Below are 41979 nucleotides of genomic sequence, written 5' to 3'. Positions count from 1 at the left end.
ACAGGCCAGCAAAGAAAAGTGACTCGGGCCCTTTAGGGTCCGAAAGCGCCGCAGGCAATGCAGCACGTTAGCGACATGCAGCAACAGTGCGATCAGGGGGGATGTTGGGGGTCACCCCCCAACTCCGCCCTCAGCGGGCGAGCATCTCGCCCAACACCGCCATCCTCACGAACACACCGTTGCCCACTTGCTCCAGGATGCGCGACTGCGGCCCGTCCGCCACTTCCGGCGCGATTTCGATGCCGCGATTGAGCGGGCCTGGATGCATCACCAGGCAGCCGCGCGCGGCTGACGCGAGGCGGCGGCTGTCCAGGCCGTATTCGCGGAAATAGGCGGCTTCGTCCGGCAACTCGATGCTTGCCATGCGCTCCTTCTGCAGGCGCAGCGTGATCGCCACGTCGGCGCCTTCGATGGCCTGGTCGAAGTTGTCGTAGAACTTGCAGGTGGGAAATTCGTGTTGGTCGGGCATCAGCGAGGCGGGGCCGCACAGGCGGATTTCCTTTGCTCCCAGCTTGGTGAAGGCATGCACGTCGGAACGCGCTACGCGCGAGTGTTTCACGTCGCCGCAGATCACCACGGTGAGTTCGCTGAAATCCGGCCGGTGCTGGCGGATGGTCAGCGCGTCGAGCAGGCCTTGCGTGGGATGAGCGCGATTGCCATCGCCTGCATTGACCACCGACACGCCGCTCATTGCGTGGCGTACCAGTTCATCGGGTGTACCTGACACCTTGTGGCGCACGATGATGGCGTCCAGGTGCATCGCTTCGAGCGTGTGCAAGGTATCGAACAGTTCCTCGCCTTTTGCCGTGGAGGAGTAGCCGATATCGAAATTGATCACGTCGGCCCCGAGCCGGCGCGCAGCCAGTTCGAACGAGGTGCGCGTGCGGGTGGACGGTTCGAAGAACAGGTTCAGAATGGTGCGCCCGTTGAGCAGGTCCAGCTTGCGCGTACCGTGCGCACAGGCGTCACGCATGGTGATGGCGCGGTCCAGCAGTCGCTCAATACAGTCGCGCGGCAGGTTTTCGAGCGTGGTGAGGTGGCGCAGGCGTGAGAACATGGCAAGGGTCTTTGGGTGTTGTTATGCGGCTTCGTGCAACCAGCGTTCGAGGATCACCGCGGCGGCTTCGGCATCGAGTTGTGCGGCGTCGCGGCGGCGTTTCATGCCCACGGAGCGTGCTTGGGCAAAACGCTCCGCGGCTTCAAGGGAGCTGTGGCGTTCGTCCACCATGGCCACCGGCACACGGTAGCGTTCGCGTAGGCGTTCGGCGAAACGGCGCGCACGCTTGCTCGCGGCCTGTTCTTCACCGTCGAGGGTAAGCGGCAGGCCTACCACGAAGCTGTCGGGCAGCCACTCGCCGCGCAACGCATCCAGGGCCGTCCAATCGGGCGCGTCCTCGCGCATGGCGATGGTGGCGATGGCGCGGGCACTCGCGGTGACACGATTGCCGACCGCGACGCCGATGTACTTGCTGCCGACGTCGAAGCCAAGCACGCAACTCATGCGTGACCCGCGTAGCCGGGGAGCTGCAGGGGATCAATGCCGACCAGGCCGGCGGCGGCGCTCCAGCGTTCCTCCAGCGGGGTGTGGAAGATCACCCGTTCGCTGGCCTCGGCGGTGAGCCAGGTGTTGTCCTTTAGCTCTTGCTCGAGCTGACCGGCTCCCCAGCCCGAATAGCCCAGCGCCATCAGCGCCAGGCGAGGGCCTTCGCCGGCGGCCATCGCCACCAGGATGTCGCGCGAGGTGGTCACCGACCAGCCGCCGTTGATGCGGTAGCTCGACTCCCAATGCCCGTGCTCGCGATGCAGCACGAAGCCGCGCTCCTGCTGCACGGGGCCGCCGATCAGCACCGGCGCGTCGATCAGCTCCGGGTCGTTGCAGTTGAGCTTCATCTGCGCCAGCACGTCGCCGAAGCGGTACTCCGAGAGCTGGTTGACCAACAGCCCCACTGCACCGTCCTCGTCATGCTGGCAGACGAAGGCCACGCCGCGCGAAAACGGCGGCTCGGTCAAGCTGGGCATGGCGATCAAAAATTGACCAGCGAGGGACTGGGGAGATTTGGTCTGCATGGTGACCATTGTAAGCGCTGTGCGTGATGGCGTCTGCGGCAAACAAGGACGGCAGTATCGCGCTAGGCGGTGTTATCGCCGTGTTATCGCTGGCATTTCCTCTACCGGGGGAGGAAATGCGAACATCATCGCGTCTTCAATACATCCCCAGGCTGAAACTGCCAGGTCCGCGTGATGTACAGGATATCGACCTTTTCCTTGCTGTCCGGCGGCAGCGGCGGAAAGGGTGCGCACAGCTTCACGATCGCGATCGCCGCCTTGTCGATGATGCTGTAGCCGGAGCTTTGCGTGACATCGATGCTGTTGATGCTGCCGTCCCGGTTCAGCCCTACGGTGAGGATCACGTCGCCGTGCAGGTGCTGGTCGCGCGCCTGCTGCGGGTAGTTCAGGTTGCCCACGCGCTCGATGCGGTCGACCCAGCCGCGCATGTAGGCGGCGTAGGCGTATTCCTTGGTGTTGGCCGAGATGAATTTCTTGTGCGGGCGCTTGGCATAAGCCTGGGATTGCTGGCGTACTTCGGCGGCGAGTTGCGCCGCCTCCTGAGCCAGGCGCGCTTCATCGGCGGCAGCTTCCGTGGTGTCGCGGGCATCCTTGGCGCTGTCGCTGTTGACGCTGAAGCCGGCTTGCCCGGTTGTAGTAAGCATGCGCTGGTCGGTCGCTTGCTGAGGCGATGGGGTCGCCGCCGTAACCGGCCGCGGTGCCGTACCCTGGCTGGGTAGGGGCAGCAGCCCTGAATAGGGCTGCGACGGGCGCTGCGCCTTGTCGCTCTCGCCGCCGCCCTTGTTGTTGGCCTGGGCCAGGAAATCGGCCTTGTCCGGGGCTTCGCTGTTGGCGACGTTCACCAGCGTCACGTCCAGCGTGGGCAGGGCCGGGCGCGTCGCCACATAGCTGACACCGATGCCGAATAGCAGCAGGCCATGCACCAGCAGCGAAAAGACGAAGGTGGCCCCGATCTTGTTGTCGCCGGGACGGCGGGCTACAGCATTCACGCGAGAGTTGGCCTGGCCTCAAGGGCGTCAAAAAGCATCCCTGCGATATTAAGCCCGAACTGTTTGTCCAGTTCGCGAGCACAAGTCGGCGATGTGACGTTGATCTCGGTCAGATAGTCGCCGATCACGTCCAGCCCTACGAAGCGCAGGCCGCGGCGGCGCAATTCAGGGCCGACCTCGGCGGCGATCCAGCGATCGCGATCGCTCAGCGGCACGCCCTCGCCACGGCCGCCCGCCGCAAGGTTGCCGCGGAATTCGTCGCCCTGGGGGATGCGTGCGAGGGCGTAGGGCACCGGTTCGCCGTCGATCATCAGGATGCGCTTGTCGCCGGCGCTGATCTGCGGAATGAATTTCTGCGCCATTGCGAACTGGCGGCCCTGGCCGTGCGAATCGCCCTGAACCAGGGTTTCCAGCATGGAGTTAAGGTTCTTGTCGCCCGACTGCACGCGGAAGATGCCGCGTCCGCCCATGCCGTCCAGCGGCTTGAGCACCGCGTCGCCGTGTTCGGCTACGAAGCGGCGCAGCTCGGCCGGATCGCGCGCCACCAGGGTCGGTGCCATGCATTGCGGGAAGTGCAGGGCGAAAATCTTCTCGTTGCAGTCGCGCAGCGCACGCGGATCGTTCACCACCTGCACGCCGGCGTGTTGGGCTATGTCCAGCACCAGGGTGTCGTAGACGAACTGCGGGTCGACCGGCGGGTCCTTGCGTAGCAGTACTGTGTCCAGCTCGCGCAGATCGGTCCAGCGGGCTTCGCCGAGGGTGTACCAGCCGGCCGGGTCTTCCTTCACGCTGAGCGGGCGCAGTTTTGCCCAGGGCGCACCGTCGCGCAGGGCCAGGTCGCCCTGTTCCATGTAGTAGAGCTGGTGGCCGCGGCGCTGGGCTTCCAGCAACAGGGCGAAGCTCGTGTCCTTGGCGATCTTGATGCTGCCGATGGGGTCCATCAGCACGGCGACCGAACGGGGCATGGCGGTTCCGCTAGGGAGTGGGGCGTGCATGTTCGCCGAGGTGGTCGGGAACTCACAAGGGTGGGCATGCGCAAATTTGGGCAGGTGCAGGACTCTCCCTTGTCGGAAGCTGTCACTGTGCGTCTTTATTTCACATTTGTGTTCGCGGTTTGGATGGTAAGCGCTCCCGCCACAACGATTTTTCCTTGACGGAAGAGCGGCCAGGCAGTAAACAGCAACAGAGGAGCGCCCGACATAGATCGGGCACCCAAAGAACAGCTTGAGCAGGAATTTTTCATCTGCGTCCGGTGAGTGGCCCGTTTGCTGCTTGTCGGATGACGTACCTGAGCCTGGGGCAGGCAGCAGGGGGGGTTAAGTGAACTTGAATGTAGCTACGAACGGCCTGGCCGGTCTAAAGGTCATGGTGATTGACGATTCCAAGACCATCCGCCGCACGGCGGAAACCTTGCTGAAGAAAGAAGGCTGCGAGGTGCTTACCGCCGTCGACGGCTTCGAGGCGCTGGCCAAAATCTCCGACCAGAAGCCAGCCATCATCTTCGTGGACATCATGATGCCGCGGCTGGATGGTTATCAGACCTGCGCTCTCATCAAGAACAATCCGCAATTTCGTGCGACGCCAGTGATCATGCTGAGTTCGAAGGACGGCCTGTTCGACAAGGCGCGCGGCCGCATTGTCGGCGCGGAGCAGTACCTTACCAAGCCGTTCACTCGCGACGAATTGCTTGGAGCCATTCATCGACACGTTGCCACTACGGTCTGAAGGCTCGTGATAATTAGCTCTAAAGGGGGAGCCGTGGCCAATATCCTCATCATCGACGATTCACCCACCGACGTGCGCGTGTTTTCCATGCTGCTGGAACGGGCCGGGCATCGCGTTGACTCTGTTAACAATGCCGAGGACGGCATCGAGCGCGTGCGCGCCACCAAGCCGGACCTCGTCATCATGGACGTCATCATGCCGGGCATGAATGGCTTCCAGGCCACGCGCACGCTTACGCGCGATCCTGCCACCGCCCATGTACCGATCGTGATCATCACCACCAAGTCGATGGAGACCGATCGCGTGTGGGGCATGCGCCAGGGTGCCAAGGCCTTCATCACCAAGCCGGTGAACGAGAAGGAACTGCTTTCATGCATCAACGAGCTGCTGCCGAAGGCAGCGTGAGGCGGGCATGACTGTATCGGCCGCCCAGTCGCCGTTTGAGATCCTGGCCCGCTACGAGCGGCTTTCGCTCGCGCACGCATCCGGCACGCAGGAGCGTTTCGAAGCGCCGGGTTTGTGGCGTGGTATCGGCTATCGCGCCGGCAGCTACCTGTTCGTGAGCGCGATCGACGAGATCAACGAACTGCTGGCAGTGCCAACGCTGACGCCGGTACCCGGAACCAAGCCGTGGTTGCTGGGTGTGGCGAACGTGCGCGGCAATCTGATGCCGGTAGTGGATATGGCCCGCTTCCTGTTCAGCGAGCGTACGCTGCATTCCGAGCGCGCGCGTCTGCTGGTGGTTCGCCAGGGCAGCGGCAGCGTCGCACTGCTGGTGGATGAGGTATTCGGTCAGCGTACGGTGGATGCGGAACAGCGCCGTGACGCCGAGCGCGAGGACGATCCTCGCCTGACGCGTTTCGTTGAGGACCGGGTGGAAGTGGACGGGCAGCGGCTGGCGCTGTTCAGCATGGGCAGGCTGGTTCGCGCGCCCGATTTCCGCCAGGCGGCCACCTGATGATGGGCGGCTGGCTGGTGCGAGCGGTACCCGGTGAAATTCTTGACCGACACGTTTGGCGTGTCGGTGCAGTAGACGGATGAGGTGAAGAACATGAGCATTACAGGGGGCGTCGGCAAGGAACGGGGATATACCATCCTGATCGTCTTGCTGGTGGTTTCGATCGGTTTCGCGGCCGTCGACTTCGTCTTACTCAACCTCAAGAACGGCGAAGACCGCCAGGCGATCGCGTTGACCACGCAGATCCAGGTGCTGTCGCAGCAGACGGCCAAGTACGCGCTGGAAGCTTCCGGTGGTAACCCCGATTCGTTCGCCGAACTCGAAAACGCGCGCGACACCATCGATTCTGCCGTGCAGCGCCTGGTCAATGGCGACACCAAGACCGGCATGAAGCCGTATGCCGACAAGAACGCGTCGACTACCGGCCGTTCCGTCAGCAAGCTGGCCGATGCCTGGAAGCAGCTCGATCACGACATCGGCAAGATCCTTTCCAACAAGGCGGTGGTGCTCGATTCGACGCAGCGCGCCGACGATCTTTCCAAGCAGTTGCCGTTGCTCAACTCCAACATGGAGCAGGTGGTCAACATCCTGCAGCAGCGCAAGGGCACCAGCGCGGACGAGATGCTGGGCGCCTCGCGCCAGATGTTGACGGCCGACCGCGTCATCCGCCGCGTGCAGGAAGTGCTGCAGGGCGGCGAATCGGCCCAGGCATCCGCCGACGGCCTTTCACGCGACGCGCAGAACTACGGTGAAGTGCTGAAGGGCCTGCTGCAAGGCAACCAGAGCATGGGCGTGCAGCAGCTGGGCGACGCCAATGCGCGCAAGATCCTGTCGCAGATGCAGGGCGAGTGGGACAAGCTCAGCGATCCGGTCACCAAGTTGGCGGCCGCCGCCAGCAATCTGGCCGAAGTGAAGAGCGCAGGCAACCAGGCTTCGCTGGATTCGCAGAACGTGCTGCTGCGCGCGAACGACCTGGCCGAACAGATCGGTCAGCTGCCGGTGCGCCGCCTGTTCCCGAACGTGGGCTGGGGCGTGGTCGGTGCGCTAGGCGCCGTGGCCTTCGCCATCCTGCTGGTTATCCAACTGGTGGGCGACCAGCGCCGCCGCTTCCGTGAGAGTACCGAGCTGAACCAGCGTAACCAGGAGGCGATCATGCGCCTGCTGGACGAAATGGGTTCGCTCGCCGAAGGTGACCTGACCGTAAAAACCACCGTGTCCGAGGACATCACCGGCGCGATCGCCGACTCGGTGAACTACGCTATCGACGAATTGCGCACCCTGGTGACGACGATCAACGAAACCTCCGAGCAGGTGTCGTCCTCGGCGCAGGAAACGCAGACCACCGCGCGCCACCTCGCCGACGCGGCGAAGGCGCAGGCGCATCGCATCAGCACGGCGACCACCGCGATCAACCAGATCGCCAGTTCGATGGACGATGTGTCCAAGAACTCCGCCGAATCGGCCGATGTGGCCGAGCGCTCGGTGCAAATCGCTTCGCGTGGCGCCGAAGTGGTGCGCGAAACCATCTCGGGCATGGACTCGATTCGCGACCAGATCCAGGAAACGTCCAAGCGTATCAAGCGCCTGGGTGAATCCTCGCAGGAAATCGGCTCGATCGTGGAACTGATCAACGACATCGCCGAGCAGACCAACATCCTCGCCCTGAACGCTGCCATCCAGGCGGCTTCGGCGGGTGAGGCGGGCCGAGGCTTCGCGGTGGTGGCGGACGAAGTACAGCGCCTTGCGGAGCGTTCCGCGAGCGCCACGAAGCGAATCGAAACGCTGGTACAGACGATTCAGTCCGATACCAACGAGGCGGTGAACTCGATGGAACAGACCACCGCCGAAGTGGTGGCCGGTGCCCGCAAGGCCGAGGACGCCGGCAGCGCACTGGGCGACATCGAGCGCGTATCGCACGATTTGTCCGCGCTGATTCAGAACATTTCCGCCGCTGCGCGCCAGCAGTCGATCGCTGCGACGGATATTTCTCAATCCATGAACGCGATTCAGGAGATCACCTCGCAGACGTCGCAGGGCGCGAGCCAGACGGCGGAATCGATTGGTTATCTGGCTCAGCTGGCAAGTGACCTGCGCCGTTCGGTGGCGCACTTCAAGTTGCCGGGTTGAGACGGTTGATGCTGGATTTAAGTGTTATTAGGCATTCACGAGAGGGCAGCCTCGACGGTTGTGTCAGCGCGCAAGAGCGCAGCCGCTGAGGGGGGCGCATGAGACTTCAAGACCACATCGATTTCACCACGCTCCAGTGGGTCAAGCCCGAGCTTGACGAGACGCTTGCGCTCGCACGACAGGCGCTGGAGTCCTACGTGGACAATCCCGGCGATCGCGACGTCATGCGCGGCTGTGCCGACAACCTGCACCAGGTGCAAGGCACCTTGCGCATGGTCGAGCTGTACGGTGCGGCGATGGTTGCCGAGGAGATGGAGACGCTCGCGATCTCCTTGCTCGAAGACCACATACGCAATCGCGAGGACGCCTACGCCGCGCTGATGCGCGGCTTGATGCAGTTGCCGGATTACCTTGAGCGTCTGTCCAGCGGCCATCGCGATGTGCCGGTGGTGCTGCTGCCGTTGCTCAACGAGCTGCGCGCCAGCCGTGAACAGGAAGCGCTGAGTGAAGCGGCGTTGTTTACGCCCAATCTGGAGGTGCCGCTGCCGCCACAGGCGCCGGCCGCCGCCGGCCCGGTCGATGTCCAGCGCCGCAAGAGCGAGGTCAATGAACTGCGCCTGCGGTTCCAACAGCAATTGCTTGCCTGGTTCCGCGGCCAGGGCGGTTCGCAGCAGTTGACCGGCATGCGCAACGCGCTCAATGCGATCGCCGCGCGCTGCAGCACCGTGCCGGGTCGCCGCTTGTGGTGGATCACCGCCGGTGTGCTGGAAGGCCTCGACCAGGGCATGCTCAAGGCTTATGCCGCCGACGTGCGTCAGTTGATCGGCAAGGTCGATCGCAGCATTCGCCAGCTGATCGAGCAGGGCGAAGACGCCATGCAGGGTGGTGACGCGGACGATCTCGCGCGCAAGCTGCTGTACATCGTGGCGCAGTCCAAGCAACGCAGCCCGCAGATGCAGCAGCTTGCGCAGACGTACAACCTCGACAGCCTGATGCCCGAGGCCAGCGAGGTCGAACACGCGCGCGGCTCCATGGCCGGCCACAATCGCGCGCTGCTCGATTCGGTTGCGCGCGCGTTGAAGGATGACCTGTTGCGCGTAAAGGAAGCGCTGGACCTGTTCCTGCGTCAAAGCGACGCCGACCCCGCCCAGCTAGGTGCCCAGGCCGAATTGCTGGAGCGCGTCGGCGATACGCTCGGCATGCTCGCGCTCAATGTGCCGCGCCGCGTGGTGAACGAACAGCGGCGCGTGCTGGAAGAAGTCGCCAACCGCCTGCGCAGTCCCGACGAGGAGTCGCTGCTCGACGTGGCCGGCGCACTGCTCTATGTGGAAGCGTCGCTGGACGACCACATCGAGAGCCTGGGTGCGGAAACGCAGCCAGAGGAAGAACACAAGGTGACGATGCTGCCGCGCAGTGAGGCGCGGCACATCCTCGCCACGCTGATGAGCGAAGCCGTCACCAACACCGGCAAGGTCAAGAACGGTATCGTCGCGTTCGTCGAATCGGGCTGGCAGCACGAGCAGCTGGTCGGCATGCCGGAGCTGATGGACGAAGTAGCCGGCGCGATGCGCATGCTGTCTTCGCCGCGTTCGGCGCAGATCGCCGAGGGCGTGGGCCGCTTTATCGGCAACGAACTGTGCATCGACAAGCGCATTCCCAGCAGCGCGCAAATGGATCAGCTCGCCGATGCCCTGGCGGCGTTGGAGTACTACCTCGAAGCGGCAAGCGAACACCGCGGCGGCCTTGAGCATGTGCTGGACGTGGCCGAACACAGCCTGGGTGGCCTGGGCTACTGGCCGCCGCCGCTGCCCAAGGCGGCGCCGGAAAGCGTACCCGAAGCCGCTGCTCCGGCTGCGGTTCCAGCTCCGGCGGATGCATTCGCGCCGGCATCGATGCCTGCGCTCAGCGAGTCGGTCACCGTCGCGCATGGCGATGACGCAAGCGCCTTGTTCGTCGGCAGCAGTGAGACACCAGCCCCGATCGCACATGACGTTACCGGGCTGCACTTGGCCGAAACCGAGCCGCACGCACCTGCGCTGATGGCCCAGGAAGGCGAAGACTGGATCGAGATCGAAGAAGAAGTCGAAGAGCAGGTGTCCGGCGTTGATCCGCTGGCCGCCACCGCCGGCTTCCAGACCACCACTGAAGGCATCGACGACGACATACGAGAGATCTTCCTGGAGGAAATGCAGGAAGAGATCAACAACCTGCGCCAAGCGCAGCAGGCGTGGATGGTCGATCCTACGCAGGCCGCCGAGCTCACGCCGATCCGCCGCTCGTTCCACACGCTCAAGGGTTCGGGCCGGTTGGTCGGTGCCGCCGTGCTGGGCGAATTCGCGTGGCGTGTGGAAAACATGCTCAATCGCGTGCTGGATGGCACCATCGCGCCGCACGCCGGCGTGCAGGCGGTGGTTGGCCACGCCATCGATGCTTTGCCGCAGTTGTACTCCGCGTTGAAGGATGGCACCGTACCCATGGCGCCGCTCACCGGCATCATGCAGGCGGCCGATCATCTTGCCGCCGGCGAACAGGCCAGCGTGGAGCAGTTTGCTACCAGCGGTACCCAGACCGTACGTCATATGGTGCGTCGCCGCGTGCCGCGTGTGTCGGCCGAAACGATTCCCACCGCCACGCATACCGAGCATTCGGTTGCCGCCGCGCAGCCGTTCGATGTGGTCGTGCCGGCCACCGAAGTGCTCGAAGCGCCGGTACTCCCGCCGGTCGATCCGGTTCTGCTGGAAATCCTGCGTAGCGAAGTGGCGCAGTACCTGCAGACCATCCGCAATGCGGTGACCTTCGCTGAGGGCGATCTGCCGGTCGAAGATGGCCTGCTGCGCGCCGTGCACACCCTGCATGGCGCCATCGCGATGGTCGACATTCCGGTGCTGATTCAGCTGCTGTCGCCATTGGAAAGCCTGCTCAAGCGCCTGCGCGCAGTGGGTGAACCGCTGTCGGGCGAAGGTGTGCGCCTGTTGCGCCAGAGCGCGAACGTGGTCGACGAAGTCATGGCGCAGTTCGACGCTGCGCATCCGCAGTTGCCGGATGCTTCGGCGATCATTGCGCGCCTCGCCGAACTGCGCGATCACCAGCCCGAACCGCAGATGGCGCACGTGGTGTTCGAGCCGCATGCCGCCGAACCGACACCGCTTGAGCCGCCGGCTCCGGTGCAGCTTGCCGAACCGGTTGCACACCAGGAAGAAGAGCAGGCTCCCGTTGCCGCCGAGCAGCAGGATGAAGAGCCGGCGCCCTCTAGCGTTGAACTGCCAACCGAAGCTCCTGTGGCCGCAGGGGATGATTACACCGCCGAGCTGCTCGAAGCGCTTGCGGCGGAGGAGCCGGTCGAAGCCGAGCCGGCATCCCCTCATCGCGAACCCGAGCCTAGCGCCGAAGACATGGAGTTCGCCGAGCTGTTGGCCAGCCTGGAAGCGCTGGAGCCCGAACGCGCCGCTGACGAGCCGGGGACCGAAGAGCCGGCGCCGATCGAGCATCCACTGGAATTCGATCACGCGGTCGCGAACGAACTGCTCGACGAGCCGGTGCACGAGGAATCCGTGCATGCACCCGTCGACGAGCCGGCGCCCGAAGCAACGCCTGCCGTTGAACCGGAGGCACCTGAGCATGACTTGGAGCACGCTGCCGAGGCGCCTTCCGACGAGTCTGTCGAAGAACCGGTCGCCGAGGCTCCGCTGCACGAAGAGCTGCCTGCAGAACCGGTCGCCGAGGCTTCGCTGCACGAAGAGCTGCCTGCAGAGCCGGTTGCCGGGGCTCCGCTGCACGAAGAGCTGCCTGCAGAGCCGGTTGCCAGGGCTCCGCTGCACGAAGAGCTACCTGCAGAGCCGGTTGCTGAGACTCCGCATCACGAAGATCTGATTGCAGAGCCGGTCGCCGAGGCTTCACAGCACGAGGAGCCGGTTGCGTCGGAAGCGCCGATCCAACATCAACCGGTGGAACGCGTGCCGGCCGGCGAGCTGATGAGCTTCGGCCACATCGATCCGGACTTGCTGGAAATCTTCAGCGAGGAAGCGCGCGAGATTCTCGACGATGCCGACGGTACGCTGGCGAAATGGCACGCCGAGCCGACCGATGTTTCGCACATGGCCGGTCTCTTGCGTGCGCTGCACACCCTCAAGGGCGGTGCGCGCATCGCGGGCGTCACGCCGGTGGGCGATCTCAGCCACGCGCTGGAAAGCCTGCTGGAACGCTCGCATGGCATTGATCCGAGCAAGACCGTTCCGCTGATCGGTACGCTGGAGGCCGCGTTCGACGAGATGCATGGCCTGGTGCAGCGAGTTTCGCAAGGCAAGTCGATTGCGTATCCGCACGCCATGGTTGCGCATCTGCAGGGTGGCGGACAGGAGCCGCTAGCACCTGTCGCCGAAGCTCCGACCTCGGCACCTGAGCCCGCACCCGTCGCTGTGGCGCCGGCACCGGCTGCGCCGGCAAGCCTGGAAGAGCTGCCTTCGCTATTGCCGGTCGAAGACCAGTCGCAAGCCGAGGAGGCGGGACGCACCGCGCTGGAACAGATCCGCGTACGCGCGGAACTGCTCGACAGCCTGGTGAATCACGCTGGCGAGGTGGCGATCTACCGTTCGCGCCTGGAGCAGCAAGTATCGGCTTACCGCTTCAACCTGGTCGAACTCGAACAGACTGTATCGCGTCTGCGCAGCCAGCTGCGCATGCTGGAAATCGAAACCGAAGCGCAGATCATTGCGCGCTTCCAGCGCGAACACCGCGAAGGCGGTATGAGCGTGTTCGATCCGCTCGAACTCGATCGTTTCTCGCAATTGCAACAGTATTCGCGCGCACTGGCCGAATCGGTATCTGACTTGGTGTCGATCCAGGGCATGCTGGACGAGCTGACCCGCCAGGCCGAAACCTTGCTGATCCAGCAGTCACGAGTAAGCTCGGAACTGCAGGAAGGCCTGCTGCGCACCCGCATGCTGCCGTTCGACACCATGGTGCCGAACCTGCGCCGCACGCTGCGTCAGGCAGCGCAGGAAGAAGGCAAGAAAGCGCAGCTGTATGTGGAAGGCGCGCACGGCGAAATGGATCGCAACCTGCTCGACCGTATCAAGGCGCCGTTCGAGCACATGCTGCGCAACGCCGTCGCGCACGGTATCGAGGTGCCGCAAGAGCGCCTGAAGGCGGGCAAGCCGGAAGAAGGCTCGGTACGCATACGCGTAGCGCGCGAAGCTACCGAAGTAGTGATTCGCGTCAGCGACGACGGCCGCGGCCTGGATCGCGAAGCGATCCGCAGGCGCGCGATCGAACGTGGCCTGATCCGTCCGGAAACGCGCTTGTCCGACGACCAGTTGCTGGCACTGATCACGCAGACCGGCTTCTCCACCGCCAGCACCGTCACTCAGCTCGCCGGCCGTGGCGTGGGCATGGACGTGGTGGCCAGCGAGATCAAGTCATTGGGTGGTTCGCTCGCGATCGAGTCGCGCCAAGGCGAAGGCACCACCTTCGTGCTGCGTCTGCCGTTCACACTCGCGGTAACCCAGGCGATCCTGGTGCGCATCGGCGAGTCCACTTTCGCCATCCCGATGACTTCGGTGCAGGGCGTCGCGCGCATCAGCCCGGAAGAATTGGCCGAGCGCCTGGCGCAGGACAACCCGCAGTTCGACTACAACGGCGAGGAGCACGCGGTCCATGACCTGGCCGGGTTGCTTGGCTTGGTCCCGGGCATCAGCGATGAAGAGCAATTGCCGCTGCTGCTGACCCGTTCAGGCGAACTGCGCGCCGCGATCCGTGTCGACGCCGTCATCGGTTCGCGCGAAATCGTGGTGAAGTCGGTCGGCCCGCAGGTGAGTTCGGTGCCCGGCATCCTGGGCGCCACCATCATGGGCGACGGCTCGGTATTGGTGATTCTCGATCTCGCGCCGCTGGTGCGTCATGGCCTGGCCCGTCGCGAACAGCGTCTGGCCGAAGGTCTGGATCACGCCACGACGGCGCCGGCGGTCGAAGAACAACGCGTGCGCCCGCTGGTCATGGTGGTGGACGATTCGATCACCATGCGCAAGGTCACCGGCCGCGTGCTCGAACGCCACGAATACGAGGTTGAAACCGCAAAGGACGGCCTGGATGCGCTGGAAAAGCTGCACGAGCGGGTCCCGGACCTGATGCTGCTGGACATCGAAATGCCACGCATGGACGGCTACGAGCTGGCGACGCAGATGAAGGCCGATCCGCGCCTGTGCCAGGTGCCGATCATCATGATCACTTCGCGTACCGGCGAGAAGCACCGCCAGCGCGCCTTCGACATCGGCGTGGAACGGTACCTCGGCAAGCCCTACCAGGAAGCCGAATTGCTGGCGCAGATAGGCGAAGTATTGGAGCAACACGCGCAGGAGCCGGTGAATGAGTGATAAGGTCGTTGCGGTCGCGCTGTTGTTCGATGACGCCGAGCTAGGTGGTCATCTGCGCACCGCACTCTCCGAGCATGGCGCCCGGATTGCACACGAAGGTCCGATCAGCAGCTTCGATGTCGCCAAATTGCGGCAAGCCGGCGTCGATGTGCTGGTGGTCAACCTGGACGATTCGGTGGACGACACCGCGCTCGACCTGATCTACGAGCTGGTCGCCACCGGTGACATCCCTGTGGTGTTCAATGACGCCCAAGCCAGCCGCGGCCTGGACGGCTGGGATCGCGCGCGCTGGGCGCGCCACCTGGCCGCGAAGACCCTCAACGAGGACACCATCGATCCGCCGCGCCCCGAGCATGCGCAGGCGGTGACGCCGCCATCCGCCGCGCCGCAGTCCGAATCTTCTGCCGAAGCCGTCGCAGCGGCCGAGCCGGTTAGCGTGCAGGAGCCGACGCAGGTCGTGCCGGCTCAGTCCGAAGCCCCGGCGGAACCCGTGGCGGCGGTCGCTTCGGTAGAGGATGCCGAGCCGGCGCCGAGCCAGACCGCGCTGGCGGATTTGCTGCAACAACCCGACGAGACGTCGGTTCGGCGGGAAACATCCTCGGACTCGCTGGCGGCCGAACTGGAAGCCCTGCTCGCCGATGACAAATCCGTCGAACACTCCTCCGAAAGCGAATTCGGGTCGCTGAAATTCAAGGCGGAAGACGAGCTGCCGCCGCTGCACGACGGCGATTTCGGCTGGCAGGATCCGGCGCAGATCGAGCCGGAGCTGCATGATGAGATCCCTACTTCGCCCGGGTTTGCCCCGGCGCCTGCACCGGCCCCCGCGCCTGTGCCTGCGCCAGCGCGCATGGAAGCTCCGGCGTTCAACATCAATCTGGATCATCTGTCGCTTGCTTCGCTCGACGAAGAGTTCACCCCGCCGGTGATCGAAAAGGCCACGCTGGCGCAGCAGACGTCCGCGCCGCTCGTGCCGGAATGGGGCTTCGTGGAAGAACACGAGCACGCACCGGCTGGCGACAAGGCGGCGCCCGGCCTCGAAAAGCTCAGCGCCGCTGACTACTTGGCGCCGGACGTAGAGTTTCTGGAACACGAATCACCAGTCGAGCCGGGCATGAGCCTGGAGCTGGTGTCGATGGAAGACGCCATCGCGCCCGAAGGCGAATATCAGCCGTTCGAGTCGCACCTGCACGAACTGGATACGGCCTTCTCGCGCTTGCTGGTGCTGGGAGCGGCCCGCGATAGCGGAGCCTCGCTGAACGCCTTTCTCGGCGCACTGCCGGGCGGCCTGAAGCTGCCGATTCTGCTCACTCAGCACCACGCCAACGAAGCGCTCGAACAGATGCTTGTCGGGTTAGCGACAGGCTCCAGTTTGCCGGTCAAGGTGGCCACTGCCGGTATGCGCGCCCGCTCCGGCGAAGTAGTGGTGGTACCGCGTGGGCAACAGGTGCGTATCACCCGCGATGGCCGGGTGGAGATCAGCGCCGCCAACGATGATGCCGGTGGGCAGTCGCCTTCGATCGACAGCAGCTTCACCATGGCCGCCAATGTGTTCGGACGCGGCGCGCTGGCCATCGTGTTTGCCGGCCAGGCTACCGATGCCGTGGCGGGCGCCCAGGCGATCCACGATCGCGGTGGGCAAGTGTGGGTGGAGGCATCCGCCAGTGATCACTATGCCGACATGGTCAACGGCGTGATGGCCGAGCGCCTGGCCAGTTTTTCCGGCTCGCCGCAAGAACTCGCGGTGCGTCTGGTGGAGGACTTACAATGAGTGAACAGCCGCTACCCCGCGAAATCCGCTGTGTGCTGGTGCCGGTTGGCAACCTGCGCCTGCTGCTACCCAACGCCACCGTGGCCGAAGTAATCACCTTCGCCGCTCCCGAACCTGTAGCCGGTGCCCCGGAGTGGCTACTCGGCCGCATCGCATGGCGTGGCTGGCGCGTGCCTCTGGTTTCGTTCACCAAGCTGGCCGGCGCTGAAGAAGGCGATGCGGAGCTCAGCGTGCGTGTGGCAGTACTCAAAGCGCTGGGCGACAATCCGGATGTGCCTTTCGTGGCGGTGGTCACCCAGGGTTTTCCGCGCCTGACCACGCTGAATGCCGAGCTGATCATTCCCACGCATGACGGCAAGCCGTTGCCGCAGGGCGTGAAGGCGCAGGTGCTGGTACGCGACGATATTGCAGTGATTCCGGATCTCGAGGGGATCGAGCATGAGGTGACGGAGCTGCTGCGGCAGGCGGGTTGATCCGCCGCACGATCCAGGCGTGTAGGCTGGGACGACAATCCCAGCTTCGGCGGCAAGCGTATTGCTGGGATTGCCATCCCCGCCTACAAATCTCCGTGTAGTGCCTGCAACGCAGCCAGCGCAGCCAGTCCAGCCGTTTCCGTGCGCAAAATCCGCGGTCCCAGCCGCAGGCCCTGAAAGCCCGCTTCGCGTAACGCCGCAACATCGCGCTCCCCCAGCCCGCCTTCCGGTCCAACCACCAGCAATCCCCCGGCATCGCCAAAACGCACTTCGCGCGCCCGCAGCGTGCCTTCAGGCAGCAAGGCCAGACGTTGCGAACCGTCACCGTGCAAGTCTTCCAGCCAGGTCTGCAGCACCTGCGCAGGCATGATTTCTGGAATGTGCCCGCGCCCGCTCTGTTCGCAAGCGCTGGCTGCTACAGCGCGCCAATGCTGCCAGCGCTTTTCCGCGCGCGCGGCATCCAGTTTTACTTCGGAACGCTCGGTAAACAGCGGCACGATGCGGGCTACGCCAAGTTCGGTGGCCTTCTGCACGATCAGATCCATCTTTTCACCCCGCGCAACCGCTTGTGCCAGGGTCAATCGAAGCGCAGATTCGTTCGCAATTTCCTCGCAGGCGTCGATGCGAACGATGACCTCGCGCTTGCTGACCCTGACCAGGGTGGCGGCGTAGTCAAAGCCATCGCCGTTGAAGACTGTCAGCGCGTCGCCCACGTCCATGCGCAGTACGCGCGCCACATGCTCGGCGGCCTGCGCAGGCAGCAGCAATTCGGCGGCAAGTGTCAGCGGGTAGTCAATGTGAATGCGGGTGGTTCGCATAAGCTTTCGATCGATAGCGGGCCATGCAGCATACCGCCTGACCTCCCTACGGTTCAGCCATCTGAATGAACGACTTGCGGTCGACCCTTGCGGTGGACCTTGCCTGGGATCAGCATGGTCTCACCTACGAGGCTCGTTTTCTCCCCCCAGCGAGCAAGGAGGTTTGCCATGTTCAGGTTGCTTGTTTGTGCAGTGCTGGCGCTTGGTACGGCGGCGGCGTTCGCCGCTCCCCAGAGCGAGACTCCATCAGATCAGCACACGTCCTCATCGTCCAAGACCGTGTCGCGCTCGCCGCTCAAACCGGGCGATCGCGGGTGTATCCGTGACACCGGCAGTCTGATCAAGCCCAAACCGGGCGAATGCCTGCCGGTCGCGGGCCGTTCCTATTCCAAGCAGGATATCGACAACACCGGCGAAACGAGGCTTGGGCCGGCCTTGGAGCGGCTGGATCCGGCTGTGACAGTACAGGGCGGCGGCGGTCATTGAGCCTGGCGCACGCGTAGGCTAGGGTCCCTTGGGCGCTCACCCTGGCCTACGCTACGGCGTGGGTGATTCCCTCGATCGCCACGTCAACCAGATGGTCGATCTCGCCTTCGCTCACCACATAAGGCGGCATGAAATAGATCACGTTGCCCAGTGGCCGCAACAATGCGCCGCGTTCCAGTCCATGCAAGAAAACGCGTAGCCCGCGTCGTTCCTCGGAGGGAAACGCACGCCGGGTCGCTTTTTCGGCCACCAGTTCCAGCGCAGCGATCATTCCGGATTGCCGCACGTCGGCTACGTTCGGATGGTCGCGCAGCGGCGCAAGTCGCGCTGCTAGATGTGCAGCCAGTGCGCGATTGCGCTCCAGCACCGGTTCATCGCGAAAAATGTTCAAGGTTTCCAGCGCTGCCCGGCAGGCAAGCGGATTGCCGGTGTAACTGTGCGAGTGCAGGAATGCCTTGCCGGCGTTGTATTCGGCATAGAACGCGTCATACACCTGCTGCGTCGTCAATACCGCCGAGAGCGGCAAGGTGCCACCGGTCAATCCCTTGGACAGGCACATGAAGTCCGGCGCGATATGGGCCTGCTCGCAGGCGAACAGAGTACCTGTGCGGCCGAAGCCCACGGCGATTTCATCGGCGATCAAGTGCACGTCGTATTGATCGCAAAGCGCGCGCAAACCGCTCAGGTAAGCAGGGTGATGCATGCGCATGCCGCCTGCACATTGCACCAGCGGCTCCACGATTACTGCGCAGGTTTCATGCGAGTGGCGTTCCAGCAACGCGCGCATTGCTTCCAGGCGGCGCGTGGCGACGTGATCGGGCAATTCACCAGGCTCGCCTGCATACGCATCGGGTGAAGGCGCCAGTATGGGGGTGAGCAGCAAAGGCGCATAAGTCTTGCGATACAGCGCCACATCGCTCACGGACAACGCGCCAAGCGTTTCGCCATGGTAGCTGCCAGTGAGCGCGATGAAACGCGTCCTCTCGCCGTGGCCCTGGTTGAGCCAGTAGTGGAAGCTCATCTTCAGCGCTACTTCGATGGCGGCCGAGCCGTTGTCGGCAAAAAAGACCTTCTCCAGGCCTGGCGGGGTGAGCGCCACCAGCCGTTCGGCCAATTCGATCGCTACCGGATGCGTGAAGCCGGCAAAAATCACATGTTCGAGGGTCTGCGCCTGTTCGGCCAGCGCCGCGGCAATGCGGGGATTGGCGTGACCGAAGAGGTTGGTCCACCAGGAACTGATGCCGTCCAGGTAGCGTCGCCCACCCGCATCGATCAGCCAGGCGCCTTCGCCCCGCACGATCGGCACCATGGGGACATGCCGGTGATCGTGCATCTGGGTGCAAGGGTGCCAGATATGGCGCAGGTCGCGCCGGGCAAGTTCGGCATTCGCGTGGGACTCATCAATCATCCGGCTATGATCGAGGTGGTCATGCCGCCGTTCAACCCTTGTCTGACGTATGGAAGGGGCCGGCGGCGTGCAGAAGTTGTAGCGTGCAGCAGGAACATTGATGAAGCGTTGGTTTTCAATCCTGGTCATAGTCGTACTTGCCCTTGGGGCGCTAGTCTGGTTCATCCCCGCGAGCTGGGCCTTGCCGCTGTTGCAAACGCAATGGCGTGGCGTGCGGATGGAAGGCGTCACGGGAATATTGTGGGAAGGCCGTGCGCAGCAGGTTTCGATAGCAGATGGCCCTCCGCTGGGCAGCCTTGCCTGGGTTCTTTCTCGCCGCGCCTTGCTGGGCGACCTTCAAGCGAGCGTGGATCTGCGCCAGCCGCAGTTGCAGTTGCAGGGCCGCGTGCGTCGTGTTTCTTCCGCGCAATGGGATTTGCGCGATGTCACGCTGCACATGGATATGGCGATGCTCGGCATGCAACCGTGGTTGCGGGGGCAGCCGCGAGGACAGTTCGACCTGCAGGCGCCGCAAGCGCAACTGCGCAGCGTCTGGCCGGTACAGCTGGATGCCACCGGCACTTGGTCGCAGGCCGCCGTCCATACCGCACAAGGCGATATCCCGCTGGGAACGGTGATGCTGGCGGTCACCGGCCAATCCGGGGCGCTGCAGGGAACCCTCAGCGATGACGGCAGCGGTGCGGTGCAGACGGCTGGACGGCTGGCTCTCAGCCCGCTTGGCTGGGACCTGCAACTGCGGCTTGTCCCGCGCAACGATGATCCGGCCACATTGAGCTGGCTGCGCAGCTTGGGCACGCCGAAGGCGGACGGCACGCTCGAACTCCGCTATCGTGGCGGTTTGGCCCAATGGAACCCTGCGATCAAGCGATGAACGAGCAGCGATGGGAGGTGGCGCTGAAAGCCGCGCGAGAAGCAGCCGATGCGGCTGCCGAAGTGATTCGCCATTACTGGCGCCGTGGCGTGGAGGTGGAGCTCAAATCCGATGCCACGCCGGTGACGGTCGCCGACCGCGAGGCCGAGCAGGCCATCCGCCGCATTCTGGCCCAGGCCTTACCGGGTGCGGCGATCTACGGCGAGGAGTTCGGCCTGGACAACAGCGGCAGCGATTTGCTCTGGCTGGTCGATCCGCTCGATGGCACCAAGAGCTTCGTGCGCCGGACGCCATTTTTCTCCACGCAAATCGCGCTTATGCAGCGGGGCGAACTGGTGCTGGGCGTATCGAGCGCGCCGGTGTACGGCGAAACGATGTGGGCGAGCAGCGGCGGCGGTACCTGGTTCAATGGCGAGCGCATGCACGTGGCGCCCACCGCGGAAATGGCGCAGGCATCCCTCTCCATCGGCAACGTCAAGACGCTCACCGGCGACGCACGCTGGCAAGCACTGGGAGCCATGATCCGCGACAGCAACCGCATCCGTGGCTATGGCGATTTCTGCCATTACCACCTGCTGGCGCGCGGTAGCCTGGACCTGGTGATCGAGTCGGACGTAAACATCCTGGATGTCGCGGCATTGGCGGTGATCGTACGCGAGGCCGGTGGGGTGTTCACCGATCTTGAGGGCAAGCCGTTGAACCTCGATACGCGCAGCGTACTGGCCGGTACGCCAGCGCTTCATGCGCAAGCGCTCGCGCGACTCGCCCTTGAATCCTGAGGAGCGGTAACGAAAGCCGGTTACAATCCCGCCCATGCCACCTCGCTATCCCATCATCCACGCGACGCGCGACCTGGACACCAGCCGTTTCCTGCACGCGGAACAGGTGGACCTGGAATTTTCCAATGGCGAACACCGCACCTACGAACGACTCAAGGGCCACGGCCTGGGCGCGGTCATCATCGTGCCGATGCTGGACGATGAAACCGTACTGCTGGTGCGCGAGTATGGCGTAGGCTTGGACCGCTACGAACTGGGCCTGCCCAAAGGCCGGCTGGACCAGGACGAAACGGTGGAGCAGGGCGCCGACCGCGAGCTGAAGGAAGAAGTCGGCTACGGCGCGCGCAAGTTGAAGATTCTGCATAGCCTTTCGCTATCGCCGGCGTACATGACGCATATGGCGCATGTGGTGCTGGCGCAGGATCTCTACCCCGAGCGCCTTGAGGGCGACGAGCCCGAGCCGCTCGAAGTGGTGCCCTGGAAACTTTCCGATCTGCATACCCTGGTCGCGCGGGACGATGTCACCGAAGGCCGTTCCATCGCGGCGCTGTTCCTGGCGCGCGAATACCTCGCCGGACGCTTCCAACGCACGTGAGCACCATGCCCGATCATTCCCTGCTGCTCGAAGTCGGCCGGCTGGCACGCCGGGCCGGCGAAGCCATCATGGACGTTTATCGCCAAGACTTCGACGTAGAGATCAAGGCCGACTGCTCGCCACTCACAGCGGCCGACCTGGCCGCGCAAAAGGTCATTGCCGCGGGCCTGGCGCAGCTAGAGCCGTTGCTGCCCATGGTGTCGGAGGAGGCGAGCCAGTTACCGTGGCAAGAGCGCCGCGCATGGTCGCGCTACTGGCTGGTTGACCCGCTCGACGGAACGCGTGAATTCGTCAAGCGCAACGGTGAATTCACTGTCAACATCGCGCTGGTCGAGAACGGCAGGCCGGTGCTGGGCGTGGTGCTGGCGCCGGTTACCGAAGAACTCTTCGCCGCCGCGCGCGGACATGGCGCATGGTGGCAGGTTCGGCCTGATGGCGAGTGGGAGCGCATTTCCACGCGCGCTCTGGCCAACCCACCAGTGGCAGCCGGCAGCCGTTCGCATGGCGGCGCGTCGGAATTGACACTGCGCCGTTTGCTTGGCGAGGAATACCAGTTGCACGCGCTGGGTTCTTCGCTGAAGTTCTGCCTGATCGCGCGCGGCTCAGCTGACGTCTACCTGCGCCGCGGTCCCACCAGCGAATGGGATACCGCCGCCGCGCAATGCGTGCTGGAAGAGGCCGGTGGTGCAGTGCTCGATCTGACCGGCAAGCCGTTGCACTACAACCGCGGCGAATCGCTGATCAATCCGGAATTCCTGGCCGTGGGCGACGCCGGCATCGACTGGCCCGCGCGACTGCGCGAAGCGGAATTGCCATGAGCACGGCCACGCGCCACAGCCTGGCCGACTTGCTTGCCATCATGGCGCGCCTGCGCGATCCCGAGCAGGGTTGCCCCTGGGATTTGCAACAGGATTTCAGCAGCATCGCGGCCTACACCGTCGAAGAAGCCTACGAAGTTGCTGACGCCATCGACCGCAAGGACTGGCACGACCTGCGCGACGAACTGGGTGATCTGCTACTGCAAGTGGTGTTCCACTCGCAGATGGCGCAAGAACAGGGCTTGTTTGATTTCAACGACGTGGCGCACGCGATCAGCGAAAAGATGCTGCGCCGGCATCCGCATGTGTTCGGAGACGTCAGCTATGCGGATGTGGAAGAGCAGAAGCGTGCCTGGGAAGAGATCAAGAGCGCCGAGCGCGTGGCCAAAGGCACCGCACCCGACGACAGCACGCTGGCCGGTGTCTCGCGCGGGCAGCCGGAGTGGCAGCGCGCACTGAAGCTGCAGCAGCGTGCCGCCACAGTCGGCTTCGACTGGCCCGACCATCGGCCGGTGATCGACAAGCTGCACGAGGAACTGGCTGAAGTCGCGGCCGAATTCGACGCTGGTGCCGATCCGGCCCGGCTGGAAGACGAGATTGGCGACGTGCTGTTCGTGGCCGTGAACCTGGCGCGCCATGCCCAGGTGGATTTCGTGCGGGCCTTGAAGCATGCCAATGCCAAGTTCGAGCGGCGCTTCCGGCGCATGGAGCAACTGGCGGCTACGGAGGGGGCGCCGCTGGCTACGCAGGGCCTGGTGGAGCAGGAAGCGCTATGGCGGCGAGCCAAGGCAGAAGAACGTAGCGCGTAGGCTGGGATGGCAATCCCAGCATCCGGATGCCGTGTGGAAAGCTGGGATTGTCATCCCAGCCTACGCGCTGGGTGGTTTTCAACCTTTTTATCACTAACTGCATCCAAAGCATTCGAACACACAGGAGATTTCGTATGCGCCAACTGCTCGCTTTACTCGCCCTGCTGCCGCTGGCCGCCACCGCCGCCGATTGTCGCTACAGCGCCTCCCGCAACCTGCACGAAGACCTTGCCGGCATACGCGGCGTGCAAGTCGAATTGCACAGTCACGACATGCACCTTATGGGCGACGGCAATGCCAATGCGCTGGAACTCACCGGTCGCGCCTGTGCCTCGTCGCAATCGGCCTTGGATACGCTGCAGGTGACTTCACATCGCGAGGGCGATCAGCTCATCGTCGATGTGGACGGCCACGGCCTCAGCGCCAGCCTGTTTGGTATTTCCTATGCGTATCTGGACGTACAGCTGAAGCTTCCCGCGAACATGCCGGTCAGCGTCAACACCGGCTCCGGTGACGCTTATGTCTCAGGCTTGGCGCAGTTGAACGCGCAGACCGGCTCGGGCGACCTGCATGTCGATCGCATCAGCGGCGAGGTCTACGCCACGGCGGGCTCGGGCGACGTGGAGATTTCCGATGTGGGCAGCCTCAGGGTCGGTTCGGTTGGCTCGGGTGACCTCAAGGCACGTTCGGTGCACAAGGACGTACAGATCGGCAGCGTCGGGTCTGGCGACGTGACGCTGGAAAACGTGGGCGGCAGCGTGACCGTGGACACTATCGGTTCCGGCGATCTGGTAGTGCGGGAAGTACGTGGCAATTTGACCGTACGCGCCAAAGGTAGCGGCGACGTGACCCAAAGCGGGATCGGCGGCAAGGTGAGCGTTCCGCACGACGACGACTGAATGGAGTTTCAGGCCAGCAGCCGCGTCAAGCCATATACCAGCATCGCACATAGCAGCAGGAAGGGCAGCGACACTTGATGAAACAGCCGCATTCCATGCGGCTGTTTTGCCAGGCGCAGGGCGATCAGGTTGGCTAGCGAGCCGATCGCCACGCCAAAACCGCCCACGTTCACCGCGATGGCCAGAGCGATCGCATCCGGTGCGCGATCCAGCAGCAATACCGTGGCTGGCACGTTGCTGATCAGCTGCGAACTGACGATGCCACCTAGATACAGTGTTAGTGGTTGCTTGAAATCGATTTTCCCAAGCACGTGATCCACGACGGGCAGCGCGGCGAAGTGGCCCAGCCCGAGAAAGATCGCGGCAAAGGTCGCCATCAGCAGCCAGTCGACATGTTTCAGCGTGGGCCAGGACCACAGCGCGAACGGAATCACCAGCAGCAAGGCGCCAAGCGGTGCGTGGCCGCTTTCCATCATCGCCACCATCAAGGCGAGCGCAAGGACGGAAAACATTGCCATCGGTGCCGAAATGCGATGGCCATCGAACTTTTCCGCTTGCAGTTCAACGCGCTCCTTCGGCATCCAGCACCAGGTGAGCGTTGCCACCAGCACGAACATCACCGCAGCCGTGGGAAACAGGCCGGCTACGAATCGAAAGAACGGCATTGCCGCATGCTGCCAGATCAGCAGGTTCTGCGGATTGCCGATCGGGCTGAGCGTCGATCCAGCATTCACCGCCAGCGCCTCCAGCACGGCCATGCGCAGGATCGGCAGATTGGACATGCCACCGATGGCGAGCGTCAACGGCACCATCAGGAACAGGCTTACGTCATTGGTGAGCACCATCGACAGCACGGCGGTCATGCTCACCAGTAACAGGCCGACGCCTCGCAGAGAATGCATGCGCGCGACCAGCAAGCCGGCCACGCGCTGCACCAGGCCGCTGTCGCGAATGCCCTGGATGGAGATCATCAGTCCCAGCAGGCCGCACAGGGTAGGCAACTGCAGCCAGACCTGATGACGAGACCACGGTTGTGGATCGATGCAGGCGAGCACCACGGTAAGCGCGGTGAAGAGCAGCAGCAGGAACTCGTGCTTGAGGCGGTCGCACCAGGTTTGGGTGGCGGAGGTTTGGATGGCAATCATCCTTGCGGTCGAAGGAATTTGTACTGTCGCGAGGAACCACTCCGCTGCCAGGAGCAGGGGCAGATGCTCACCACTCCTTCAAGCTTTCCAATTCATACAGCTTCTTCCAGCTCGGCCGCGCGCGCACCATATCCGCTTGCCGTTTCAGCGCGGGCCACTCGGTGGCGGGACGCGGCATATTGCGTGACCACCGCATCAGCATGGTCAGCAGCAGATCGACGCCGGAAAATTCCTTGCCGAGCAGATACGGCCCGTGCGCGGAAAGATGCGCCTCGATCCGCTCCCACAGGCCTTCGATCTTGTGCTGTATGGCGGTGCGGATTTCCGGTGGCGATTCCTGATGTCCCAGTTCTTGCGGATAAAACCAGAACCGGTAGGTGGACATCAGCGCGTTGCTGAGGAAAACCGTCCACTGCAACCACTGTTCGCGTTCCGGTGTGCCCGACGGCGGAATCAGCTTGGCTTCCGGATGACGCTCGGCCAGGATGATCAGCAGCGCACCCGATTCGTACACCGCGCGACCATCGATGATCAGCGTAGGTACTTTGCCGCCCGGATTGAGCTTCAAGTACTCGTCGTCGAATTGTTCCTGCTTTTCGATATCCACCAATTTGAGCTGGTAGGGCACGCCGATTTCGAGCAGCGCCAGATGCACGACCATGCTTGCCGTGGCGGGGGAGTAGTACAGGGTGTACATGGGCGGTCCTGGTCAGGGAGGGACATGCATCGTATCGCATGGCCGCGCCCTCTCCCCTGTGGGGAGAAGGAGCAGCAGACACATCACTCCGCCCGCAGCAAGCGCATGGGCGGCGTATGAGTCACCTTCCGCGTACCGGCCAGGCCTAGCAGCATGACCACGAAGGCTGCGGCCAAAGCTGCCAGCGTCAGTGGCAGCGGCTGCGGCATGAAGTCCTTGATGTGGAATACGCTGCGCCCCAGCCACCATCCGCCCAGCATGGAACCCAACGCAGCGGTGACGCCCGCGATCAGGCCGAGCAGGGCGAACTCGCACGCCGCGGCAACGCGCAGCAGCCCGCGCCGTGCACCCAGGGTGCGCAACAGTGCAGCTTCGTGGCGCCGTTCCTGTCCGCTCGTCGCCAACGCCGCCGCAAGCACCAAGGCGCCAGCCAGCAGGCTGAAGCCCAGCACCCAGCGAACTGCGCCGGTCACGCGCTGGACAATCTCGCGCACCCGGTCGAGCAGTGCGTCCACATCGACCAGGCTCAAGTTCGGATAGTCACGCGACAGCGCCGCCAGCGCCTCGGCGTTGCCACGCGGGAGATAAAAGCTGGCCAGCCAGGTATGCGGCAGTGTGCTGGCATGCGTGGGATCGAGCAGCAGGAAGAAGTTCACGCGAAATGAACTCCAATCCACGTGGCGGAAGCTGGTGATCTTCGCCTCAACCTGGCCTTCGCCCACATCGAAACGCATGCTGTCGCCGAGTTTCAGCGCGTACATGTCGCGCCACATCGTATCCACCGAGACCTCCGCTTGCGCCGGGTGAGGATCGAACCAGTGGCCGGCGATCACCTTGTTGGCGGGCGGCAAGTCGTCCGACCACGACAGGCGCAGCTGGCGATCGCTCCATTCCTTCGCGCGTTCGTCCTGGAACTTCAAGGTATCGATCGGCCTCCCGTTGATGGCGGCAAGCTTGCCGACCGCCAGCGGCATCATGTTGAGCTGGTTGGCGCCGATGCGCGCCAATGCCTTGTCGAAATCGTCGCGCTGGTCGTCTTGCAGGTTGAGCACGAACCAGTTCGGCGTATCGCCGGGCAGTTCCTTGCGCCAACCATCCAGCAATGCCGGCGCCACCACGGCCAGCAGCAGCAAGGCGGTGAGGCCCATGCTCAACGCCGTAGCTTGCACGATGCTCAGGCCACGGCGACGCGCCAGCGCGGCCATGCCCAGCCGCAGTGCCGGATGACCGCCCGGCGCAATACCCCGCGCAATCCACAGCAGCAAGGCCGCCAGCAACGCGGCGACCACGGCGACGCCAAGCAGGCTGGCGGCGAGAATGCCGGCCAGCTTGGCCGAGCCGCTGAGATTCCAGATCAGCGCCAGCGCCACCACGGCGGGGATCAGGTACAGCGCGTCGAAGCGGCGGATGCGTCGAGCCACGCTCGAGCGAAAAACCGCTACCGGCGGTATATCCGCCAAGCGTACCAACGGAGGCAGGGCAAAGCCGACCAGCACGGCGATGCCCATGCCAGCGGCAGCCAAGGCGGGCAGGATCGGCAGCTCCGTCGGCACGCCCGAGAACAATTGGCTGGCGAACATCCAGGCGGCTTGCGCCAGCACCAGCGCCAGCACTATGCCCAGCAGAGCTGCAGGTAGCGCCAGGCCACCCATCGTGCCCACCAACAAAGTAAAGACGCGGCCACGAGAAGTGCCGAGCGCACGCAGCAGTGACACTTCGTTCGTCTTGCGGCGCGCATAACGCTGCGAGGCCAGCGCGATCGCGACGCCGGATAGCAGCGCAGACAGCAACGCAGTGAGGCGCAGAAACGCACCGGCGCGATCGAACGCGCTGCGCATGCGTTCCTGGGTCTGCTCCGGCGTGATGAGTTCGCCGCCCTGCGGCAATACCGTCGATTGCGCCCACGCGCGCCAGCGCTGCACGGCGGCAGGTTCGCCTGCCAGCAGCAAGCTATGCCGTGCACGACTGTCGACGCCCAGCAATCCGGCTTGCTGGGCGTCGTTGATGCTCATCAGGGCACGGGGTGCCATGGCCACCAGCTCGCCGCCATCCGGTTGCTGGATCAGCTCGCCGGCGATGCGCAGATCGCGCCCGCCGACCTGCACGCTGTCGCCCACGCGCCGGTTCAGCCCGACCAGCGCGCGATGATCGAGGAATACATTTCCGGCCGTTGGCCCGTGATTAGGCGCTCGCCGACCCTGTGCGTCCGCTACCAGCAAGGTGCCACGCAACGGATATGCGGTATCGGCAGCAAGCACGTCCAGCAATTGACTCCGTTGTCCGGCGAACGCAACGCTGGGAAAACTTGCCGTGCGCGTGATCGACAAATCGCGTTGCCGACCCGCCACCGCAAATTTGCCTGGAATGGGTTGCGGTGCCGATAGGCCCAGATCGCCGCCGATCAACTCCGCCGCACTGGCGAGTACCCCGCGCTCCATGCGCGTGCTGAGCGTCGCCACCACGCCCAGCGCCACCACGGCCAGCACCAGGGATGCAGCGAGCGTGCGCAACTCCGGCAGATGCCATTCGCGGCGCAGGCTGCGCAAGGCAAGCAGCAGCATTTTCATGTCAGCGGCTCCAGCCGGCCTTCTTGCAGTTCCGCACGTCGCATGCAGCGTTCAGCCAGTTGCAGATCGTGCGTGACCAGGACCAGGGTGGTGTGATGATCGCGATTGAGCGCGAACAGCAGGTCGCATACGTGTCGCCCGGTACGTCGGTCCAGATTCCCGGTGGGCTCATCCGCGAACAATACGCGCGGGCCGTGCACGAAGGCGCGTGCGATCGCGACGCGTTGCTGTTCGCCACCGGAAAGTTGCGCCGGATAGTGCTTGCGGCGCGAACCGAGTTCGACCGCATCCAGCGCTTCGCGCGCTTTTTCCCGCGCATCGGCGTGGCCTTCCAGCTCCAGCGGGAGCATCACGTTCTGCTCGGCGGTGAGTGCCGGCAGCAAGTGGAACGACTGGAACACGAAGCCCACCAGGCGCCGGCGCAGGTCCGCGCGGGCTTCCTCGTCGAGCCGCTCCAGTGCGTGGCCATCGAGGTGGATGCTGCCGCGCGTGGGCGTATCCAGGCCGGCGAGCAGGCCGAGCAGGGTGGTTTTACCGGAGCCGGAGGCACCCACGATGGCGAAACTCTCGCCCGCGCTTACCTGCATGGCGACATTGCTGAGGATGTCCAGCCTTCCCTCGGGACCGTTCACCGACTTGCTAACATCGCGCACTTCCAGCACCTGAGCTTCAACCACCGGACGAGAACCACCACTCATGCGTCGTTTCCTATGTTTGTTGCTGCTGCTGGTTTGCGGCAGCGCTGCAGTGCAGGCGGCATCCACGCCGACGGCACCTGCGAAAACCGTGCTCGTGCTTGGCGACTCGCTGTCCGCCGCACACAACATTCCCGCAGAGGCAGGCTGGGTGCATCTGCTGGAAGTACGTCTCAAACAGATGGAGCCGGGCTGGACGGTGATCAATGCCAGCATCAGCGGTGAAACCTCGGTTGGCGGGCGCAATCGCTTGCCGGCGCTGCTGACGCAGCACCACCCGCGCATCGTGGTGGTCGAGCTTGGTGCCAATGACGGGCTGCGAGGCCTGCCGCTGGCCGGCTTGTGTGGCAACCTGACCGCCATGGTCGATGCGGCCCAGCGCGCCGGCGCCAAGGTACTGCTGCTGGGCATCGAATTGCCGGTGAACTACGGACCGCAGTATCGCGATGGTCTGCGTGCCGTGTATGCGGACCTTGCCCGTGAGAAGCACACAGCGCTGCTGCCGTTCCTGCTGGAAGGGGTGGCTCTGAATCCGGCCCTGATGCAGGAAGATGGCTTGCACCCGGTGGCAGCCGGCGAGCCGCACGTTTTGGACAACGTTTGGCCAAAACTTCAGCCGCTGTTCTAGCGAGCGAGCCCATCACCACGTTTTCATCCGCTTAAATTCACGTCGCCCTTACCCCCTGGAGGATTAGCCTTCACAAATGTGAAGACCACCCTGGATGACGAGGCGAAACATGAGTTCACGTGACGAGCATGCAGGGCTGATCCTGCTGGTAGAAGACAACCGTCAGATCGCTGAAATGGTCGGGGAGTTCCTCGAACGGCGCGGCTACTCCGTTGATTTTGCTCAAGATGGTGTGAGCGGACTGCATCTGGCGGTATCCAATAGCTACGACGTGGTGGTGCTGGACCTGATGCTGCCGGGCATCGATGGCCTTGACGTCTGTCGCAAGCTGCGCGGCGACGCCAAGAAGTCCACCCCGGTGCTGATGCTGACGGCGCGGGACACCTTGGAGGACAAGCTGGTCGGCCTGGAGGCCGGTGCGGACGACTACCTAGTGAAACCCTTTGAGGTGCGGGAATTGGAGGCGCGCCTGCGGGCCCTGATCCGCCGTGACCGCCGCCAGGTATCCAGCGAAGTGCTGACGGTGGGCGACATGACCCTGGATACGGCCACCTTGCGGCTTACTCGTGCCGGGCAGGAGCTGACGGTCTCTCCGATTGGGCTGAAGCTGCTGGCGATCCTGATGCGCGAATCGCCCCGCGTGGTAAGCCGGCGCGACATCGAGCGGGAGATCTGGGGTGATACCCTGCCTGATTCGGACACCTTGCGCTCGCATCTGTACAACCTGCGTCGGGTGATCGACAAGCCGTTCGATCGCCCCTTGCTGCACACCATCCATTCGGCCGGCTACCGTCTTGCCGACCTGGAGGCCGAGACCACTCCCGCCAGCCACATCGCGTAACCGCCCAAAGCCTACATGACCACCACGGGTGCCCAAGTGCCGCGCGCGGAACACGCGCGCGGCGGTTTTCAACGCCGCCTGCTGCTGATTTTCGGCATGCAGCTGATGGCCGTCGTCGTGGTGTGCCTGATGGGCTATTACAACGTGGCGCCGGCTTTCGCGGTGATATTGCTGATCGTCATCGTCAGTGGGCTCACCTGGCTGGCCACCGAGCGGATCTGGCGACAGGTCAGTGTGCTGGCGCGGTGGGTGGGCAACTGGAAGGAGGGCCAGACCGACCTGGACGCCTTGCAGTCCGATCGCCTGCGTCAGACCGATAGCGACATCGCCACGCTGGCGCGCGGCTTCCACAACTTCGCCAGCCGGATCGCCGGCTACAACGAACGCGAACGCAATTTTACCCGCGACGCCAGCCACGAGCTGCGCAGCCCGCTCACCGTGATCAAGATGTCCACCGACATGTTGTCGGACGAGGCGGGCATGAGCGAATTCGGCAAACGCAGCGTGCAGCGCATCCGGCGCGCCACGCGCGAAATGGAGTCGCTGGTGGAGGCCTTGCTGATCCTGGCGCGTGAGGCCGACAACGGACAGAGCGAGCAGGAATTCGTGGTGAACGACGTGCTGCGCGACGAACTCGCCAACGCGCGCGAGATGTTGCACGGTCATCCGATCGAACTGCGTCTGGAAGAGCCGGCGAAATTCGCCCTGCACGGCTCGCCGCGCGTGTTCGCCGTGTTGTGCTGGCAATTGATTCGCCATGCGAGCCAGTACACTGGGCAAGGTATCGTGCAGGTCACGGTATTGCCCGGCTTGGTGAGCGTCAGCGCCACGGCGGGTGGTGAACAGGACCATCCACCAGCGCCGGGGCAGCGCGGTTTCGAATATGCCATCGCGCAACGTATCAGCGAGCGCTTTGCGTGGCCGCTGAGCCTGCATGTGCAAGGCGGCAATCGCTACGTGGCCGAGATCCGGTTTCCGAAACCGGTGCCGGTTTCGGCGTAGGCCACCTCGTTGCCGTGGGCTGGGATTGCCATCCCAGCCTACGCGGCAAGTTCGTGCAAAGGCGCGTCAGCTGAGCGATGCGCTCACTTCGAACGAACACCCTGTCTTCGCCTTCACGTCTTCCACCGTCACCCCCGGCTGCAGTTCGACCAGCGTCAGCCCCTTGCCTTTCGCCACTTCGAACACGCAAAGGTCGGTGATGATCAGGTCTACCACCTGCTTGCCGGTCAAGGGCAGATCGCACTCGGCCTTGATCTTTGGCGAACCGTCTTTCGCGGTGTGCTCCATCAGCACCACCACGCGCTTCACGCCGCTGACTAGGTCCATCGCGCCGCCAGGTCCCTTCACCATCTTGCCCGGCACCATCCAGTTGGCCAGGTCGCCGTTGCAGGACACTTCCAGCCCGCCGAGGATCGACAGATCGATGTGCCCGCCGCGGATCATCGCAAACGATTCGGCGCTGGAGAAATAGCTCGAACCGGGCAGGGCGGTGATGGTCTGCTTGCCGGCATTGATCAGATCCGGATCCACGTGGGCTTCGTCCGGGAACGGGCCGATGCCGAGCAGGCCGTTCTCCGATTGCAGCGTCACGTCCATGCCCGGCGGAATGAAGTTCGCCACCAGGGTGGGAATGCCGATGCCCAGATTCACGTAGAAGCCGTCGCGCAATTCCTTCGCCGCTCGTTGCGCCATCGCCATGCGGATCGGGCTTTCCTTGCCGGTGTTGGCGCCGGCCAGGGTGCGGAACTCGATGCGCTTCTCGTAGTTACCGCCCTGGACGATGCGGTCTACGTAGATGCCCGGAACATGGATCTGGTTGGGATCGAGCTCGCCCACTTCCACCAGCTCTTCCACCTCGGCCACGCAAACCTTGCCGCAGGTGGCGATCATGGGGTTGAAGTTGCGCGCGGTCTTGCGGAACACCAGGTTGCCGAGCCGGTCGCCCTTCCAGGCCTTTACGATCGAAACGTCGGCGTGAATGGCTTCTTCGAGCACGTATTCCTTGTCACCGAAGCGCTTGGTTTCCTTGCCCTCGGCCAGCTTGGTGCCGAATGCCGTACGCGTGTAGAACCCCGGGATGCCCGCGCCCCCCGCGCGCAGCTTCTCAGCCAGCGTGCCTTGCGGCACCAGATGCAGTTCCAGTTCGCCGGCCAGCACCTGGCGCTCGAATTCCTTGTTCTCGCCCACGTAGGAGGCATACACGCGCTTGACCTGGCGCGTCTTCAGCAGCGGGCCCATGCCGAAATCGTCCACGCCGGCATTGTTGCCGACGATGGTCAAGCCCTTGGTGCCGGCGGCGAGCAGGGCTCCGATCAGGTTTTCTGGAATGCCGCACAAGCCGAAGCCGCCGGCGGCGATGGTCATGCCGTCGAACAGCAAACCGTCCAGAGCCTTCGTCGCACTTGCGTAGACCTTTTCCATGAGGATGCCTTTGTTGCGGGGGACAGCTCCTAAGGATACGACGGATCGATGACGGGGCGTGCTGTACGAAGGTCGCAGAGCCTTCCGACCAAGCCGTAAGGGGTATTCGGAAAAGGGCGCACAGCGTGTTGACGCGAGCATCGACCGCGGCTGGGTATACTCGTCCTACTGTTGGCAGGAGAGCGGTGGAATGCTTCGTTGCCTGCTGGTTGCGCTCATCGTCCTGGGAGTCGCTGGTGTGAGCCATGCCGTTTCGCCGGTGCTGGTCATTCATGGCGGGGCCGGCGTGATCAAGCGCGATATCGATCCGGCCAAGGACAAGGCGGTGCGCGCGGCGATGACCAAAGCACTGCAAGATGGCTACGCGCAACTCAAGGCCGGCAAGCCGGCGATCGACGCCGTGGCGGCAGCCATCACCGTGCTCGAAGACGATGCCCATTTCAACGCGGGCAGGGGCTCAGTATTCACGCACGATGGCAAGACCGAGATGGATGCCGCCGTGATGGAAGGAGAAAGCTTGCGCGCAGGGTCGGTGGCGGGCGTGCAGCACGTGAAGAACCCGATCCTGTTGGCGCGGGCGGTGATGGAGCACTCGCCGCACGTCATGCTGATCGGCGAGGGCGCCGAAGCGTTTGCCAGGGAGCAGGGCATCACCTTGGTTGACACCGCTTATTTCCGCACCGAAGAACGCTGGCGGCAATGGCAGAAGGCGTTGAAGGAAGACAGCGAAAAAAAGCCGCACGACGATCATGGCCCCGCGAAGCACTTTGGAACCGTCGGTGCAGTCGCGCTCGATAGCGCCGGACACCTCGCTGCCGGTACGTCCACCGGTGGCATGAATGACAAACGTTGGGGCCGCGTGGGTGATTCCCCCATCATCGGTGCCGGCACCTACGCGAACGCCCGCTGCGCCGTCTCGGGCACGGGCTGGGGCGAGTTCTACGTGCGCACCGTCGCCGCGCATGAGATCTGCATGAAGGTGTCGATGCTGGGCGAGCCGGTGCAGCGCGCCGCCGCCGAAGTGATCAATCAGCAGATCCCTGCCATGGGCGGCAGTGGCGGCGCCATCGCCCTGGATACGGACGGCAACATCGCGATGCCATTCAATACCGATGGCATGTACCGGGGCTGGATCGGTGCGGACGGCGTGCCGCACGTGGCGATCTACGATGATGAGCCGGATCCGTCGAATCATCAGCCGGCGCCGGCAGCACCCTCTTCGACCAAGTGAACTCAACTGCGCGTAGGCTGGGATGATAATCCCAGCTTTCCACGCGGCATTTCGATGCTGGGATTACCATCCAGCCTACGTGCGCAATAGCGCGGCTATGGCTATTCAACTGCCCTGGTTCGGCCGCTCGCGTACCGGATGCTTGCTCAGCTTGCGCTGCAGCGTGCGGCGGTGCATGCCTAGGCGACGTGCGGTTTCGGAGATATTGCCGTCGCACTCGGTGAGCACGCGCTGGATGTGTTCCCATTCCAGCCGGCGCAGGGCGAGCGGGGCTTCCGGTGCGTCGATCACCTCATCCTCGCTTTGTTGCACCGTTTCGCCTTCGAGCAAGGCTCGGACGACCGCATCGGCATCGACCGGTTTGGCCAGATAGTCGTGGGCGCCGCGCTTGATCGCTTCGACGGCGGTGGCGATGGAGGCGTAACCGGTAAGCAGCAGGATGCGCACATCGGGCACCAGCTCGCGCAGTTCGGGAATCAGGCGCAAGCCGTTTTCCTCGCCGAGCTTGAGGTCCAGTACGCAATGGCGAGGTTGATGGCGTTGCGAAAGCGTGCGTGCTTCATCGGCGTTGGCGGCGGTAATCACTTCAAAGCCGCGCGAGGTCAAGGCCCGGGTAAGAACGCGCACGAAAGTGGCATCGTCGTCCACGATCAACAATGGACGTGAGCCGCTGGTGGGGGTGGGGGAGTTCATGTGCTGCTTCTGCTCGTCTTTAGCCTGCCTATTTTGCCGGATATGCGGCTCGCGTGCGCGTCGGCGGCGTTCTAGGGATGCTCTGAGCCGGGGTTATGCCCCCTGGGAGACGGTGGATAGAGGCAGCCGCAGGCACATTTCCGCGCCATTTTCCGTGTTGCGTGTGATCAATTCGCCAGCCAGCCGTTCGGCGGTGGCTTCGGCCAACGCCAGGCCGATACCCAGGCCGCTTTGCTTGCCGCTCTCGCCCAGGGTCGCATGGGGGCTGGTGGGAGCGAAGCCAGGGCCGTGGTCGCGCACGATCCAGTCCAGCCATTGGCCATCCCGGCGCACCTCCAGCGTCACGCTGTTCGAATTGCGCAGTGCTGATGCATCGACGGCGTTATTGAGCAGGTTGAGCAAGGCATGACGCAGGCCCGGTGGCGTGCGCAGTACCAGCTGGTCAAGTTGCGCGGGTACGTGCAATTCCAGCTCCGCTTCAGGGCGCAGCAACTGGAAGCGCTTGAGGCAGCCATGGATGAAGGCCGCCAGCGTGGCCCGTTCGGATTCCTGCGACAGCTGCGCCTTGCCGAAGGCAACCATCTCGCGGAGGATGGTACGGCAACGCTCCACCTGGCCTTCCAGCAAAGCCAGATCCTCGGCCAGGGCGGCATCTGACGCATGCTCGCGCCGCAGTTCCGGCAATAACGTGCGCATGGTGGAAAGCGGCGTGTTGAGTTCATGCGCCGCGCCGGCCGCCTGCGTGGCGATGGCCATGATCCCTTCGTCGCGCAAGGCACGCTCGCGTACCCGCTGGACTTCCTGCTGCTGGGTGCGCACCGCGGTGGCCAGCCGATTGATGAAGAAGCCGAGCAACAAGGCGGTAATGCCGAAGTTCACGCCCATGCCCGCCACATGCAGCGAGAAGCCGTGATCGTTCACCGTCAGCTCGTTCATTGGCAATGGCACGTACCAGCGCAATAGCACGAAGTACGCAGCACCGGCAGTGGCGGCCACGGCGAGGATCGCGCGCCCCGACAAGGCTGCTGCGCTAAGTGCGATGGGAACCAGCAGCAAGGTGACGAACGGGTTCCTGGCGCCGCCGGTGAAGTAGAGCAGATAGCCCAGTACCAGCGTATCGGCGACGATATGACACACCGTTTCCCACTCGCGCACCGGCCATGGCTGGCTGATGCGCCATGCGGCAAACGCGGCGAACACGGCGAGCAGGTCGATGCCGAGCAGCAGCGAAAGCGTGGGGATGTCGATGTGCATCCACCAGGAACACACCATCACCGCCATGCTTTGGCCGGCGATGGCACACAGGCGCAGCCACGCGAGAGTACGCGTGAGCGCGAACGGCCCGAAGGGCTGATTGAGCGGATGTTGCGGCATGACCGCAGCCTAGCAGGCCCCTCTCTCCGAAGGGGAGAGGGCGCAATTTAAGGCGTATCAAACTCCTCGCTGCGCGCGGCGGGCAGCGGCCCGAAGTTGGCCGCTGCGCCGGAATGCCTGGCCGACAGCTTGTTCATCAGCGGCAGGATCAGGATGGCGACGACGGTGCAGCCGATGCCCACGAAGCCGAGGATGTTGAACAGATGCGTGTAGATACCCAGCGATTGCACCGGGTCGGTGAGGTTGTCCGGAATATGCGCGATGTTGGCCACCACGCTGCCGAGGTATTGCGAAATACCCACCGCCACATAGTAGGCGCCCATCATGAAGCCACCCATGCGCTCGGGTACGTAGCGCGCGATCATCGCCAGGCCCAGGCCGCTGACCAGCAACTCGCCCAGTGAGTACAGGCCATAGCCCCAGATCATCACCCACGAAGAAACCTGGCCGTTCACGGCCCAGGTTGCGCCAAAGCCATACATGAAGAAGCCGAGCGCCACCGCTGCGAAACCCCACGCGAACTTCGTCGCCACGGAAGGATCCTTGCCGAGATTGCCGAGCGAGTTGTAGATGAAGACCAGCACCGGGCTCAGCAGCACGATCCAGATGGCATTCAAGTTCTGGTACTGCTCGGGGATCCAGTTGAACAGATGGAAGCCGAAGATCGAGAACGAAAGATCCACGTTGCGCTGCGCAAACAGATTCAACGACGTCGCCATTTGCGCGTAGAAAATGAAGAAGAAGATCGTCTGCACCGTCAGCACCAGCGCCGCCGTGAGGCCTGCGCGTTCGTTGGGCTGGCTGCTGCGGATCAGGTGCACGAAGATGATCAGGATCACGACGCCGGCGCCGTACACGCACCACTCGGCGATGGTTTCGCTTTGCAGGATGAAGGCGGCGATAAACACCGTCGCCAGCGCCGCCAGCAACACTGCGCCCAGGCGCTTGAAGTCGAGCGGGCGTTCGTCGCTGGGCGAGCCGATATGCGACAAGGTACGTCGCATCAGCGAGTAATTGATCAGGCCCAGCACCAGGCCGACGGAACATGCGCCGAAGGCCGTATGCCAGCCCAGGTCATCGCCGAAGAGTGCGCCGATGTAGTTGCGGATCCAGGGCGTTGCGGTCATCGAAACCATCGAGCCGATGTTCACCGCCATGTAATAGATGGTGAAGGCGCTATCGATGCGCGTTTCGTCGCCTTCGTAGATCTTGCGCACCAGGTTGCCGGCGTTGGGTTTGAAGAAGCCGTTGCCGACCACGATCACGCCGAGGGAAAGATAAGTGATGTAGGCGTTTTCCGTGGGTATCCATAGCATCCCGTAACCGAGTGCGAGGATGGTGGCGCCCATCAGCATGGTGCGCCGCGTGCCCAGCAGTTTGTCGCCGACCCAGCCGCCGATCGCGGGCGTGGCGTAGATCAATGCCGCTGCCGCGCCCCAAACGAGATTGGCCTTGGTATCGACAAAACCCAGCTTCTTCATCATGAAGGTGACCATCAGTACCTGCATGCCGTAGAAGCCGAAGCGCTCCCACATTTCGATCAGGAAGACCGTGGTGAAGGAGCGGGTCGGTGAAACAGTTCGGGTGAGTGTGGTCATTCGGCGCTTCCGTAAATACGTGTACTGCAAGGTCAAAATCGACCTGTTTTTGCCGTAGGCTAGGCATATTCACCGCAGCGTAACGCAAATGTCATTAGCGAAAAGTTGCAATGCGGCAAGCGAAATCCTGCGATGCGCCTGTGTGCCTGCTGGCTTATGGCATCATGACCGCCTTGTTGCCGCCCTCCGGGAGCCTTAGCCGCCATGCAGAAAAGTGCCGCAATTCCCTTCTGGGCCAACCTTTTTAGCCATGCCCGGTAACGGGTTTCGCGGCGATCCGCGCCAGCTGTGGCGCGCCTTCCGATGGTCGATGAGCGGCCTCAGGGCAGGTTGGCGTCACGAGGCCTCGTTTCGGCTGGAGGCGATGCTAACGGTCATTCTGGTTCCGGTCGGCTTGTGGGTCGGAAACGGTGCGTTGGAGAAAATCGCCCTGGTGTTTCCGGTCATCCTGGTGCTGTCGGTTGAGCTGCTCAATTCGGCGATCGAGGCGGTGGTGGACAAGGTCAGCCCTGAGTTCCACGAACTGGCCGGCCGGGCCAAGGACATGGGCTCGGCCGCGGTATTCCTGTTGCTGGTGCTGGTGGTGCTGTGCTGGGGTTTGATCCTGGGGCCGCGCTGGTTTTGACCTTGAACAAGCCTGGTGCTGCAATGGCCGTCAACAGGAAAGGAGCCTTCCCATGAAATGTCTACGCGTTCTTGTGCTGTTGCTACTGGCTGTCATGCTGACCGGTTGCGGCTACAACTCCATCCAGAAGCAGGACGAAGTGGTCAAGGCGCAATGGTCCGAAGTGCTCAACCAGTATCAACGGCGCGCGGACCTGGTGCCGAACCTGGTCAACACCGTGAAGGGGTATGCCGCGCACGAGGACAAGATTTTTACCGAGGTGGCCCAAGCGCGTTCGCGCGCAGGCAGCATCCAGGTAACCCCTGAGCTGGCGAACAATCCTGAAGCACTGGCCAAATTCCAGGCCGCGCAGGGTCAGCTCACCAGCGCCTTGTCGAGGCTGATGGCGGTAAGCGAGAGCTATCCGAACCTGAAGGCGGACGGCGTGTTCCAGAATCTGCAGGCGCAGCTGGAGGGCACGGAGAACCGTATCGCGGTGGCGCGCAATCGCTACATCCAGGCGGTGCAGCAGTACAACTCGTTGGTCCGCAGCTTCCCCAGCAATCTCACTGCCAAGATGTTCGGCTACCAGGTGAAGCCGAATTTCTCGGTGGAGAACGAAAAGGCGATTTCCGCCGCGCCGACCGTGGAATTCGGCAACGGCACGCCTGCGCCTACTGCTTCGGCGCATTGACATGGCACGGCGCGGATTGCGCCTGTGGATGATCCTGGCGATAGCCTTGCTGTCGCCCTGGATGGTATTGCGTGCAGACGATCAGCCTGCGATACCCAAGCTTGCGCGTCACGTAACTGATCTGACCGGCACGCTGACTTCCCAGCAAATCGATCAGCTTGATGCGCAGCTCGTCGACCTGGAAAAACTCAAAGGCGCGCAACTCACCGTGCTGATGGTCGGCAGCACCCAGCCCGATGAAATCGAGGATTATTCGTTGCGCGTGGCCGAGGCCAACAAGGTCGGCCGCAAGGGTGTCGACGATGGTGTATTGCTACTCATCGCCAAGCAGGATCGGCAAGCGCGTATCGAGGTCGGCTATGGGCTGGAAGGGGCGATTCCCGATGCTGCGGCAGCCCGCATCATTCGCGAATACCTCGCGCCGAAGTTTCGCAACAACGACTACTTCGGCGGTATCCATGATGCCGTGGGTGCGCTTACGCAATTGATTGACGGTGAACCTCTTCCGCCGCCCGTACGTGGCAACGAGGCCCGGCATGGCTCCAATCTGCAAGGTCTGTTTTTCATTGCTCTGTTCGCGCTGATCGGGATGCGCGGCATCTTCGGTCGCACGCCTGCGCTAGTACGGGCTCCCCTGGGCGGGTTCGTGGTGGGTGGCGTGCTGTGGATGTTGGCGTCGGTCGGCGTCGGAATTGTTGGCGGCATTCTCGGCGGCCTGTTCATGTTGCTGCCGTCCAGTTCCAATCGATCCATTGGTGGCGGTGGCTGGGGCGGTTGGGGTGGCGGCGGGTTTGGCGGTGGCGGCTTCGGTGGTAGCGGTGGCGGTGGCGGCTTCAGTGGTGGGGGCGGCAGTTTCGGTGGAGGCGGTGCCTCCGGGAGCTGGTGACATGTCTACCCGTACGCAACGAATCATGGCGAATCTGTTCGAAGGCTGGTTCCAGCTTCGGCGGCGCTTTCCGTCTGAACTGCTGGATGACATGACCGCAGCGATCGCCGATGGCGAACGCACACACCTGGGCGAAGTGCGCTTTGCCGTCGAATCGCGCCTTCCTTTGCCGGCGGCATGGGCGGGACTGGATGCCAGCGAACGTGCGCGGCAAGTGTTCGGGCAGCTCGGAGTGTGGGATACCGAACACAACTGCGGTGTGCTCATCTATGTGCTGATGTCGGAGCATCGCATCGAGATCGTGGCCGATCGCGGCATTGCGCGGCGTGTAAAGCAGGAAGAGTGGACGGCGATCTGTGGCGGCATGCGGGAAAATTTTGCGGCCGGGCAATGGCGCGCTGGCGCGTTGCACGGCATTACCCAGGTGCATGCGCTGTTGGCGCAGCATTTCCCAAGCCATGGCCGGGCGCGGCCGGATGAATTGCCGGATCGTCCGGTGTTGCTTTGAATAAACCTCCAGTCACCTGCCTGCCGGGCATTTGGCCACATCCTCCCGTTCGGGGGGTGCAGCCCTGATTCGCCCCTGCATCGCTACGCGTACCACGCGGATTCGTGGCGGCCTCTCGTGTGTGCACAATACAAGGCGCTGCAGGGTGCCAGCGGAACCGCCATCGGGCTTGAACCAGAAATGTTTCTTGTCGCTGCCCACGATGCGGATCGATGGGGAATACCTGCCTCCGGTGTAAAGCGGTTTTCCTTCTACCTGTTGCTTGCCGCTCGGATCGCGCCCGATCAACCACCCGCCCTCCCATTGGTTGTCCAGATTGCAGGTGAGCGCATTGCGGCTGGGGCAAAAAATAGTGCGTACCTGTTCGTTCACGGCCAGATTGCGCGCATGCTGCAAGGCTGCCATGTAGTCACTCTGCGCGACGCGCAATTCATAGCCCACCACCAGGCGGCGGAAGGCGGGTATGGCGATCGTCGCCAGTACGGCCAGCACCGCCAGGGCGATGATCTGCTCGATCAGACCGAAACCTCGCAGCTTGGTCATCTTCATTCAGGCCATGCTAGGCCCCGTTTCTGTCAGGCCAATCGGCGTGCGGCAGGGAGTCCGGTCAGGCTCTGCTGACAAATCATGTCAGTACGGGTGTTTAAAATGGCCCGGAGCACCCGCAGGTGAAGCCCATGACCGATCGCGACCGTTTTGAACTCGTTTCCAGCTACCAGCCTTCCGGTGACCAGCCCGAGGCCATCCGGCGCCTGGTCGAAGGCTTCGAATCCGGCCTGGCGGGGCAGACCCTGCTGGGCGTCACTGGTTCGGGCAAGACCTTCACCATCGCCAATATGGTGGCCCAGGTGCAGCGGCCCACCATCGTGCTGGCGCCGAACAAGACCCTGGCGGCACAGCTCTACGGCGAGTTCAAGGAATTCTTCCCGCACAATGCGGTGGAGTACTTCGTCAGTTACTACGACTACTACCAGCCAGAAGCGTATGTGGTCGCCTCCGATACCTATATCGAGAAGGACGCCTCGATCAACGATCACATCGAACAGATGCGGCTGGCCGCGACCAAAGCACTGCTTTCGCGCAAGGATGCATTGATCGTCGCCACCGTTTCGGCCATCTACGGCCTGGGTGACCCGGAAGACTACCTGTCACTGCGCCTGATCCTCGCGCGTGGCGAGCGCATCGATCAGCGTGCGCTGATCCGCCAGCTCACCGAGCTGCAGTACACGCGCAACGAAACCGAGCTGCGCCGCGGCACCTATCGCGTGCGCGGCGAGGTCATCGACGTATTTCCGGCCGAATCGGAAACCGAGGCGCTACGCATCGAGCTGTTCGACGGCGAAGTGGAAAATCTTTCGCTGTTCGATCCACTCACCGGTGAAACCATCCGCAAGGTGCCGCGCTACACCGTCTATCCGCGTACCCATTACGCCAGT

General features: G+C 63.6%; 39 protein-coding genes (1 of these 39 cut by a window edge). 23 read left to right on the top strand and 16 right to left on the bottom strand.

Annotated features, from left to right (window positions below; all coding sequences use genetic code 11):
* Positions 1-130 precede the first annotated feature (130 nt).
* From QQJ96_RS16785 to gshB, 5 genes are all read right to left on the bottom strand, one after another.
* Complete coding sequence (locus QQJ96_RS16785) at positions 131-1057, bottom strand: aspartate carbamoyltransferase catalytic subunit (protein ID WP_284333169.1); 927 nt, start codon at positions 1055-1057, stop codon at positions 131-133.
* 21 nt (positions 1058-1078) lie between these two features.
* Positions 1079-1501, bottom strand: a complete 423-nt coding sequence (ruvX, locus tag QQJ96_RS16780) for a Holliday junction resolvase RuvX (RefSeq protein ID WP_284333168.1) — start codon at positions 1499-1501, stop codon at positions 1079-1081.
* Positions 1498-2019: a YqgE/AlgH family protein gene (locus QQJ96_RS16775; protein ID WP_284333167.1), complete on the bottom strand. Its 522-nt coding sequence runs from the start codon at positions 2017-2019 to the stop codon at positions 1498-1500. The genes ruvX and QQJ96_RS16775 overlap by 4 nt, the downstream gene beginning before the upstream one ends.
* A 173-nt stretch (positions 2020-2192) precedes the next feature.
* On the bottom strand, positions 2193-3056 hold the full coding sequence (locus tag QQJ96_RS16770; RefSeq protein WP_284333166.1) for a TonB family protein: 864 nt from the start codon (positions 3054-3056) through the stop codon (positions 2193-2195).
* On the bottom strand, positions 3053-4021 hold the full coding sequence (gene gshB, locus QQJ96_RS16765) for a glutathione synthase (protein ID WP_284333165.1): 969 nt from the start codon (positions 4019-4021) through the stop codon (positions 3053-3055). Before gshB ends, QQJ96_RS16770 begins: the two co-directional genes overlap by 4 nt.
* A 400-nt stretch (positions 4022-4421) precedes the next feature.
* Between gshB and pilG the strand changes: the two genes are divergently transcribed.
* The 7 genes from pilG (at position 4422) to QQJ96_RS16730 (ending at position 16475) form a co-directional block, all read left to right on the top strand.
* Complete coding sequence (pilG, locus tag QQJ96_RS16760) at positions 4422-4781, top strand: twitching motility response regulator PilG (protein WP_404649099.1); 360 nt, start codon at positions 4422-4424, stop codon at positions 4779-4781.
* A gap of 33 nt (positions 4782-4814) precedes the next feature.
* Positions 4815-5186 (top strand): response regulator, encoded by a 372-nt coding sequence (locus tag QQJ96_RS16755; protein ID WP_284333163.1) that lies wholly within the window; start codon positions 4815-4817, stop codon positions 5184-5186.
* Positions 5187-5193: 7 nt separating this feature from the next.
* On the top strand, positions 5194-5739 hold the full coding sequence (locus tag QQJ96_RS16750; protein ID WP_284333162.1) for a chemotaxis protein CheW: 546 nt from the start codon (positions 5194-5196) through the stop codon (positions 5737-5739).
* Between the two features lie 93 nt (positions 5740-5832).
* Positions 5833-7866 carry a methyl-accepting chemotaxis protein gene (locus QQJ96_RS16745; protein ID WP_284333161.1) on the top strand — a complete coding sequence of 678 codons (2034 nt, stop codon included), beginning with the start codon at positions 5833-5835 and terminating at the stop codon, positions 7864-7866.
* Between the two features lie 98 nt (positions 7867-7964).
* Positions 7965-14234, top strand: a complete 6270-nt coding sequence (locus QQJ96_RS16740) for an Hpt domain-containing protein (protein WP_284333160.1) — start codon at positions 7965-7967, stop codon at positions 14232-14234.
* A complete protein-coding gene (locus tag QQJ96_RS16735; RefSeq protein WP_284333159.1) occupies positions 14227-16002 on the top strand; it encodes a chemotaxis protein CheB in 1776 nt (591 codons plus the stop codon). The genes QQJ96_RS16740 and QQJ96_RS16735 overlap by 8 nt, the downstream gene beginning before the upstream one ends.
* Positions 15999-16475, top strand: coding sequence for a chemotaxis protein CheW (locus tag QQJ96_RS16730; RefSeq protein WP_284333158.1), 477 nt, complete (start codon positions 15999-16001; stop codon positions 16473-16475). Before QQJ96_RS16735 ends, QQJ96_RS16730 begins: the two co-directional genes overlap by 4 nt.
* A gap of 83 nt (positions 16476-16558) precedes the next feature.
* Here QQJ96_RS16730 and QQJ96_RS16725 read toward each other — a convergent pair whose 3' ends face one another.
* On the bottom strand, positions 16559-17293 hold the full coding sequence (locus tag QQJ96_RS16725) for a 16S rRNA (uracil(1498)-N(3))-methyltransferase (protein ID WP_284333157.1): 735 nt from the start codon (positions 17291-17293) through the stop codon (positions 16559-16561).
* Between the two features lie 168 nt (positions 17294-17461).
* Here QQJ96_RS16725 and QQJ96_RS16720 point away from each other — a divergent pair, with 168 nt between their 5' ends.
* Complete coding sequence (locus tag QQJ96_RS16720; RefSeq protein ID WP_284333156.1) at positions 17462-17779, top strand: hypothetical protein; 318 nt, start codon at positions 17462-17464, stop codon at positions 17777-17779.
* 46 nt (positions 17780-17825) lie between these two features.
* On the opposite strand, the gene QQJ96_RS16715 is transcribed toward QQJ96_RS16720, so the two are convergent.
* Positions 17826-19187 carry an adenosylmethionine--8-amino-7-oxononanoate transaminase gene (locus tag QQJ96_RS16715; protein ID WP_284333155.1) on the bottom strand — a complete coding sequence of 454 codons (1362 nt, stop codon included), beginning with the start codon at positions 19185-19187 and terminating at the stop codon, positions 17826-17828.
* 100 nt (positions 19188-19287) lie between these two features.
* On the opposite strand from QQJ96_RS16715, the gene gspN reads away from it, so the two are divergent.
* From gspN to QQJ96_RS16685, 6 genes are all read left to right on the top strand, one after another.
* On the top strand, positions 19288-20058 hold the full coding sequence (gene gspN / locus QQJ96_RS16710; RefSeq protein ID WP_284333154.1) for a type II secretion system protein N: 771 nt from the start codon (positions 19288-19290) through the stop codon (positions 20056-20058).
* Positions 20055-20837 (top strand): inositol monophosphatase family protein, encoded by a 783-nt coding sequence (locus QQJ96_RS16705; protein ID WP_284333153.1) that lies wholly within the window; start codon positions 20055-20057, stop codon positions 20835-20837. The genes gspN and QQJ96_RS16705 overlap by 4 nt, the downstream gene beginning before the upstream one ends.
* A 34-nt stretch (positions 20838-20871) precedes the next feature.
* Positions 20872-21432 carry an ADP compounds hydrolase NudE gene (gene nudE / locus QQJ96_RS16700; protein WP_284333152.1) on the top strand — a complete coding sequence of 187 codons (561 nt, stop codon included), beginning with the start codon at positions 20872-20874 and terminating at the stop codon, positions 21430-21432.
* Between the two features lie 5 nt (positions 21433-21437).
* Positions 21438-22250 carry a 3'(2'),5'-bisphosphate nucleotidase CysQ gene (gene cysQ, locus QQJ96_RS16695; RefSeq protein ID WP_284333151.1) on the top strand — a complete coding sequence of 271 codons (813 nt, stop codon included), beginning with the start codon at positions 21438-21440 and terminating at the stop codon, positions 22248-22250.
* Complete coding sequence (gene mazG / locus QQJ96_RS16690; RefSeq protein ID WP_284333150.1) at positions 22247-23059, top strand: nucleoside triphosphate pyrophosphohydrolase; 813 nt, start codon at positions 22247-22249, stop codon at positions 23057-23059. Before cysQ ends, mazG begins: the two co-directional genes overlap by 4 nt.
* 134 nt (positions 23060-23193) lie before the next feature.
* Positions 23194-23958 carry a DUF4097 family beta strand repeat-containing protein gene (locus QQJ96_RS16685; RefSeq protein WP_284333149.1) on the top strand — a complete coding sequence of 255 codons (765 nt, stop codon included), beginning with the start codon at positions 23194-23196 and terminating at the stop codon, positions 23956-23958.
* A gap of 8 nt (positions 23959-23966) precedes the next feature.
* Here QQJ96_RS16685 and QQJ96_RS16680 read toward each other — a convergent pair whose 3' ends face one another.
* The 4 genes from QQJ96_RS16680 to QQJ96_RS16665 form a co-directional block, all read right to left on the bottom strand.
* Positions 23967-25103, bottom strand: coding sequence for an SLC13 family permease (locus QQJ96_RS16680; protein ID WP_284333148.1), 1137 nt, complete (start codon positions 25101-25103; stop codon positions 23967-23969).
* Positions 25104-25170: 67 nt separating this feature from the next.
* A complete protein-coding gene (locus QQJ96_RS16675; RefSeq protein ID WP_284333147.1) occupies positions 25171-25800 on the bottom strand; it encodes a glutathione S-transferase family protein in 630 nt (209 codons plus the stop codon).
* A gap of 83 nt (positions 25801-25883) precedes the next feature.
* Positions 25884-28367, bottom strand: coding sequence for an ABC transporter permease (locus tag QQJ96_RS16670; protein ID WP_284333146.1), 2484 nt, complete (start codon positions 28365-28367; stop codon positions 25884-25886).
* Complete coding sequence (locus QQJ96_RS16665) at positions 28364-29065, bottom strand: ABC transporter ATP-binding protein (RefSeq protein ID WP_284333145.1); 702 nt, start codon at positions 29063-29065, stop codon at positions 28364-28366. Before QQJ96_RS16665 ends, QQJ96_RS16670 begins: the two co-directional genes overlap by 4 nt.
* Here QQJ96_RS16665 and QQJ96_RS16660 point away from each other — a divergent pair.
* The 3 genes from QQJ96_RS16660 to QQJ96_RS16650 all read left to right on the top strand — a co-directional run bounded on the left by QQJ96_RS16660 (position 29064) and on the right by QQJ96_RS16650 (position 31533).
* Positions 29064-29690 carry an arylesterase gene (locus QQJ96_RS16660; RefSeq protein WP_284333144.1) on the top strand — a complete coding sequence of 209 codons (627 nt, stop codon included), beginning with the start codon at positions 29064-29066 and terminating at the stop codon, positions 29688-29690. The genes QQJ96_RS16665 and QQJ96_RS16660 overlap by 2 nt on opposite strands.
* A 109-nt stretch (positions 29691-29799) precedes the next feature.
* A complete protein-coding gene (locus QQJ96_RS16655; RefSeq protein WP_115493699.1) occupies positions 29800-30531 on the top strand; it encodes a response regulator transcription factor in 732 nt (243 codons plus the stop codon).
* Positions 30532-30546: 15 nt separating this feature from the next.
* Positions 30547-31533: a sensor histidine kinase gene (locus tag QQJ96_RS16650; RefSeq protein WP_284333143.1), complete on the top strand. Its 987-nt coding sequence runs from the start codon at positions 30547-30549 to the stop codon at positions 31531-31533.
* 66 nt (positions 31534-31599) lie between these two features.
* Here QQJ96_RS16650 and QQJ96_RS16645 read toward each other — a convergent pair whose 3' ends face one another.
* Positions 31600-32955, bottom strand: a complete 1356-nt coding sequence (locus tag QQJ96_RS16645; RefSeq protein WP_284333142.1) for a 3-oxoacid CoA-transferase subunit B — start codon at positions 32953-32955, stop codon at positions 31600-31602.
* 190 nt (positions 32956-33145) lie between these two features.
* Between QQJ96_RS16645 and QQJ96_RS16640 the strand changes: the two genes are divergently transcribed.
* Complete coding sequence (locus QQJ96_RS16640) at positions 33146-34186, top strand: isoaspartyl peptidase/L-asparaginase family protein (RefSeq protein WP_284333141.1); 1041 nt, start codon at positions 33146-33148, stop codon at positions 34184-34186.
* A gap of 105 nt (positions 34187-34291) precedes the next feature.
* Here QQJ96_RS16640 and QQJ96_RS16635 read toward each other — a convergent pair whose 3' ends face one another.
* From QQJ96_RS16635 to QQJ96_RS16625, 3 genes are all read right to left on the bottom strand, one after another.
* Complete coding sequence (locus QQJ96_RS16635; protein ID WP_284333140.1) at positions 34292-34879, bottom strand: response regulator transcription factor; 588 nt, start codon at positions 34877-34879, stop codon at positions 34292-34294.
* Positions 34880-34972: 93 nt separating this feature from the next.
* On the bottom strand, positions 34973-36253 hold the full coding sequence (locus QQJ96_RS16630) for an ATP-binding protein (RefSeq protein WP_284333139.1): 1281 nt from the start codon (positions 36251-36253) through the stop codon (positions 34973-34975).
* A gap of 47 nt (positions 36254-36300) precedes the next feature.
* Positions 36301-37851, bottom strand: coding sequence for a peptide MFS transporter (locus tag QQJ96_RS16625; protein WP_284333138.1), 1551 nt, complete (start codon positions 37849-37851; stop codon positions 36301-36303).
* A 250-nt stretch (positions 37852-38101) separates the two neighbouring features.
* Between QQJ96_RS16625 and QQJ96_RS16620 the strand changes: the two genes are divergently transcribed.
* From QQJ96_RS16620 to QQJ96_RS16605, 4 genes are read left to right on the top strand one after another with little or no spacing between them, the layout of a single operon-like run.
* Positions 38102-38476, top strand: a complete 375-nt coding sequence (locus QQJ96_RS16620; RefSeq protein WP_284333137.1) for a diacylglycerol kinase — start codon at positions 38102-38104, stop codon at positions 38474-38476.
* Between the two features lie 52 nt (positions 38477-38528).
* On the top strand, positions 38529-39149 hold the full coding sequence (locus QQJ96_RS16615) for a LemA family protein (protein WP_284333136.1): 621 nt from the start codon (positions 38529-38531) through the stop codon (positions 39147-39149).
* A 1-nt stretch (position 39150) separates the two neighbouring features.
* Positions 39151-40035, top strand: a complete 885-nt coding sequence (locus tag QQJ96_RS16610) for a TPM domain-containing protein (protein WP_284333135.1) — start codon at positions 39151-39153, stop codon at positions 40033-40035.
* 1 nt (position 40036) lies between these two features.
* Entirely contained in the window at positions 40037-40543 is a 507-nt protein-coding gene (locus tag QQJ96_RS16605) for a TPM domain-containing protein (RefSeq protein WP_284333134.1), read from the top strand.
* Positions 40544-40555: 12 nt separating this feature from the next.
* Here the strand turns inward: QQJ96_RS16605 and QQJ96_RS16600 are convergent, their stop codons facing one another.
* Positions 40556-41086 carry a GspH/FimT family pseudopilin gene (locus tag QQJ96_RS16600; protein ID WP_284333133.1) on the bottom strand — a complete coding sequence of 177 codons (531 nt, stop codon included), beginning with the start codon at positions 41084-41086 and terminating at the stop codon, positions 40556-40558.
* A 134-nt stretch (positions 41087-41220) separates the two neighbouring features.
* Here QQJ96_RS16600 and uvrB point away from each other — a divergent pair, with 134 nt between their 5' ends.
* Positions 41221-41979: the 5' portion of an excinuclease ABC subunit UvrB gene (gene uvrB / locus QQJ96_RS16595; protein WP_284333132.1), read on the top strand. 1275 nt of this gene lie beyond the right edge of the window; only the first 759 of its 2034 coding nucleotides appear in the window; it begins with the start codon at positions 41221-41223; its stop codon lies off the right edge, out of view.

Source organism: Dyella flagellata (genome assembly GCF_030160275.1).
Classification (GTDB): Bacteria; Pseudomonadota; Gammaproteobacteria; order Xanthomonadales; family Rhodanobacteraceae; genus Dyella_B; species Dyella_B flagellata.
The sequence above is the reverse complement of the archived record's forward strand: the minus strand, read 5'-3'. Positions and strand labels throughout refer to the sequence as shown.

Excerpts from the sequence above, each read along its gene's own strand:
- gshB (WP_284333165.1), bottom strand. The coding sequence starts at position 4,021 with ATGCCCCGTTCGGTCGCCGTGCTGATGGACCCCATCGGCAGCATCAAG.
- QQJ96_RS16750 (WP_284333162.1), top strand. The coding sequence starts at position 5,194 with ATGACTGTATCGGCCGCCCAGTCGCCGTTTGAGATCCTGGCCCGCTAC.
- QQJ96_RS16680 (WP_284333148.1), bottom strand. The coding sequence starts at position 25,103 with ATGATTGCCATCCAAACCTCCGCCACCCAAACCTGGTGCGACCGCCTC.
- QQJ96_RS16625 (WP_284333138.1), bottom strand. The coding sequence starts at position 37,851 with ATGACCACACTCACCCGAACTGTTTCACCGACCCGCTCCTTCACCACG.
- QQJ96_RS16600 (WP_284333133.1), bottom strand. The coding sequence starts at position 41,086 with ATGACCAAGCTGCGAGGTTTCGGTCTGATCGAGCAGATCATCGCCCTG.
- QQJ96_RS16660 (WP_284333144.1), top strand. The coding sequence starts at position 29,064 with ATGCGTCGTTTCCTATGTTTGTTGCTGCTGCTGGTTTGCGGCAGCGCT.
- QQJ96_RS16725 (WP_284333157.1), bottom strand. The coding sequence starts at position 17,293 with ATGCGAACCACCCGCATTCACATTGACTACCCGCTGACACTTGCCGCC.
- QQJ96_RS16640 (WP_284333141.1), top strand. The coding sequence starts at position 33,146 with ATGCTTCGTTGCCTGCTGGTTGCGCTCATCGTCCTGGGAGTCGCTGGT.
- QQJ96_RS16705 (WP_284333153.1), top strand. The coding sequence starts at position 20,055 with ATGAACGAGCAGCGATGGGAGGTGGCGCTGAAAGCCGCGCGAGAAGCA.
- mazG (WP_284333150.1), top strand. The coding sequence starts at position 22,247 with ATGAGCACGGCCACGCGCCACAGCCTGGCCGACTTGCTTGCCATCATG.
- QQJ96_RS16655 (WP_115493699.1), top strand. The coding sequence starts at position 29,800 with ATGAGTTCACGTGACGAGCATGCAGGGCTGATCCTGCTGGTAGAAGAC.
- QQJ96_RS16715 (WP_284333155.1), bottom strand. The coding sequence starts at position 19,187 with ATGATTGATGAGTCCCACGCGAATGCCGAACTTGCCCGGCGCGACCTG.
- ruvX (WP_284333168.1), bottom strand. The coding sequence starts at position 1,501 with ATGAGTTGCGTGCTTGGCTTCGACGTCGGCAGCAAGTACATCGGCGTC.
- QQJ96_RS16785 (WP_284333169.1), bottom strand. The coding sequence starts at position 1,057 with ATGTTCTCACGCCTGCGCCACCTCACCACGCTCGAAAACCTGCCGCGC.
- pilG (WP_404649099.1), top strand. The coding sequence starts at position 4,422 with ATGGTGATTGACGATTCCAAGACCATCCGCCGCACGGCGGAAACCTTG.
- gspN (WP_284333154.1), top strand. The coding sequence starts at position 19,288 with ATGAAGCGTTGGTTTTCAATCCTGGTCATAGTCGTACTTGCCCTTGGG.
- QQJ96_RS16650 (WP_284333143.1), top strand. The coding sequence starts at position 30,547 with ATGACCACCACGGGTGCCCAAGTGCCGCGCGCGGAACACGCGCGCGGC.
- QQJ96_RS16665 (WP_284333145.1), bottom strand. The coding sequence starts at position 29,065 with ATGAGTGGTGGTTCTCGTCCGGTGGTTGAAGCTCAGGTGCTGGAAGTG.
- QQJ96_RS16630 (WP_284333139.1), bottom strand. The coding sequence starts at position 36,253 with ATGCCGCAACATCCGCTCAATCAGCCCTTCGGGCCGTTCGCGCTCACG.
- QQJ96_RS16775 (WP_284333167.1), bottom strand. The coding sequence starts at position 2,019 with ATGCCCAGCTTGACCGAGCCGCCGTTTTCGCGCGGCGTGGCCTTCGTC.
- QQJ96_RS16605 (WP_284333134.1), top strand. The coding sequence starts at position 40,037 with ATGTCTACCCGTACGCAACGAATCATGGCGAATCTGTTCGAAGGCTGG.
- QQJ96_RS16615 (WP_284333136.1), top strand. The coding sequence starts at position 38,529 with ATGAAATGTCTACGCGTTCTTGTGCTGTTGCTACTGGCTGTCATGCTG.
- QQJ96_RS16670 (WP_284333146.1), bottom strand. The coding sequence starts at position 28,367 with ATGAAAATGCTGCTGCTTGCCTTGCGCAGCCTGCGCCGCGAATGGCAT.
- QQJ96_RS16745 (WP_284333161.1), top strand. The coding sequence starts at position 5,833 with ATGAGCATTACAGGGGGCGTCGGCAAGGAACGGGGATATACCATCCTG.
- QQJ96_RS16720 (WP_284333156.1), top strand. The coding sequence starts at position 17,462 with ATGTTCAGGTTGCTTGTTTGTGCAGTGCTGGCGCTTGGTACGGCGGCG.
- nudE (WP_284333152.1), top strand. The coding sequence starts at position 20,872 with ATGCCACCTCGCTATCCCATCATCCACGCGACGCGCGACCTGGACACC.
- QQJ96_RS16735 (WP_284333159.1), top strand. The coding sequence starts at position 14,227 with ATGAGTGATAAGGTCGTTGCGGTCGCGCTGTTGTTCGATGACGCCGAG.
- QQJ96_RS16685 (WP_284333149.1), top strand. The coding sequence starts at position 23,194 with ATGCGCCAACTGCTCGCTTTACTCGCCCTGCTGCCGCTGGCCGCCACC.
- QQJ96_RS16740 (WP_284333160.1), top strand. The coding sequence starts at position 7,965 with ATGAGACTTCAAGACCACATCGATTTCACCACGCTCCAGTGGGTCAAG.
- QQJ96_RS16730 (WP_284333158.1), top strand. The coding sequence starts at position 15,999 with ATGAGTGAACAGCCGCTACCCCGCGAAATCCGCTGTGTGCTGGTGCCG.
- QQJ96_RS16610 (WP_284333135.1), top strand. The coding sequence starts at position 39,151 with ATGGCACGGCGCGGATTGCGCCTGTGGATGATCCTGGCGATAGCCTTG.
- QQJ96_RS16635 (WP_284333140.1), bottom strand. The coding sequence starts at position 34,879 with ATGAACTCCCCCACCCCCACCAGCGGCTCACGTCCATTGTTGATCGTG.
- QQJ96_RS16620 (WP_284333137.1), top strand. The coding sequence starts at position 38,102 with ATGCCCGGTAACGGGTTTCGCGGCGATCCGCGCCAGCTGTGGCGCGCC.
- cysQ (WP_284333151.1), top strand. The coding sequence starts at position 21,438 with ATGCCCGATCATTCCCTGCTGCTCGAAGTCGGCCGGCTGGCACGCCGG.
- QQJ96_RS16645 (WP_284333142.1), bottom strand. The coding sequence starts at position 32,955 with ATGGAAAAGGTCTACGCAAGTGCGACGAAGGCTCTGGACGGTTTGCTG.
- QQJ96_RS16675 (WP_284333147.1), bottom strand. The coding sequence starts at position 25,800 with ATGTACACCCTGTACTACTCCCCCGCCACGGCAAGCATGGTCGTGCAT.